57 protein-coding genes and 1 tRNA gene (2 of these 58 cut by a window edge) are annotated in these 54,824 nt (G+C 66.3%); 36 read left to right on the top strand and 22 right to left on the bottom strand.

The window, feature by feature from the left end:
- Window positions 1-703, bottom strand: the 5' portion of a protein-coding gene (gene icd, locus QTH91_RS14010) for an NADP-dependent isocitrate dehydrogenase (protein WP_286660726.1). 557 nt of this gene lie to the left of the window's left edge; only the first 703 of its 1,260 coding nucleotides appear in the window; the start codon lies at window positions 701-703; its stop codon lies off the left edge, out of view.
- 185 nt (window positions 704-888) lie between these two features.
- On the opposite strand from icd, the gene QTH91_RS14015 reads away from it, so the two are divergent.
- Entirely contained in the window at window positions 889-1,365 is a 477-nt protein-coding gene (locus QTH91_RS14015) for a DUF192 domain-containing protein (protein ID WP_286660727.1), read from the top strand.
- 92 nt (window positions 1,366-1,457) lie between these two features.
- Here QTH91_RS14015 and QTH91_RS14020 read toward each other — a convergent pair whose 3' ends face one another.
- Both QTH91_RS14020 and xseA read right to left on the bottom strand, forming a co-directional pair.
- Window positions 1,458-2,039, bottom strand: coding sequence for a Fe-Mn family superoxide dismutase (locus QTH91_RS14020; protein WP_286660728.1), 582 nt, complete (start codon window positions 2,037-2,039; stop codon window positions 1,458-1,460).
- 53 nt (window positions 2,040-2,092) lie between these two features.
- A complete protein-coding gene (gene xseA / locus QTH91_RS14025; protein WP_286660729.1) occupies window positions 2,093-3,415 on the bottom strand; it encodes an exodeoxyribonuclease VII large subunit in 1,323 nt (440 codons plus the stop codon).
- Window positions 3,416-3,738: 323 nt separating this feature from the next.
- Between xseA and QTH91_RS14030 the strand changes: the two genes are divergently transcribed.
- From QTH91_RS14030 to adk, 6 genes are all read left to right on the top strand, one after another.
- Window positions 3,739-4,371: a MotA/TolQ/ExbB proton channel family protein gene (locus QTH91_RS14030; RefSeq protein ID WP_286660730.1), complete on the top strand. Its 633-nt coding sequence runs from the start codon at window positions 3,739-3,741 to the stop codon at window positions 4,369-4,371.
- A 23-nt stretch (window positions 4,372-4,394) separates the two neighbouring features.
- Window positions 4,395-4,817 carry an ExbD/TolR family protein gene (locus QTH91_RS14035; RefSeq protein ID WP_286661573.1) on the top strand — a complete coding sequence of 141 codons (423 nt, stop codon included), beginning with the start codon at window positions 4,395-4,397 and terminating at the stop codon, window positions 4,815-4,817.
- Window positions 4,814-5,788: a tetraacyldisaccharide 4'-kinase gene (gene lpxK / locus QTH91_RS14040; RefSeq protein WP_286661574.1), complete on the top strand. Its 975-nt coding sequence runs from the start codon at window positions 4,814-4,816 to the stop codon at window positions 5,786-5,788. Before QTH91_RS14035 ends, lpxK begins: the two co-directional genes overlap by 4 nt.
- Window positions 5,781-5,963, top strand: coding sequence for a Trm112 family protein (locus QTH91_RS14045; protein ID WP_286660731.1), 183 nt, complete (start codon window positions 5,781-5,783; stop codon window positions 5,961-5,963). The genes lpxK and QTH91_RS14045 overlap by 8 nt, the downstream gene beginning before the upstream one ends.
- 5 nt (window positions 5,964-5,968) lie before the next feature.
- Window positions 5,969-6,742, top strand: a complete 774-nt coding sequence (gene kdsB / locus QTH91_RS14050; protein ID WP_286660732.1) for a 3-deoxy-manno-octulosonate cytidylyltransferase — start codon at window positions 5,969-5,971, stop codon at window positions 6,740-6,742.
- A gap of 149 nt (window positions 6,743-6,891) precedes the next feature.
- Complete coding sequence (adk, locus tag QTH91_RS14055) at window positions 6,892-7,548, top strand: adenylate kinase (RefSeq protein WP_286660733.1); 657 nt, start codon at window positions 6,892-6,894, stop codon at window positions 7,546-7,548.
- A 42-nt stretch (window positions 7,549-7,590) separates the two neighbouring features.
- Here the strand turns inward: adk and QTH91_RS14060 are convergent, their stop codons facing one another.
- From QTH91_RS14060 to QTH91_RS14070, 3 genes are read right to left on the bottom strand one after another with little or no spacing between them, the layout of a single operon-like run.
- The gene (locus tag QTH91_RS14060) at window positions 7,591-8,070 is read right to left on the bottom strand and encodes a DUF6152 family protein (protein WP_286660734.1); all 480 of its coding nucleotides are present in this window, start codon (window positions 8,068-8,070) and stop codon (window positions 7,591-7,593) included.
- Window positions 8,071-8,087: 17 nt separating this feature from the next.
- The gene (locus QTH91_RS14065) at window positions 8,088-8,504 is read right to left on the bottom strand and encodes a hypothetical protein (protein WP_286661575.1); all 417 of its coding nucleotides are present in this window, start codon (window positions 8,502-8,504) and stop codon (window positions 8,088-8,090) included.
- 15 nt (window positions 8,505-8,519) lie between these two features.
- Window positions 8,520-9,512 carry an asparaginase gene (locus tag QTH91_RS14070; protein WP_286660735.1) on the bottom strand — a complete coding sequence of 331 codons (993 nt, stop codon included), beginning with the start codon at window positions 9,510-9,512 and terminating at the stop codon, window positions 8,520-8,522.
- 78 nt (window positions 9,513-9,590) lie between these two features.
- On the opposite strand from QTH91_RS14070, the gene lexA reads away from it, so the two are divergent.
- The 3 genes from lexA to QTH91_RS14085 all read left to right on the top strand — a co-directional run bounded on the left by lexA (window position 9,591) and on the right by QTH91_RS14085 (window position 11,855).
- Window positions 9,591-10,274 (top strand): transcriptional repressor LexA, encoded by a 684-nt coding sequence (gene lexA, locus QTH91_RS14075; protein WP_286660736.1) that lies wholly within the window; start codon window positions 9,591-9,593, stop codon window positions 10,272-10,274.
- Window positions 10,275-10,391: 117 nt separating this feature from the next.
- Window positions 10,392-10,733 carry a hypothetical protein gene (locus QTH91_RS14080; RefSeq protein ID WP_286660737.1) on the top strand — a complete coding sequence of 114 codons (342 nt, stop codon included), beginning with the start codon at window positions 10,392-10,394 and terminating at the stop codon, window positions 10,731-10,733.
- Window positions 10,734-10,847: 114 nt separating this feature from the next.
- Window positions 10,848-11,855 (top strand): D-2-hydroxyacid dehydrogenase family protein, encoded by a 1,008-nt coding sequence (locus tag QTH91_RS14085; RefSeq protein WP_286660738.1) that lies wholly within the window; start codon window positions 10,848-10,850, stop codon window positions 11,853-11,855.
- Window positions 11,856-11,936: 81 nt separating this feature from the next.
- Here QTH91_RS14085 and QTH91_RS14090 read toward each other — a convergent pair whose 3' ends face one another.
- Window positions 11,937-14,444: a hypothetical protein gene (locus tag QTH91_RS14090; protein ID WP_286660739.1), complete on the bottom strand. Its 2,508-nt coding sequence runs from the start codon at window positions 14,442-14,444 to the stop codon at window positions 11,937-11,939.
- Between QTH91_RS14090 and QTH91_RS14095 the strand changes: the two genes are divergently transcribed.
- Genes QTH91_RS14095 through QTH91_RS14115 form a run of 5 tightly spaced genes read left to right on the top strand, consistent with a single transcriptional unit; the run spans window position 14,401 to window position 19,901 of the window.
- Window positions 14,401-15,918 carry a 3-hydroxyacyl-CoA dehydrogenase gene (locus QTH91_RS14095; RefSeq protein ID WP_286660740.1) on the top strand — a complete coding sequence of 506 codons (1,518 nt, stop codon included), beginning with the start codon at window positions 14,401-14,403 and terminating at the stop codon, window positions 15,916-15,918. The two genes, QTH91_RS14090 and QTH91_RS14095, sit on opposite strands and share 44 nt — an antisense overlap.
- A gap of 25 nt (window positions 15,919-15,943) precedes the next feature.
- On the top strand, window positions 15,944-16,723 hold the full coding sequence (locus tag QTH91_RS14100) for an oxepin-CoA hydrolase, alternative type (RefSeq protein ID WP_286660741.1): 780 nt from the start codon (window positions 15,944-15,946) through the stop codon (window positions 16,721-16,723).
- A gap of 57 nt (window positions 16,724-16,780) precedes the next feature.
- A complete protein-coding gene (locus tag QTH91_RS14105) occupies window positions 16,781-17,500 on the top strand; it encodes a Crp/Fnr family transcriptional regulator (RefSeq protein ID WP_286660742.1) in 720 nt (239 codons plus the stop codon).
- A 10-nt stretch (window positions 17,501-17,510) separates the two neighbouring features.
- Window positions 17,511-18,599, top strand: coding sequence for a phosphotransferase (locus tag QTH91_RS14110; protein WP_286660743.1), 1,089 nt, complete (start codon window positions 17,511-17,513; stop codon window positions 18,597-18,599).
- A 33-nt stretch (window positions 18,600-18,632) separates the two neighbouring features.
- Window positions 18,633-19,901 carry an acyl-CoA dehydrogenase family protein gene (locus QTH91_RS14115; RefSeq protein WP_286660744.1) on the top strand — a complete coding sequence of 423 codons (1,269 nt, stop codon included), beginning with the start codon at window positions 18,633-18,635 and terminating at the stop codon, window positions 19,899-19,901.
- Window positions 19,902-19,962: 61 nt separating this feature from the next.
- On the opposite strand, the gene QTH91_RS14120 is transcribed toward QTH91_RS14115, so the two are convergent.
- On the bottom strand, window positions 19,963-21,864 hold the full coding sequence (locus QTH91_RS14120; protein WP_286660745.1) for an FAD-binding monooxygenase: 1,902 nt from the start codon (window positions 21,862-21,864) through the stop codon (window positions 19,963-19,965).
- A gap of 105 nt (window positions 21,865-21,969) precedes the next feature.
- Between QTH91_RS14120 and QTH91_RS14125 the strand changes: the two genes are divergently transcribed.
- Window positions 21,970-22,449, top strand: a complete 480-nt coding sequence (locus tag QTH91_RS14125) for a MarR family winged helix-turn-helix transcriptional regulator (RefSeq protein WP_286660746.1) — start codon at window positions 21,970-21,972, stop codon at window positions 22,447-22,449.
- Between the two features lie 4 nt (window positions 22,450-22,453).
- On the opposite strand, the gene QTH91_RS14130 is transcribed toward QTH91_RS14125, so the two are convergent.
- Genes QTH91_RS14130 through QTH91_RS14160 form a run of 7 tightly spaced genes read right to left on the bottom strand, consistent with a single transcriptional unit; the run spans window position 22,454 to window position 30,353 of the window.
- Complete coding sequence (locus tag QTH91_RS14130) at window positions 22,454-23,935, bottom strand: M81 family metallopeptidase (RefSeq protein ID WP_286660747.1); 1,482 nt, start codon at window positions 23,933-23,935, stop codon at window positions 22,454-22,456.
- An 8-nt stretch (window positions 23,936-23,943) separates the two neighbouring features.
- Complete coding sequence (locus tag QTH91_RS14135) at window positions 23,944-25,602, bottom strand: amidohydrolase (protein ID WP_286660748.1); 1,659 nt, start codon at window positions 25,600-25,602, stop codon at window positions 23,944-23,946.
- Entirely contained in the window at window positions 25,599-26,381 is a 783-nt protein-coding gene (locus QTH91_RS14140; RefSeq protein ID WP_286660749.1) for an ABC transporter permease, read from the bottom strand. The genes QTH91_RS14135 and QTH91_RS14140 overlap by 4 nt, the downstream gene beginning before the upstream one ends.
- A gap of 10 nt (window positions 26,382-26,391) precedes the next feature.
- Window positions 26,392-27,171 (bottom strand): ABC transporter permease, encoded by a 780-nt coding sequence (locus tag QTH91_RS14145; RefSeq protein ID WP_286660750.1) that lies wholly within the window; start codon window positions 27,169-27,171, stop codon window positions 26,392-26,394.
- Between the two features lie 11 nt (window positions 27,172-27,182).
- Window positions 27,183-28,151: an ABC transporter substrate-binding protein gene (locus QTH91_RS14150; protein ID WP_286660751.1), complete on the bottom strand. Its 969-nt coding sequence runs from the start codon at window positions 28,149-28,151 to the stop codon at window positions 27,183-27,185.
- A 40-nt stretch (window positions 28,152-28,191) separates the two neighbouring features.
- Window positions 28,192-28,971: an ABC transporter ATP-binding protein gene (locus QTH91_RS14155; protein ID WP_286660752.1), complete on the bottom strand. Its 780-nt coding sequence runs from the start codon at window positions 28,969-28,971 to the stop codon at window positions 28,192-28,194.
- A gap of 11 nt (window positions 28,972-28,982) precedes the next feature.
- A complete protein-coding gene (locus tag QTH91_RS14160; protein ID WP_286660753.1) occupies window positions 28,983-30,353 on the bottom strand; it encodes an aminotransferase class III-fold pyridoxal phosphate-dependent enzyme in 1,371 nt (456 codons plus the stop codon).
- A 172-nt stretch (window positions 30,354-30,525) separates the two neighbouring features.
- Here QTH91_RS14160 and QTH91_RS14165 point away from each other — a divergent pair, with 172 nt between their 5' ends.
- Both QTH91_RS14165 and QTH91_RS14170 read left to right on the top strand, forming a co-directional pair.
- On the top strand, window positions 30,526-31,143 hold the full coding sequence (locus tag QTH91_RS14165) for a MarR family winged helix-turn-helix transcriptional regulator (protein WP_286660754.1): 618 nt from the start codon (window positions 30,526-30,528) through the stop codon (window positions 31,141-31,143).
- A gap of 45 nt (window positions 31,144-31,188) precedes the next feature.
- Window positions 31,189-32,121 (top strand): MBL fold metallo-hydrolase, encoded by a 933-nt coding sequence (locus QTH91_RS14170; RefSeq protein WP_286660755.1) that lies wholly within the window; start codon window positions 31,189-31,191, stop codon window positions 32,119-32,121.
- A gap of 123 nt (window positions 32,122-32,244) precedes the next feature.
- Here the strand turns inward: QTH91_RS14170 and QTH91_RS14175 are convergent.
- Both QTH91_RS14175 and QTH91_RS14180 read right to left on the bottom strand, forming a co-directional pair.
- Window positions 32,245-32,320, bottom strand: a tRNA-Asn gene (locus QTH91_RS14175).
- 64 nt (window positions 32,321-32,384) lie between these two features.
- Window positions 32,385-33,155 (bottom strand): IclR family transcriptional regulator domain-containing protein, encoded by a 771-nt coding sequence (locus QTH91_RS14180; protein WP_286660756.1) that lies wholly within the window; start codon window positions 33,153-33,155, stop codon window positions 32,385-32,387.
- Between the two features lie 161 nt (window positions 33,156-33,316).
- Here QTH91_RS14180 and pobA point away from each other — a divergent pair, with 161 nt between their 5' ends.
- A complete protein-coding gene (gene pobA, locus QTH91_RS14185; RefSeq protein ID WP_286660757.1) occupies window positions 33,317-34,501 on the top strand; it encodes a 4-hydroxybenzoate 3-monooxygenase in 1,185 nt (394 codons plus the stop codon).
- Between the two features lie 4 nt (window positions 34,502-34,505).
- On the opposite strand, the gene QTH91_RS14190 is transcribed toward pobA, so the two are convergent.
- Window positions 34,506-35,147, bottom strand: a complete 642-nt coding sequence (locus QTH91_RS14190; RefSeq protein ID WP_286660758.1) for an NrsF family protein — start codon at window positions 35,145-35,147, stop codon at window positions 34,506-34,508.
- The gene (locus QTH91_RS14195) at window positions 35,144-35,740 is read right to left on the bottom strand and encodes a sigma-70 family RNA polymerase sigma factor (protein WP_286660759.1); all 597 of its coding nucleotides are present in this window, start codon (window positions 35,738-35,740) and stop codon (window positions 35,144-35,146) included. Before QTH91_RS14195 ends, QTH91_RS14190 begins: the two co-directional genes overlap by 4 nt.
- Window positions 35,741-35,888: 148 nt before the next feature.
- Between QTH91_RS14195 and QTH91_RS14200 the strand changes: the two genes are divergently transcribed.
- From QTH91_RS14200 to QTH91_RS14260, 13 genes are all read left to right on the top strand, one after another.
- Window positions 35,889-36,182 (top strand): BufA1 family periplasmic bufferin-type metallophore, encoded by a 294-nt coding sequence (locus QTH91_RS14200; RefSeq protein ID WP_286660760.1) that lies wholly within the window; start codon window positions 35,889-35,891, stop codon window positions 36,180-36,182.
- Window positions 36,183-36,225: 43 nt separating this feature from the next.
- Entirely contained in the window at window positions 36,226-37,095 is an 870-nt protein-coding gene (bufB, locus tag QTH91_RS14205; RefSeq protein ID WP_286660761.1) for an MNIO family bufferin maturase, read from the top strand.
- The gene (locus tag QTH91_RS14210) at window positions 37,092-37,889 is read left to right on the top strand and encodes an HvfC/BufC N-terminal domain-containing protein (protein WP_286660762.1); all 798 of its coding nucleotides are present in this window, start codon (window positions 37,092-37,094) and stop codon (window positions 37,887-37,889) included. Before bufB ends, QTH91_RS14210 begins: the two co-directional genes overlap by 4 nt.
- Window positions 37,886-38,371, top strand: a complete 486-nt coding sequence (locus QTH91_RS14215; protein WP_286660763.1) for a DoxX family protein — start codon at window positions 37,886-37,888, stop codon at window positions 38,369-38,371. The genes QTH91_RS14210 and QTH91_RS14215 overlap by 4 nt, the downstream gene beginning before the upstream one ends.
- A gap of 90 nt (window positions 38,372-38,461) precedes the next feature.
- Window positions 38,462-39,784: a GTP cyclohydrolase II gene (locus QTH91_RS14220; protein WP_286660764.1), complete on the top strand. Its 1,323-nt coding sequence runs from the start codon at window positions 38,462-38,464 to the stop codon at window positions 39,782-39,784.
- Window positions 39,781-41,169, top strand: coding sequence for a URC4/urg3 family protein (locus tag QTH91_RS14225; protein ID WP_286660765.1), 1,389 nt, complete (start codon window positions 39,781-39,783; stop codon window positions 41,167-41,169). Before QTH91_RS14220 ends, QTH91_RS14225 begins: the two co-directional genes overlap by 4 nt.
- A gap of 72 nt (window positions 41,170-41,241) precedes the next feature.
- A complete protein-coding gene (gene upp, locus QTH91_RS14230) occupies window positions 41,242-41,871 on the top strand; it encodes a uracil phosphoribosyltransferase (protein ID WP_286660766.1) in 630 nt (209 codons plus the stop codon).
- 147 nt (window positions 41,872-42,018) lie between these two features.
- Window positions 42,019-43,020 (top strand): BMP family protein, encoded by a 1,002-nt coding sequence (locus QTH91_RS14235; protein ID WP_286660767.1) that lies wholly within the window; start codon window positions 42,019-42,021, stop codon window positions 43,018-43,020.
- 29 nt (window positions 43,021-43,049) lie between these two features.
- On the top strand, window positions 43,050-44,651 hold the full coding sequence (locus QTH91_RS14240) for an ABC transporter ATP-binding protein (RefSeq protein WP_286660768.1): 1,602 nt from the start codon (window positions 43,050-43,052) through the stop codon (window positions 44,649-44,651).
- Window positions 44,648-45,709 (top strand): ABC transporter permease, encoded by a 1,062-nt coding sequence (locus QTH91_RS14245; protein WP_286660769.1) that lies wholly within the window; start codon window positions 44,648-44,650, stop codon window positions 45,707-45,709. The genes QTH91_RS14240 and QTH91_RS14245 overlap by 4 nt, the downstream gene beginning before the upstream one ends.
- A complete protein-coding gene (locus tag QTH91_RS14250) occupies window positions 45,706-46,629 on the top strand; it encodes an ABC transporter permease (RefSeq protein ID WP_286660770.1) in 924 nt (307 codons plus the stop codon). Before QTH91_RS14245 ends, QTH91_RS14250 begins: the two co-directional genes overlap by 4 nt.
- Window positions 46,630-46,713: 84 nt before the next feature.
- Complete coding sequence (locus QTH91_RS14255) at window positions 46,714-46,923, top strand: type II toxin-antitoxin system VapB family antitoxin (RefSeq protein WP_286660771.1); 210 nt, start codon at window positions 46,714-46,716, stop codon at window positions 46,921-46,923.
- Complete coding sequence (locus QTH91_RS14260; RefSeq protein ID WP_286660772.1) at window positions 46,910-47,281, top strand: type II toxin-antitoxin system VapC family toxin; 372 nt, start codon at window positions 46,910-46,912, stop codon at window positions 47,279-47,281. Before QTH91_RS14255 ends, QTH91_RS14260 begins: the two co-directional genes overlap by 14 nt.
- 37 nt (window positions 47,282-47,318) lie before the next feature.
- On the opposite strand, the gene QTH91_RS14265 is transcribed toward QTH91_RS14260, so the two are convergent.
- Together QTH91_RS14265 and QTH91_RS14270 are read right to left on the bottom strand one after the other, a co-directional pair.
- Window positions 47,319-48,017 (bottom strand): hypothetical protein, encoded by a 699-nt coding sequence (locus QTH91_RS14265; protein ID WP_286660773.1) that lies wholly within the window; start codon window positions 48,015-48,017, stop codon window positions 47,319-47,321.
- 14 nt (window positions 48,018-48,031) lie between these two features.
- Window positions 48,032-48,985, bottom strand: a complete 954-nt coding sequence (locus QTH91_RS14270; RefSeq protein ID WP_286660774.1) for a 5'/3'-nucleotidase SurE — start codon at window positions 48,983-48,985, stop codon at window positions 48,032-48,034.
- Window positions 48,986-49,143: 158 nt separating this feature from the next.
- On the opposite strand from QTH91_RS14270, the gene QTH91_RS14275 reads away from it, so the two are divergent.
- The 4 genes from QTH91_RS14275 to QTH91_RS14290 all read left to right on the top strand — a co-directional run bounded on the left by QTH91_RS14275 (window position 49,144) and on the right by QTH91_RS14290 (window position 54,066).
- Window positions 49,144-50,421, top strand: coding sequence for an amidohydrolase family protein (locus QTH91_RS14275; protein WP_286660775.1), 1,278 nt, complete (start codon window positions 49,144-49,146; stop codon window positions 50,419-50,421).
- A gap of 238 nt (window positions 50,422-50,659) precedes the next feature.
- The gene (locus QTH91_RS14280; protein ID WP_286661576.1) at window positions 50,660-51,652 is read left to right on the top strand and encodes a Bug family tripartite tricarboxylate transporter substrate binding protein; all 993 of its coding nucleotides are present in this window, start codon (window positions 50,660-50,662) and stop codon (window positions 51,650-51,652) included.
- A 70-nt stretch (window positions 51,653-51,722) separates the two neighbouring features.
- Window positions 51,723-53,165 (top strand): aldehyde dehydrogenase family protein, encoded by a 1,443-nt coding sequence (locus tag QTH91_RS14285; protein WP_286660776.1) that lies wholly within the window; start codon window positions 51,723-51,725, stop codon window positions 53,163-53,165.
- Window positions 53,158-54,066 (top strand): NAD(P)-dependent oxidoreductase, encoded by a 909-nt coding sequence (locus QTH91_RS14290; protein ID WP_286660777.1) that lies wholly within the window; start codon window positions 53,158-53,160, stop codon window positions 54,064-54,066. Before QTH91_RS14285 ends, QTH91_RS14290 begins: the two co-directional genes overlap by 8 nt.
- Before the next feature lie 29 nt (window positions 54,067-54,095).
- Here QTH91_RS14290 and QTH91_RS14295 read toward each other — a convergent pair whose 3' ends face one another.
- Window positions 54,096-54,824 carry the 3' portion of a ZIP family metal transporter gene (locus tag QTH91_RS14295; RefSeq protein ID WP_286660778.1) on the bottom strand. The gene runs 177 nt beyond the window's last position, so 729 of the gene's 906 nt are visible here — the last part of the coding sequence; its start codon lies off the right edge, out of view — the gene reads right to left on this strand; the stop codon is at window positions 54,096-54,098.

The raw sequence follows: 54,824 nt of genomic DNA on the forward strand, positions 1-54,824 counted from the left end.
TGCCCTTGTGCACGATGGTCACGCTGGGCTTGTTGTTGTCGATGGCGTACTGGATCGCCTTGCGCACCAGCCGCTCGGTACCCTCGCGCGACACCGGCTTGATGCCCAGGCCCGACGTTTCCGGAAAGCGCACCTTGTTGATGCCCAGATCGTCCCGAAGGAACTTGATGAGCTTCTTGGCGTTCGCGCTGCCTGCCTCGAACTCGATGCCGGCGTAGATGTCCTCGGAGTTCTCGCGGAAGATGACCATGTTGGTCTTCTGCGGCTCCTTCAGCGGGCTGGGGACGCCTTCGAAGTACTGCACCGGTCTCAGGCAGACATAGAGGTCGAGTTGCTGGCGCAGGGCCACGTTCAGCGAGCGGATGCCGCCGCCCACGGGCGTCGTCAGCGGCCCCTTGATGGACACGACATAGTCGCGCACGACCTCGAGGGTTTCGTCCGGCAGCCAGACGTCGGGACCATACACGCGGGTCGCCTTCTCGCCGGCGAAGATCTCCATCCAATGGATCTTGCGCTTGCCGCCATAGGCCTTTGCCACCGCCGCATCCACCACCTTGAGCATGACCGGCGTGATGTCCCGGCCCGTGCCGTCGCCCTCGATGAACGGAATGATCGGCTGGTCGGGCACATTCAGCGAGTTGTCGGCGTTGACGGTGATCTTCTGGCCATCGGTCGGGACCAGGATGTGCTGGTAGGCGGGCATTGGGGGGTGGGCTCTGGTGAATGTGAAGAAGCCGGGCCGCCATCGGGCGCCGGCAGGCTCGATGAGTGATGAGCGCTGGAATTCTAGACGCAAGCACTCGCGGCGACCGTCTGCGGCACGAGCCGCGCCACGAGGCTTTTCGCTTCGTTGTAAGCTGCCGCGAAGCTGATCCGCCCCACGTACACATGACCGCCCTGCTCCGCTTGCTCGACCGTTTCGCCGTCCCCCTGCTGCTCGCTGCCGCCTGCGCGCCCGTCGCTGCGCTCGCGCAGCCCGCAGGCGAGCCGCAGAAGGACCTGCAAAGGGTTCACCTGTCAGCCGGCATGTACCAGATTGAAGCCCAGGTCGCGGCCAGCCCCAGGCAGCGCGAGATCGGCCTGATGTTCCGCAAGGACATGCCCCAGCAGGAAGGAATGTTGTTCGTGTTCGAGCAAGCCGCCGTGCAGTGCTTCTGGATGAAAAACACCCTGCTGCCATTGACGGCCGCCTTCGTGGCCGACGACGGCCGCATCGTCAATCTCGAAGACATGCAGCCGCAGACCACCGACAACCACTGCTCGACGGAGCCGGTGCGCTACGTACTCGAGATGAATCAGGGATGGTTTGCGCGAAAGAACATCAAGGCGGGCGCCAAGCTGGGCGGCACGCCGTTTTCGCGCTGAGTTCGCGGCCGCAAGCCAGACGCGGCAAGTGACGCCGCCATGAAAAAACCGGCCGCGAGGGCCGGTCTCTTGTTTGGGCAGTGCGGCGCCGATCAGCCGAAGTTCTTGGCGGCGAAGTCCCAGTTGGCCAGCTTGGCCAGGAAGGTTTCGACGAACTTGGGGCGCAGGTTGCGATAGTCGATGTAGTAGGCGTGTTCCCAGACATCGATGGTCAGCAGTGCCGTGTCGGCGGTGGTCAGGGGCGTGCCTGCCGGGCCGGTGTTGACGATGTCGACGGTGCCATCGGGCTTCTTGACCAGCCAGGTCCAGCCAGAACCGAAGTTGCCGACGGCCGACTTGGTGAAGGCTTCCTTGAATGCATCGAAGCTGCCCCACTTGGTATCGATGGCCTTGGCCAGCGCGCCGGCGGGAGCGCCACCGCCTTGCGGCTTCATGCAGTTCCAGAAGAAGGTGTGGTTCCAGATCTGGGCTGCGTTGTTGTAGATGCCGCCGCTGGATTTCTTGACGATCTCTTCCAGCGTCATGTTCTCGAACTCAGTACCCTTTTGCAGGTTGTTCAGGTTCACGACGTAGGCGTTGTGGTGCTTGCCGTAGTGGTACTCCATCGTTTCCTTGGAGTACTCGGGCGCCAGGGCATCGATGGCGTATGGCAGAGGTGGCAGAACGTGTTCCATGATCTTGCTCGTGGGTTGGGTTGATGAAATCGCTTGACCGGGCATTCTAGAAACTATTGCCCGCCTTCGTGTGTCGGACCATCGCGCGACTGCTCCTTGGCCAGCACTTTCAGTTGCGCTTGTCCATCGGCCAGCCGGGCGGAGATCTCGGCGCCTGCCTCGAGCTGGGCGATGCTGGACAACGCTCGGCCTTCCTTGTCCGAAAGCAATGCGTAGCCGCGCTGAAGCACCAGCGCGGGATCCAGCAGCTGCAGCCGGGTTTTCGCGTGATGCAACGCCTGAACCTGCCTGGCGAGCGACTGATCGAGCGCACGCGCAAGTCGCTCCTGCAGGCGCTCATGCGCCAGCGAACGGTCGGCCATGCGCGAAAGCGCGCCCTGGTGCAACCGCTGGGCCAGATGCGCACACGCCATCTGCTGCCGCGCGATCATTCCCGACGGCCGCCCCAACCTGGCGGTAGCCCGATCCAGGCGCTGCGCCAGCGTATCGAGGCGCTGCGTCAACGCATCCGAAAGGCGGCCTTCGATCAGGTCGAGGGCGCCCAGCCAGGTTTCGCGCGAGGCACTGACCAGTTCGGCCGCCGCCGTGGGCGTGGGCGCCCGTACATCGGCGCAGAAGTCGGCAATGGTGAAGTCGGTCTCGTGCCCGACACCGCAGACAACCGGCACGGGGCTTTGCACGATCGTGTGCGCCAGTTGCTCGTCATTGAAGGCCCAAAGGTCCTCGATGGAGCCCCCGCCACGAACCAGCAGGATGACGTCCAGTTGCGGGTCTGCCAGTTCGTAGAGCGAACGCAAGGCGCGAATCAGGTCGGCCGGCGCTGCCGCCCCCTGCACCAACGCCGGCGCCAGAACGACCGGAATGTGCGGAACGCGTCGGCGCAATGCCGTCGCCACATCATGCAGCGCTGCCGCGCCCGGCGACGTGACGAGGCCGATGGCCCGAGGAATCACGGGCAGAGGGCGTTTTCGGGCGCTGTCGAACAGGCCCAGGCCTTCCAGCCTGGCCTTGCGCTGCAGGAACTGCTCGAACAGGGCACCTTGGCCAGCGCGCGAGAGGCTTTCGACCACCAACTGCAGATCGCCGCGCGGCTCGTAGACGGCCAGGCGTCCGCGGGCCTCGACCTGATCGCCCTCACGCGGCGCGAAATCGAGCAGCGATGCCGCGCGGCGAAACATGGCGCAGCGCAATTGCCCCGCTTCGTCCTTGAGCGAAAAATAGCAATGCCCGCTGGATGCGCGAGAAAAGCCGGATATCTCGCCCCGCACGACGACGGGATTGAAACGCGCGTCCAGCGCGTCGGCCACCGCGCGGCAGAGCGCGCCGACAGCCCATACCCTCGACTGAGGCAAAGCGGAAGAGGCGTTATGTGACATCACCAATTTGCGGGTTGCCTCTTGCTCACTCTTCCACAAGGGTTCGTGCGGACGGCAAAGACATATTCCGAACGGCGTGCAGGGCTATTGTTGTGGTGCAAGTCATTGATTTCATTGGCAAATCGGCTGCCCGTTTTTCGCTCTACCCGGCAATACCGCCCAACGATGCGGCCTGCGAGCCATTGCGCGGATGGTTAATCACAAAGTTATCAACAGAATCTGTGGGCCGAATCCGACACGTGCATTGCCTGATTTCAGTTCGGCCGCACGGTGGATAATCAGCGCGCATTTGCATTCTTTTACAGAGACCGGAGGGCCTCTTTTTGTTCTCGATCATAGTTGCCGCGGGCTGGCCGATCTGGCCCCTCATTGCCTGTTCCGTCATTGCCCTGGCCCTCGTCATCGAGCGCTTTGTCTCGCTCAAGACGTCCCGCGTGATGCCCCCCAAGCTTCTTGACGAGGCGATCAGCGTTTCGCGCGATGCAGTGCCGACCCCGGAAGTCGTCTCCAAGCTGGAGCGCAACTCCTCGCTGGGCGAAGTGCTCGCCTCCGGCTTTCGCACGCTCAATGCCAACCCCGCTTCGTCCGAGGATGACATCCGCGCCTCGATGGAAGCCAGCGGCCGCAAGGTCGCCCACAAGCTCGAGCGCTACCTGGCGGCGCTCGCCACCATCGCCTCGGCCGCCCCGCTGCTGGGCCTGCTGGGCACGGTGATCGGCATGATCGAGATCTTCGGCTCCCAGTCGCCGGGCTCCGGCGCCGTCGGCTCCGGCAACCCGGCGCAACTTGCGCACGGCATCTCCATCGCGCTGTACAACACCGCGTTCGGCCTGATCGTCGCCATTCCGACCCTCATCTTCTGGCGCTATTTCCGCAGCCGTGTCGACGAATACCTGCTCAACCTTGAAGTGGCCAGCGAGCGCTTCGCCCGCCACCTGAACCGTCTGAGAGGCTGACGGCCGTGAAGCGCAAGACATCGCTGGACTTCCGGCACGGCTCGCGCGACGAACCGGAGATCAACCTGATCCCGTTCATCGACGTGCTGCTGGTGATCCTGATCTTCCTGATGCTCACGACCACCTACAGCAAGTTCACCGAGATGCAACTGCGCCTGCCGGTGGCCAATGCCGATGCGCAGCGCGACTACCCCAAGGAGATCATCGTCTCCGTCGCCGCCGACGGCCGCTACATGGTCAACAAGACGCCACTGCCCGAGCGCAGCGTGGAAGCGGTGGCTTCCGCCCTGACCGCGGCCAGTGCCAGCAAGGACAGCGTCGTGATCATCAGTGCCGACGCCAGCAGTTCCCATCAATCGGTGATCACCGTCATGGAGGCGGCTCGCCGTGCCGGCCTGATGCAGATCACCTTCGCCACGCAGACGGCCGCCCAGGCCGGCCAATAGGCTTGGACATCCAGCGCGCCTGGCTGCGACGCGGTGCCGTGGCGCGGCTGCTCTGGCCCCTGTCCTGCCTGTTCGGCGCCATCGCCGCGTTGCGGCGCCATGCCTATCGCGTGGGCTGGCTGCGCAGCGAACGTGCCGGGCGTCCGGTGCTCGTTGTGGGCAACGTGATCGCCGGTGGCGCCGGCAAGACCCCGACAACCATCGCGATTGCGCGGCACCTGATGGCCCGCGGCATCGCCGTCGGCGTGGTGTCGCGCGGCTTCGGCCGTCAAACGAAGGACTGCAGGGAGATTCTTGCGGGCAGTACGCCCTCGGAGGTGGGCGACGAGCCCCTCTTGATCCACAAGGCCACGGGCGCGCCGGTGGTCGTGGCCAGCCGTCGCATCGAAGCGGCTCGGCTGCTGGTGCAGCGCCATCCTCAGGTGCAGTGGATCCTTTGCGACGACGGGCTCCAGCACCTGGCCCTGGCTCGCGACGTCGAGTTGTGCGTCTTCGATGACCGCGGTGTCGGCAATGGCTGGCTGCTGCCTGCCGGGCCATTGCGCGAAGCGTGGCCTCGCGCATGCGACCTGGTGCTGCACACAGGTGATCACCCCGCATTTGCCGGTTTTCGCGGGCGCCGCGCGTTGGCCGACATGGCCTATGACAAAGACGGTCACGACGTCGCGCTGACCCAACTGGCTGGACGACGCCTGGCTGCCGTTGCGGGAATCGCGCGGCCGCAGGCCTTCTTCGACATGCTGGCCGCCCGGGGAATGGCTTTGGAGCGCACCGTGCCCCTGGCTGACCACCACAACTTCTCGGACTGGCAGTCGCTGGCCGATGCCGGCTTCACGGTCCTGTGCACGGAAAAGGATGCGGCCAAGCTCTGGCCGCACGAACCTTCCGCGCTGGCCGTGCCACTGATCTTCACGCCAGAGCCTGCCTTCTTCCAGGCGCTCGATGCGAAGCTATCATCGGTCGATGGATAGCAAGCTTCTCCAACTCCTGGTGTGCCCCGTCACCAAGGGCCCCCTGACCTGGCACCCCGCCCAGCAGGAATTGTGGTCGCGCAGCGCGCGCCTGGCCTACCCCGTGCGGGATGGCATTCCCGTGCTGCTCGAAAACGAGGCCCGCCCGCTTTCGGACGAAGAACTGGGCCTCTGAGCACGATGAACTCAGTCCCCGGCGGGTTCACCGTCCTGATTCCCGCGCGGCTCGCCTCGACGCGTCTGCCTGACAAGCCGCTTGCCGATCTGCTCGGCCTGCCCATGGTGGTACGGGTGGCGCAGCGCGCACGCGAATCGGCAGCGTCGCGCGTGGTGGTGGCGGCGGACGATGCGCGCATCGTTGAGGCCTGCGAAATGCACGGAGTCGACGCCTTGCTGACGCGCAAGGACCACCCCAGCGGCAGCGACCGGTTGGCCGAAGCCTGCGCGCTGCTCGGCCTGGCCGACGAATCGATGGTGGTCAATGTCCAAGGCGATGAGCCTCTCATCGAACCCGGACTCATCGACGCCGTTGCCCGGACGCTCGCCGAACGCCCCGAGGCCGACATGAGCACCGCCGTCCACGCCATCGACAACCTCGAGGAATTTCTCAATCCCAATGTGGTCAAGGCTGTGCTCGATGCCCGTGGCCTTGCCCTGTACTTCAGCCGCGCGCCCATACCCTGGTGGCGGGACGGCCATGTCGCCGGCGGCTTTTCCAGCCTGCCCTCGCCTGCCCCCTGGCGACACATCGGCATCTACGGCTATCGAGCCGGCTTCGTGAAGCGCTTTCCCAGCCTGCCCGTGGCCCCGATCGAAACGGGCGAGGCGCTCGAGCAGCTGAGAGCGATGTGGCACGGGCACCGCATCGCCGTGCACCAAAGCGAGCATGCGCCCGGTCCGGGCGTCGACACGCCGGCCGACCTGGAGCGAGTGCGGCGCCTGCTGGCCGGCTGAGGTGCTTCACCCGGCTTCTCGCCCTCTGCGCAGGGGGCAGGAGGCCCAAAATCACGTGCTATCCTCGAAGGAGACCCCGCCGGGGTCGCGCCCACCCCAGCAAACACGGCTCCGGCGTTCGACAAAATTACAGATCCTCCGAGGACACAATGAGACTGATCCTGTTGGGACCGCCCGGCGCAGGTAAAGGCACGCAGGCCAATTTCATCTGCAAGAAGTACGGCATCCCGCAAATCTCCACCGGAGACATGTTGCGCGCTGCCGTGAAGGCGGGAACGCCTCTGGGCCTTCAGGCCAAGAGCGTCATGGAAGCAGGCCAACTGGTGAGCGACGAACTCATCATCAACCTCGTCAAGGAACGCATCGCCCAGTCCGATTGCGCCGCAGGCTTCCTGTTCGACGGTTTTCCGCGAACCATCCCGCAGGCCGATGCCATGAAGGCAGCCGGCGTCAATCTGGATTACGTGCTCGAAATCGACGTGCCCTTCGACGACATCATCGAGCGCATGAGCGGGCGCCGCTCACACCCGGCCTCGGGTCGCACCTATCACGTCAAGTTCAACCCGCCCAAGGTCGAAGGCAAGGACGACGTGACTGGCGAAGACCTGATCCAGCGCGACGACGACAAGGAAGAAACGGTGCGCAAGCGCCTGGACGTCTACAGCCAACAGACGCGCCCGCTGGTCGACTACTACTCCGCCTGGGCCAAGTCCGGCGCCGGTGGCGCCCCCGCCTACCGCAAGATCAGCGGCACCGGCAGCGTCGAGCAGATCACCCAGCGCGCATTCGACGCTCTGGCATCCTGAAGCACTGCGGCGCCGGCCAGGCCACCCGGCACGGCGCCAGCATCAGGCCGGATTCGAGCGCAGGCCGTAGGTCTTGTCGGCCACGAAGAGGTATTCCACCCGCATGACGGCCTCGCCGGTTTCGCCTTGGCTCGTGTAGCCGACTGCAGAAATCACCTCGCCCTCCTGGATGGGCTTCACGTTCCAGGCCTGCATGCGCGATAGCGGCGCGAGTTCCAGTGTCCACTGGCGGTCATTGCGCTTGGGTGTGGCGGCCTTGGCGACGATGACCGGACCATCCACATTGGCCGACTGTGCCGGCAGGCTCCGCTGCATCAGAGCGGGCGGCACCTTCAGGTCGGCCGGGACTTCGATGACGAGCTCGGCATGCGGGTTCTGCCACTGCGACTTGGTCACGCGGCCTTCGAGGTAGATCGGGCGGCTCAGGTCAAAGCCACTCCATCCGTGGTGGGCCCACGCCCGCGGCGCCAGCAACGGCAGCGCGGCCGAGGCTGAGAAGAGCACAAGAGCACGTCTTTTCATGGCTGATTTCCTTCCGATCAGTAGGCGATCCATCGACCGCAGAAGATAACCGCAACCCACAGCACTGACGACAGGATCATCTGTGCCCTGGCCAGGACATCCAGGCGCGCAAGCGATCCACGGCCGTGAAACCATAGGGCATTGACCCCTGCGCACGCCAGCAACCCCATCTTGACCTGGAATGTCCTGTTGGCAAGGAGTTCCTGCGGCTGTGTCGCGAACATCAGGCCCCCGGTGGCCGCTGCCAACGAAAAGCCCGTGAGCGCGATGCCCAGCGACAAGCGCGCAAGCGCATGAACAGGCAGAGTCTGCGCGCGGCCAAACACCCGCAGCTCCAGGGCGATGAGGTTGCCCACCAACATGGCAATGCCGAGGACGTGCAAGGACTCCAGCGCCGGATAGGCCCAAGTGCTGGTCTGCAGGGCGGTGAACATCGACACGGCGACTCGTCAGCCGCCCGCGCGGCGCCCGAGCAGATCGAGCATCAGCGCCACGCGCGCCTTCACGGGGCTGAGCGAGCCAGCCGCAGGTAGCGCATCGGACGACTTGGGCAGGATCCGCCCCTGCGTGCAGCGTGTGGCGCGCATCACGGCGACGCCCTCCGCCTGGGCGCGCAATGCGGCTGCCTCCACCTCATGATGCAGCGTGCCGTTTCCCGTCGCCGCAATCACGAGTCCTGCCATCGGATTGGCCACGCCCGGCGTCGCGCGCTCCTGCAGCAAAAGGCCGATCAAACCTCCGCTGGCGCCGGCGTGACTGAGCACCACTTCGACGCGCGGGGCAACTTCGGTGGCCTCGATGCAGGCCAGTGCGTCGCCGTCCGGTGAAGGGCCCCAATCGCGAAAACGGCGCAATTCGCCCTCCTCCACATAGCCCAGCGGGCCGGCGTCGCCCGAGCTGAATGCGTCCGGGCGATAGGTGTGGACCTTCTGCACATCGGCAGCCAGGTGGACGGTACCCGCGCACACCACGCTGACGCCATGCGCGCCCGTGGTCGACGCCACCGCCAGCGCGTCCCGAACGTTCTGGGGTCCGTCGGGCGACAAGGAGGTGGCGGGACGCATGGCGCAGGTCAGTACGACCGGCTTGCCGTGGGCCGGCAGAACCTGCTGAAGAAAGTAGGCCGTTTCTTCGAGGGTATCGGTGCCATGCGTGACCACGATGCCGCACACCTCCGCGTCGGCCAGCCAATGGGCGCAGCGCAATGCCAGGCGACGCCAGATGGCGAAGTCCATGTCCTTGCTGTCGACCTGCGCCACCTGCTCGGCGTCGAGCGAAAAGCCATCGGGCGCGGCAATGCCGGCCAGCAATTCGCTCACGCCGACCTGGCCGGCCACATAGCCGACGTTGTCCGCGCCCTGCGAAGCGCGCCCTGCGATGGTCCCGCCGGTGCCCAGAACCATGATGCGAGTGGCTCGCGAACGACCGCTTTGTTCAGCCATGCTTGCCAAACCTCCAAAACTGTTTAAAAATACAGGTACTGGATGAAACACCAGCTACTGCCCAAGGAGTCCCGCGCCATGCTCAAAGCGCCTTTCGCCGTCAAGCTTACCGCCCGCCAGCAGCAGATCCTCGACCTGATTCAGGCCGCCATCGCTCGCACCGGCGCGCCGCCCACGCGTGCGGAGATTGCCGGCGAACTCGGATTCAAGTCTGCCAATGCTGCCGAAGAGCATTTGCAGGCGCTGGCTCGCAAGGGCGTCATCGAGTTGGTCAGCGGCACTTCCCGCGGCATCCGACTCAAGGGCGACGCGCTGCGCTCTCTCAACGCCACACGCAACAGCCAGTTCTCGCTGCCCCTGCCCGGCCTGGCCCAATTGGCGCTGCCGCTGGTCGGTCGCGTCGCTGCAGGCTCGCCCATCCTTGCTCAGGAACACGTCGACCAGACCTTCTACGTCGAAAGCAGCCTGTTCCAGCGCCAGCCCGACTATCTGCTCAAGGTGCGCGGCATGTCGATGCGCGACGCCGGAATCATGGACGGTGATCTGTTGGCCGTGCAAGCCACCAAGGAAGCGCGCAACGGGCAGATCGTGGTGGCACGCCTGGGCGACGAAGTCACGGTCAAGCGGCTCAAGCGCACCAAGGAAGTCATTGAACTGCATGCCGAGAACCCCGACTACCCCACGATCGTGGTCCAACCGGGCGAGCCCTTCGAGATCGAAGGCCTGGCTGTCGGCCTGATCCGCAACACGATGCTCATGTAAGGCATCCGGGCCGCGCCAGGTGGCGGGCGTATGGCTTTGAGGCCATCACCCTGACGCGGTACCCCCGTCGAAAGCAATCCTGCCTGTGTCCAACCCCTTGCCATTCTTGGAGTTCACATGGGAACCGCTTTTCTCGCCTTCTCCGACCTCTTGTCTCCCCTGCAATCGCTGGCTGACCGCTGGCTTGCGCCTCGCCGTCAGGCGCGTCGCAACGAGTTGCGCTACGTGGCCATTCGGCCCGACAGCGGTCATCGCGCCGCGGTTGCATCCAAGCCGGACATGGGCGCGCCTGCCGCACGCCCCTTGCGCGTCGTGCGGGTGGTCGACGAGCAGACCCGGCCCAGCCAGGCTGGCCGTGTCGTGATTTCCGGGCGGATGTCGGATGTGTGCGCGGAGCTCGACCGCCTGGTTGCGCTCGAGGCCCGCGGCACCGCCAGCGTCGCGCCCGCACTGCACTGAGGCTTGGCACCTGGCGCTGGCAAGGGGCGGCTCAGCCCTGCCAGCAGTGCCAAAAGCAGGCCAGCGTGCCTGCGTAATGAGCAGTCGTCGATGCGCAAGGCACAATAAGGCGCCATGAACATTGTGATCCTCGACGACTACCAGGACGCGGTGCGCAAATTGCAGTGCGCAGCGATGCTCGACGCCTACCCGGCCAAGGTCTACACGAACACGGTCAAGGGCATCGGCCAACTTTCGGTTCGCCTCAAGGATGCCGATGTCATCGTGTTGATCCGCGAACGCACGCAGATCAACCGGCAGTTGATCGAGAAGCTGCCTCGCCTCAAGCTCATCTCTCAGACGGGACGGGCCGGCGCGCACATCGACATCCAGGCTTGCAGCGAACTGGGCGTGGCTGTGGCGGAGGGCACCGGCTCTCCGCAGGCTCCGGCCGAACTGACCTGGGCGCTCATCATGGCAGCGATGCGCCGCCTGCCGCAGTACATCAGCAATCTCAAGCACGGCGCCTGGCAACAGTCCGGGCTCAAGTCGGCCTCGATGCCGGCCAACTTCGGACTCGGTTCGGTGCTCAAGGGCAAGACGCTGGGCATCTGGGGCTATGGGCGAATCGGCCAATTGGTGGCGCGCTACGGCCAGGCCTTCGGCATGCAGGTGGTCATCTGGGGGCGCGAGAACAGTTGCGCCAAGGCGCGCTCCGACGGGTTTCAGATTGCGGCCAGCCGCGAAGCGCTGTTCGCCGGTTCCGACGTGCTGTCGGTTCATCTGCGGCTCAATGACGAAACGCGCGGCATCGTTCGACTGGAAGACCTGGCGCGCATGAAGCCATCCGCGCTGTTCGTGAACACGTCGCGGGCTGAACTGGTGGAACAGGACGCCCTGCTCGCCGCGCTCAATCGCGGCCGGCCCGGCCTGGCCGCGGTCGACGTGTTCGAAAGCGAACCGCCCCTGCAGGGCCATGCGCTGCTGCGCCTGGAGAACTGCATCTGCACGCCGCACATCGGCTACGTCGAACAGGAAAGCTACGAGATGCTGTTCGGCCACGCCTTCGAGAACGTGGTGAACTTCATTCGCGGCAAGCCCAGCAACATCGTCAATCCAGGGGCCTTGGAAGTCCGCCGCTGAACCTGTCCGGCGGGCCCGCGCTTCGCGGACGGCGACCGTTCACAGCCATTGCCTGCAAGGCGCCGGCGAGACCGGCGTTGCTCAGCGCTTGATGGTGAATCGGCCCGGCTTCAGCTCTTCTTCGTTTTCCGGATCGAAGGGGTTGAAGTCGATCACATGAGGATCGCCCGGCGACGAGGGTTGCGCCTTGGGCTCCGGCAGATTCTCGATCGGCGCACGCAAGGTCTGGAATGCGGTTCGATCCAGATCGGCCATGTCCAGGTCGACGGCCGGCATGATCAGAGGCGCTGGCTTCTGGCGGGGCGCATCGGGCAGGTACGGCATGGGCATGGTGTGCTCAAGACCTTCCTCGTCGACGTCCGCGGCTTCCGCCAGCGGCTGCACCACGGTTTCCTGCCCATGCCGGGGCGCGTTACGCATCTGTGCAGCGTGCTCGTGCCGAAGCGCGGCTGCAACGGTCGGCACCGGCGCGGCCGGGTGTTCGGCGGCATCGCGCGCCACCGCATGCAACAGCAGCAGATCTTGATAGGCAGCGAGGTCGAACACCTCGTCGCGCCCGCCGGGCTGGCGAAACAGCAACTCCTCGATCAGGTCCAGGGTGCCTTCTCCCGGCCAAACGGCCTCGATGCGCTGAAGCACCGACGGATAGTGGTCGAGGCCCTGCCCCTGCGCGGAATAGGCGTCGAAGGCCGGCACGTCGACGTTGAAGCGCTGCTCGAACGCCGAGCTCTGACGCGCGTACTCCTCGCGTCGGTCCAGCGAGTGAAGGATGGCCAGCAAATCCAGGTATGCGAGCGCACTGGTTCCAGGGTTCGACGCGATGTGCTCGCGCAGTACGCCGATGGCCTGATCGTGCTTGCCCAGCGACATGAAGAAATCGGCCTGCTGCTGGACGTCGAACAGTTCCTCGGTATTGACCGAGCGGATTTGCGCCCGCTCGAAGCCGGGGCCACCCAGCATGCCGCGGCGCTGACCTTCGGCGAGGACCTGGGCGTCGTCGTGCGTTTCGAGGGGCGCGCCATGCGCGCGTGCATCGTCTTCGTCGTCCTCCTCGTCGTCGTCGGGCAGTTCGCCGATGCGTGACAACGGCCCACGGATCGTGGTGCGGCCAAACTTGCGCGCGGGCGCAACGTCTGTCTCTTCCTCTTCGCCTTCTTCATCAAACTGGCTGGTTCCCTGCCCTTGGCCTTCACGCCACCAGGCAGCCTGCTGCGCCTGGCGCAGCGAACGCCACATGAACAGAAGCAGCAGCAGCAGCACGGCCAACAAGCCGAGCAGCGAATAGACCAGCCAGTTCTGGTAGCGGCTGGACCTCGCCTCCAACAACTCGCTGCGCATCTCCAGCATGAGCTTTTGCGTCTGGTCCGATTGCGCGCGCAGGGTGGCCAACGCTTCTTCCATGGCCTTGAACCTGGCGGCGTCGCGCTCCTGTGCCTGTGGATCGGGAAGAAGCGGTACGGCCGTCGGTGCGGATGGGTTGGCTTCCGCACCACTCGATCCGGCAGCGCCGGAAGAAGCGGCGGGAGCCGCAGCCATCGGCGATGCGGCGGTCTGGCCAGTTGGCAGGGTGGGAACGGCCGGCGCCGCCAGCGGTGTTGCCGCGGCGGGCACGGCTGGCGCGGCGGCCGGAGGCGGGGTGGCAGCCTGCCGCGCCGTGGCCGCGGCGGCGCCGGGGGTGGTCGACGGAACCAAAGGCTCGATCAGGAGGCGGGATTTCCCTTCCTCCGGCGCAGCCTTCGGCGTCGGGCTTTCCTGCTTTGCGACAGGCGCGGCCGGCTTGGGGGTCGCCGCACGCGTGGTCGTCGCAGGCTTGCGAACCGGCGGCGCGGCGGCGCGCTGTCGAGTCCTCGCGGCTTCCCGTTCCGCTTGCGAACGTGTGGACGTTCCGGCCGACGCCGAGGATGAGGCGCGGCGGGTGGATGAGCGCTGCGCCGTTCCTGACGCGCTGCCACCACCGACAGCGCCCGCGCCGGAGCCGGAGCCGGAACCCGAAGACACACCCGTATCCGAATCGCCCGACGTCCAGCGCGAAGGTGCGCGTTCGGAAGGGGCCGACGCCCGGACCGGCGGCGCCACCACGGCTGGCGTCATCGGCAAGTCGGCAAGCAATGTGTACTGGCGCGTAGACTTGAACTCGCAGCCCGCGCTGAGCCGGACCACGACCACCGGTTCGACGATGGCATGCGTGGTCCGCAAGTGAACGCGCGGCGTGTTGGGCGAAGAACCTGGTTCCAGGGACAGCGTGAAACGCTTGTCGTCCATTCGAACGTCGCCTTGGCGTACGTCAGCCTCCAGGCACAGGTTGCCTCCGGCTTCCCGGCCGTCCAGCGTGAGCGGAAAGACCAGGTTGAGCGGCTGCCCGATCCAGGCAGCACCCTGCGGTGGCCCGAGGGTCAACCCATAGGAGGGAATCGCGGAGCCGAGCAGAAGTGTCGCGGCGGAAAGGCTCAGGGCTTTCAAAACGACGTAACGGTAAATAAAGGTAAAACGATTCTGACACGCAAAACAATACTTTCCTCTGACTTTGAACCGATAAGAGACATTTATGGCATTGTTTAACGAAGTGGGTGTCGTCGGTGCGGGCGCCATGGGTCGAGGCATCGCCCAGATCGCCGCACAGGCCGGCAGCCGCGTACTGATCGTCGACAACCAGCCCGGCGCCGCGCGGGCCGCGCTCGAAACCATCGAAGCCCAATGGGCCCGGATGGAGGAAAAAGGCAAGCTGACCGCCGGGCAACGCGCGGACCTTGCCAGCAGACTGGTCGCGGCCGATCGCATCGAAGACTTGGCGAACAGCGATCTCGTGATCGAGGCCGTTGTCGAGCGGCTCGACGTCAAGCGCGAGCTTTTCGCTGCGCTCGAAGGCGTTGTCCGGCCCGATGCCGTCCTGGCCACCAATACCTCTTCGCTTTCGGTCACGGCCATCGGCGCCGCCCTTGCCCACCCCGCCCGCTTCGCCGGCTATCACTTCTTCAACCCGGTGCCGCTGATGAAGGTGGTGGAGGTGGTGGCCGGCTTTCGCACCGAGCCTGCCGTCAGCGAGCGACTGGCCGCTTACGCGCAGGAGATGGGTCATGCTGCCGTGCGGGCACAGGACACGCCCGGCTTCATCGTCAACCATGCCGGCCGCGGCTACGGGACGGAGGCGCTGCGCATCGTCGGCGAAGGCGTGGCCGATTTCGCCACCGTCGATCGCATCCTCAAGGACCAGGCCGGCTTTCGCCTCGGCCCGTTCGAGCTGATGGATCTGACCGCCATCGACGTCTCGCACCCGGTGATGGAATCGATCTACCACCAGTACTACGAGGAGCCGCGCTTCCGTCCCAGCGTCATCACCGCGCAACGGCTGGCTGCCGGCGTGCTCGGACGCAAAAGCGGCGAAGGTTTCTATCGCTATGCGGACGGCGCCGCGCAGGTGCCGGCGGAACCGCCCGCCCCGACGGTCGACGCGCTCCCGCCAGTCTGGGTGTCGCCGCGTGCCGCGCGCCGTGCCGAACTGCTGCGCCTGGTCCACCAACTGGGCGCGAGCATCGAGAGCGGTGCGTCGCCTTCGTCGAATGCCCTGATCCTCGTTGCGCCGCTGGGCTTCGACGTGACCACCGTGGCCGCCGTGGACCGCCTCGACCCGACGCGCACCGTCGGCATCGACATGATGGTCGACGATGCCGCCACGCGCCGCCGCGTTCTGGCCGGCAACCCCGCGACTCGGCGCGACATGCGCGAAGCCGCGCACGCCCTCTTCGCCCGCGACGGCAAGAGCGTGAGCCAGATCCGCGATTCCGGGGGCTTCGTCACGCAGCGGGTGGTCGCCACCATCGTGAACATCGCCGCCGACATGTGCCAGCAGCGCATCTGCACCCCGGCCGACCTGGAAACCGCCGTGCGACTGGGCCTGGGCTACCCGCAGGGGCCGCTCGCAATGGGCGACCTGTACGGTCCGACCAACATGCTGGAGGTGCTGTTCAACATGCAGACCGTCTACGGCGATCCGCGCTATCGTCCCAGCCCCTGGCTGCGACGCCGAGGCGCCTTGGGGCTGAGCCTCAGGCACGAGGAAGACTGAACCCGCCATCCATCCGAATGCACGCATGACCGCACAACTCAAGAGCCGTTCCGAAGGCGCCACGATGGTGCTGCAGATCTCCAACCCCGAGCAGCGCAACGCGCTCGGCCCGGAGATCTATGCCGCTGGCGTCGAGACCCTGAACCGGGCCAGCGGCAATGCCGAAGTCCGCAGCGTGGTGCTGGTCGGCGAAGGCCGCTGGTTCTGCGCGGGCGGCTCGCTGCAGCGCCTGCAAAGCAACCGCGCTCGCGAGCCGGAAGTCCAGGCGCAGAGCATCGAAGGCCTGCACAACTGGATCGACGCTCTACGGGCCTTTCCCAAGCCCGTGATCGCGGCGGTGGAAGGTCCAGCGGCCGGCGCCGGCTTTTCGCTCGTGCTGGCCTGCGACCTGATCGTCGCGGCGCGCGACGCGGTCTTTGCCGCTTCGTACAGCAGCGTGGGCCTGTCGCCGGACGGCGGCATGACCTGGCATCTGGCGCGCAGCCTGCCAAGGCAGATCGCCACCGAATGGCTGATGCTGGGCGAGCGCATCGGTGCCGAGCGGCTGCATGCGCTGGGTGTCGTCAACCAGCTGAGCGACAGCGGCCATGCGCTGACCGACGCTCTTGCACTTGCTGCCCGCCTGAACGAGCGCGCCCCCAACGCACTGGCCAGCGCCAAGGAACTGCTGGGCGAAGGCGTCAGTGCAACGCTGGACGCGCAATTGAACGCCGAGCGCGACCACTTCGTGCGCAACCTGCATCACCCCAATGCCGGCATCGGCATCGATGCCTTCCTTGCCAAGACCAAACCCGAGTACCGCTGACCACGGCGGTCACACCCGCGACAACCCTCAAGCCCCCAGTCGCCGACAGGACAGAACATGGACGACCCCATTCTTACTATCGAAGAACGCGAAGCGATCAACAGTGGTCGCTGGTTCGGTTCCCTATCCCCATCATTGCGCCACGACATCCTTCGATGCGCCTTCGTCAAACGCTTCAAAGACGGCGACCTGATCGCAGCCCGTGGCGATCCGCCCGAGCAGTGGATCGCCTGCGCCAAGGGCGCGGTGCGCGTCAGCTCGACGGCCGTGTCGGGCAAGCAAGTGACGCTGACGTACGTAGAGCCGGGCATCTGGTTCGGCGACGTGGCAATGTTCGACGGCGACCGTCGCACGCACGATGCCTATGCCCATGGCGACACCACCATCCTGTGCGTGGCGCGTGCCGATTTCCAGAAGATCCTCGCCGCGCACGTCGAGCTGTACGAGGCCCTGATGCGCCTGCAGGCGCGGCGCATCCGCACCTTGTTCGGGCTGGTGGAGGATCTCAACACCCTGCCCTTGCGTGCACGTCTGGCGAAGCAGTTGATCCACCTGGCGCGCAGCTACGGCGTGCCCAACCTGGCCGATGGCTCGCAGATGCGGATCGGGCTGCATCTGGCGCAGGAAGAACTGGCGCAATTGCTGGGCGCATCCAGGCAACGCGTGAACCAGGAGCTGAAGACCATGGAGCGTGAAGAGGCCATCCGGGTGGAACCGGCCGGCCTGGTGATCCTCGATCGCGCCACCTTGATGCGCATTTCCGAAGCAGACGAATAAGCAAAGAGACATGACCCAGCAGGACTTCAACAGCTTCGTCGGCACACGTGCCGTCTCGCCCCAGCACGCCTTCGACATCGATGCCTTGTCGACCTGGCTGTCGAGCAACCTCGAAGGTTTCGAAGGGCCTTTGACGGTCGAGATGTTCAAAGGCGGGCAGTCCAACCCCACCTACAAGCTCGTCACGCCCGGCAAGAGCTACGTGATGCGCGCCAAGCCCGGCCCGGTGGCCAAGCTGCTGCCTTCCGCCCATGCGGTGGAGCGCGAGTACAAGGTCATGCGCGGCCTGGCCGGCACCGACGTGCCGGTGCCGCGCATGTACGTGCTGTGCGAAGACGAGTCCGTCATCGGCCGTGCGTTCTACGTCATGGAGTTCATGGCGGGACGCGTGCTGTGGGACCAGTCGCTGCCCGGGCTCGCCAACGACGAGCGATCGGCCCTCTATGACGAGATGAACCGGGTCATTGCCGCGCTGCATACGGTCGACGTGGCCAAGTGCGGCTTGTCCGACTACGGCAAGCCGGGCAACTACTTCGAGCGCCAGATCGGCCGCTGGAGCAAGCAGTACGTCGCCTCCGTCACCGAGCCCATCGCCGAGATGGACAAACTGATGGAATGGCTGCCGGCGCACATCCCGGCCAGCGCGCGCGACGAGCGCGTGAGCGTGGTGCACGGCGACTTCCGCCTCGACAACCTCATGTTCCACCCCACCGAGCCTCGCGCCATCGCCGTGCTCGACTGGGAACTGTCCACCCTCGGCCATCCGCTCGCGGACTTCAGCTATCACTGCATGTCCTGGCACATTCCTCCCGGATCGTTCCGCGGGCTGGGTGGTGTGGACGTCAAGAGCCTGGGCATTCCCACCGAGAGCGAATACGTCCGCCGCTATTGCGAGCGCACCGGCATTGCCACGCCCGAATCGCTGGCGCCCGACTGGAACTTCTACCTGGCCTACAACATGTTCCGCATCGCCGCCATCCTGCAAGGCATTGCATGGCGCGCGCAGCAGGGCACCGCATCGAGCGAGCAAGCCGTGGCATCCGGCCGCGGCGCGCGGCCCATGGCGGAGATGGCCTGGCGCTTCGCCCAGCAGGCTTGAGCCGACCGACCCCATTTTTCTGAGGAGACACCCATGGACTTCGAACTCTCGGCCAAGACCAAAGCGCTTCAGCAACGCGTCAGCGCCTTCATGGACGCTTACGTCTACCCCGCCGAAGCCGACTACACCGCCGAACTGGCTGCCAACACGGCGGCCGGCAAGCGCTGGACCCCGCTTCAGACCATCGAGAAGCTCAAGACGAAGGCCAAGTCGGAAGGACTGTGGAACCTGTTCCTGCCGGTCGACAGCGCCGAAGTCTCCGGCTACCAGGGCGGCGGCCTGACCAACCTTGAATACGCGCCGCTGGCCGAGATCATGGGCCGCGTGCCATGGGCGCCCGAGGTGTTCAACTGCTCTGCGCCCGACACCGGCAACATGGAGACCATCGCCCGTTACGGCTCCGACGAGATCAAGGCCCGCTGGCTCAAGCCGCTGCTCGAAGGCGAGATCCGCTCCGCGTTCGCCATGACCGAGCCCGAGGTGGCCTCGAGCGACGCCACCAACATCTGCACCCGCGTCGAGCGCCAGGGCGACGAATACGTCATCAACGGCCACAAGTGGTGGATCTCGGGCGCCGGCGATCCGCGCTGCGCCGTGTTCATCACCATGGGCAAGAGCGACCCCGAGGCGCCCAAGCACTCCCAGCAGAGCATGATCGTGGTGCCAGCCGACACCAAGGGCATCCGCATCGTGCGGCCGCTGAACGTGATGGGCTACGACGATGCGCCGCACGGCCACATGGAGATGTACTTCGAGAACGTGCGCGTGCCGGCGAACAACATGCTGCTTGGCGAAGGCCGGGGCTTCGAGATCGCCCAGGGCCGCCTCGGCCCCGGACGCATCCACCATTGCATGCGCCTGATCGGCCTGGCCGAGCGCGCCCTCGAACTCATGTGCAAGCGCGCCTCGTCGCGCGTGGCGTTCGGCAAGCCAGTGGCCGCGCAGACCGTGACGCAAGAGCGCATCGCCGAAGCCCGCTGCCGCATCGACATGGCCCGCCTGCTCACGCTGCGCGCCGCATGGCTGATGGACGTGGCCGGCAACAAGGTGGCCAAGAGCGATATCGCCATGATCAAGGTGGTCGCGCCCAACATGGCCTGCCAGGTGATCGACTGGGCCATGCAGGCGCACGGCGGCGGCGGGATGTGCGACGACTTCCCGTTGGCATCGGCCTATGCCAACGCCCGCACGCTGCGCTTTGCCGACGGTCCGGACGAAGTGCACCGCAATGCCATTGCCAAGTGGGAACTGGGCAAGTACGGCACCGGCAAGGACGCCGAGCCGCCCGTCACGCGCTTCTGATCCCTTGCCGCGCCCCACGGCGCCACGCACGGAGCCCGCGCAAGACGCGGGCTTTTTGTTTTCAGCCGTTCATGAAGCCTGCGAAGAACTCGGCCAGTTCCGCATGGGCGTTCAAGGGCAGCACGTGTGCGACGTACTGATCAGGCCGCACGACGACAAGCGCACCGTGCGTGCGGTCGATGCCGCGTAGATCGAAGATGTCCGGCCCGTTGCCGACTTGTGCGCTGAACACCTTCTCGTAGTCGTGCAGGCCATGGCGGCCCTTGCGCGGGCGAAGGATGCCCGGCATGGCGTCGATGGACACGTCGCGGTGGCTCGACTGCAAGATGGCTCGAAGGTCGAAGACGGCATCGGGGTCCTGCCCATCGCGTGTGTAGCGGTTCACCGGCGATTCGGCGGACTCTTCCAGGAATCGGCACAGTCCGCGCAGCCCTGAAGACTCGGCCAAGCTGTCATCCGAACTGGCAAACGCGTAGAGCCGCCAGCGCCCATCCGCCTTCGCCACATGTCCCAGGTGCAATGGCCGCGCATCGGCAATGCGAGTCACCGGCGCGGAATGAAAGCGTGTGCCGATCTCGAAGCCTTTCGCCAAGCGCTGGTGAGCGTTCGACCCGCGAACGATCGACTCGGCATAGTGCGTGCCGACGCCGGCGGTAAAGCGCCCGTGCCGCTCGAAGTAGCGCTGGAACTCCTTGGGGTCCACGCCTTCGCCCGCGCCCAGCTTGGCCCGGTCGCTGAACATCTTGGCCCACTCGCGGTCGAAATCGATCAGTTGCTGGGCCACCACCTGCCGCTCCGCCGAGTAGGTTTCGAGCAACTGTTTTTGCGCCTGCCCGCGCAGGACGGCCGCCAGCTTCCAACCCAGGTTGAAGCTGTCCTGCATCGAGAAGTTCATGCCCTGACCCGCCTTCGGGCTGTGCGTGTGGCAGGCGTCGCCGGCGATGAACACACGCGGCGGCTGGCCATCGACCCCATCGTCGTAGCGGTCGCAGATGCGCTGGCCGATCTCGTACACCGACCACCAGGGCACCTCTTTCACGTCCAGCTTGAAGGGGTGCAGGATCTTCTGCGCAGTGCCGATCAACTGGTCCAGCGAGATGTTGCGGCTGGCCACGCGCTCGTCTTCGTCGAGCTTGTCCAACTCGACATACAAGCGCACGAGGTAGCCGCCCTCACGGGGAATGACCAGCAGGTTGCCCGCTTCGGATTGCACGGCGCACTTGTAGCGGATGTCGGGAAGGTCGGTGACGGCCAGCACATCCATCACGCCCCACGCGTGGTTGGCCGAATCACCCACCAATTGCAACCCCATGGATTTGCGCACCGCGCTGCGGGCGCCGTCGCAGCCGACCACGTAGCGGGCCTTGACCGTCTCCACCTGTCCGGCGTGGGCGCTGTCCGTGCGTTCGAGCCGAACGGTGACCGGATGATCCGCCCCGGTGCGGTCGACCGACACGTCCAGCAGGCGACGCGCGTAGTGCGGCTGAAGGCGGCTGGGCGAATGGCGCATCAGCTCCAGGTAGAAGTCGTGCACCCTCGCCTGATTGAGCACCACATGCGGAAATTCGGACAGGCCGTCCTCGGTGTCCTGGACCCGGCCATGGCGGACGATGCGGTCCGCGGCCCGATCGTCCGGCTTCCAGAAGGTGACTTCGTTGATCCAGCAGGCTTCCTTGAGGACGCGGTGGCTGAAGTCGAACGCCTCGAACATCTCCATCGTGCGGCAAGCGATGCCGTCGGCCTGCCCGAGTTCGAGCGGCCCTTCCTTCTGCTCGACGATGCACACACGGATGTCGGGAAAGGCGCACAACTGGGCCGCAAGCGTCAGGCCGGCCGGCCCGCAGCCGACGATCAGGACGTCGACCTCCGACGGCGCTGCATCCGCAGTTTGGCCAAGTGCCTGGGCGCCGGCCGGCAGGACGAAAGGGTTACCCGCCCGGAAGCCGTTCAGATGGAATTGCATGTTGGTCCGCCTTCGAGTCCAGAAAATTAGATTCTATACATATCGTCAGTATGCTGATGATTAGTGTAGTGAGAGAATCGCTTTTCCGTACTAGCGTTAACCACGATGCCCTCCAAGCCCGCCGCTTCCCGAACGTCCAAGGCCAGGGTCGACCTTGGCGCCCAGCCGGGCCACCGCATCCGCCGGCTGCAGCAGATCGCCGTGGCGGTCTTCATGCAGGAAACCGAGAGCGCCGCCGTCACCCCTGTTCAATTCGCGGTACTGAATACGCTGGCGGAACAGCCCGGCATCGACCAGCGGACCCTCGCGCGGCTGGTCAGCTTCGACACCTCCACCATCGGGGGCGTGATCGATCGCCTGGAAGCGCGAGGCGCCCTCACGCGCAACCTCTCGCCCGACGATCGCCGCGTCCGCCTGCTGCACCTGACCGACGATGGCCGCGAACTGCTGGCGGCCGTCACGCCGACCATGACGCTCGCGCAGGAACGCATCCTCGAACCGTTGTCGGCGAGCGAGAAGAATCAGTTCATGGCGCTGATGCAGCGCGTGATCGCGCACCACGAGGACGCGCAGCGCGGCGAATGAGGCTTCAGCGGGACGCGTCTCGATCGAGCGGGAAGACCGGACGCCTGACCTTGGTGAAGGGAAACAGCGAATAGTCCGAGCTGGTCACGCCCACGCTGTCGCACTCGACCAATGCGGCCGCCATGGGTTCGAAAACCGGCCTGCAGTACATGCGCGACTTGAGCAGCAGGAAGCGATGCCGGCTCGGATCGATGCCGACGCATGCGAACACGCCCACGTCCCAAGGCTCCTGTGTCCGCTCGGTGACCACGATGGACGCCACATCGGTCTTGAACAACACGGTGCGTCCCATGTTGAACTGCTGTCCGGTGTAAGTCGGGCCGGTCACGATGTAGGTGCCGTCGCTGATCCGAACGACTTGGCCCGTCATGGGCACCGGCGTCTTCGATTTGCCGATGCTCGCCAGCGGCATCTTGTTGCCCAGCGGCAGGGTGACCGTCGCGCCCTCCCCCGCGGCGACGAGCAGCGCGACCGCCTCCGGATCGCACAGCGGGCCGACGGCGATGTCCGAAAGGCCCTGTGAAACGGCCTCGCACAACACGTCCATCGTGTCGCAAGTGCCGCCGGACATGCAGTTGTCGCCATGGTCGAGCAACAGGACCGGCCCGGTCGCGCCGCTCGCCGCATCCTTGGCGCGCGCCAACGATTGCGCCAGCGGCTCGCTCTGATAGACGAAGCCTTCGCGCTCTTCCCACATCTGAGCGGCGATCCGCTCGGCGGTGGCCTGCGCCCGCTCGGCAGACTGGCCATCGACCACGACGACGCTCACGCAAGGCGCCTCGATGTCCGACAGCGAGAAGCCGGCAAAGATCGAGACGGCGAGCGATTCGGACGCCTCCGCCTCGCGCGCCGCCTCGATCGCGCGCCGCATCGCACCCGCGAAAGATGCGCTGCGCAGGGTGTGCGACATCAGCGGCAACGACTGCCAGCGCATGAACGGCCGGCGCCTGCCTTCGAGCATGTCGAACAGCAGTCGCCCCGCGTGCGCGCCGGTTTCGTACATGTCGACATGTGGATAGGTCTTGAACCCGACGATGACGTCGGCGTTGCCAACCATCGCGGCGGTGACGTTGGCATGCAGGTCGAGCGCAACGCCAATGGGCACGCCCGGGGCCGCGGCCCGCAGCCGAAGCAGCAGATCGCCCTCCCCGTCGCTGCTGTTGTGCGCCACCATCGCGCCGTGAAGGTCCAGCAGGATGGCGTCGCAACCGGCAGCCGCATCCACGATGCGCTGGGTGAGCACGTCATAGGCGTGCGCATCGACCGTGCCGCTGGGGTTGGCGGAGGCCGATACGGGCGTGACCAGCGTCGCGCCAGCGGCTTCGGCCAGATCGATGAAGGCCGACATGGCCGTGCGCATGCCCTTGTTCTCGCGGTAGGCCGCTTCGTCGAACGTCGGACCGTTCGGCCCGAACGACTCCAGCGGGGTCGGGACGGGCGAGAAGGTGTTGGTCTCGTGGTTCAGGCGTGCGATCAGGACTTTCATGGGAATCTCTAGCGTTCGAAGACGACTCGCCCTTCGAAGAGGGTCATGGTGGGCTGAGTTTGCGCGATATCGCGGGCAGTCTGCCCCTGTAGCGAACGATCGAGCACGACCAGGTCGGCCGACTTGCCAGGTGCGATGGCGCCCGTTACCGCCTCGAGGCCCAGCGTTCTCGCCGCGCTGGTGGTGAACAGCGGCAGCGCCTGCTCCAGCGAGATGGCCTGATCGGCACCGACCGCACCTTCGAAGAGTCCGAAGGGATTTCGACGGGTCAACATGCCCGCCAGGCCGATCCATGGATTGGCATCCGCTGCAGCCGCAGGCCAGTCCGAGCCATAGCTCAGCTCTGCACCGGCGTCCAGCAAGCTCTTGATCTGGTGGCAGCGATTGGTGCGAGCGGGCCCAAGCACCGCGTATTGCCCGGCCGTCACGGGGTTGGGAAACCACAGGCGGGGCGACATTTCGGCGACCGCACCGAGGGCCGCGAAACGCCCCATGTCGACGGGGTCGATGAACGCGGTGTGCCCGATCTCGTGGCGCAGGCCGCTGAAACCATTTGCGTGACGAGCGGCTTCGATGGCATCCAGGCCCGCACGAACCGCCCTGTCACCCACCGCATGCATCTTGACGACGAACCCTCGTCGATCGAACTCGATGACCTCTTGCGCCAAGGTCTCGGGGTCGATGAGCAGTTGCGCATCGGGATCGAAGTTCTGGGCGCTGCAGTCATCGCATGGCAGGTACGGCTGCAGGAATGCCGCAGTGCGACTCGGCGCCACCCCGTCGAGGAAGAGCTTGATGAAACTGTTGTGCAGATGCGGCGATTGGTATTGCACGCGCAGGCGCTCGAGTTCATCGAAAGACTTGACCCCAAGCTCGAGCGTCGAGCGCCGCCCGAGATGCATGGCGGCATGAAGGTCCAGAGCGCCCGCGACATCCGCCTCATGGTAGGCGCGCAGATACGGCTCGTCGACCAGCGCGTCCTTGAAACCCACCAGGCCGAGCCGGTGAAACGAGTCGCGCACGTACCGCACGGCCTCGCGCAACTGATCCGCATCCGGCCGCACCACGTCACGGACGATGGCGGTCGCCGCTTCCAGCAGCAGCCCGGTCGGCTCGCCCGATACCGCATCGCGAACGATCCGCCCGCCAGCGGGGTCGGGCGTGGATGCATCGATCCCGCATACCGCCAGCGCCGCGGAATTCAGCCACATGTGGTGATAGGTCGCGTCTGTCAGCGCCACAGGATGAATCGACGTGCAAGCGTCCAGCAGCAGCCGCGGCTCGACGCCAGTCGCTTCCAACTGTCCGAGGTGCCACGCCCCGCCCGTGATCCAACGCTCGGCCTTGGTCTTGGCTGCGCGCTCGATGACGGCATCGAGCATCTTCTGGATCGACGCGTTCTGTCCGACGCTCGCTTCGAACAGATCTCGCAAGCCGCCGAGCAACGGATGTGCATGCGTATCGAACAAGCCGGGCATGACGAATCGACCGTGCAGATCGTGGCGCCGCGTCTGTGCATTCGCAAGATTGAGGATGTCCTGGTCGCTCCCGACGGCAACGATCCGACCGCCGTGGATCGCGATCGCGGAGGCGCGCGGCTGCCCGGGATCGAGCGTCAGGACATCGGCATTGAACCAGACCGAATCGGCCGTGAGCGTGACAGTCAAAGTGGCGCACTCCCCAGAGATTTGCGGTGCCAGGCCAGCAGATGGTTCTCGATGGCGCGCACCCCGATGTTGATGGTCAAAGAAACCAGGGCAATGGCGATCAGGCCGGCCAAGCCGGCCGCGATTCGAAACTGCTCCTGGGATCGCATGAGGTAGTTGCCGACGCCGTCGGTCGACAGCAGCATCTCGGAGCTGACGCTGATGAGCAAGGCCACGGCAATGGCCACGCGGACACCCGCCATGATCTTCGGCAGCGCCGCGGGCAGATCGATCTGGCGCATGATCTCGACGCGCGTCAGGCCCAGCGACCGCCCTACCTGGACCAGAAGCGGGTGCGTACCCCGCGTCGCGTCGATCGCATGGATGAGCAACGGAAACGAGGCGCTGTAGAAGATCACGCTGATCTTCGCTGCGCTGCCCGTGCCCATGAACAGCATGGCCACCGGCACGATGGCCAGCGGAGGCAATGGCCGAAGCAGATCGATCATCGGCTCGACATATCGGCCAAAGGCGGGCGTGCGCCCGATGAAGATGCCCAAGGGCAGCATGACGACCAGGGCAAGCGCAAAGCCAGCCGCGGCACGCCAGAGCGTCACCGCCATCTGGGGCGCGAGTTCAGCCGAGTCGTTGATCAGCACGCCCAGCACCTGCAGCAATCCGGGGAAATTGGGCGAAGCCACGGCACGGGCCGACCATTCCCACAAGAGCAGCAGCAGTGCCATGAATATCGCGCCGGGCCAGTTGAAGCGAGATGCAAAGCTGGAGAGGGAAAAGTTCATGGCAGCGTCCTCATGCGCGCGCGGTGGCGGACAACTGCTCGTGCCAGCCGGAAACGTATCGGCGCATCCGCAGGATCGCCTGGTTCAACAGCACGCCGTTGAACCCGGCTGTCAGCAGCAAGGCGAACATCTCCGGGATGCGCAGCGAAAAGGCAGTGTCGTAGAGCAGGAACCCCAAGCCGTCCTTGCCTGCGAGCATTTCGGTCGCGACCGTCGCCATGAGTGCGCCTGCCGCAGCCAGCCGGACGCTGGTGAAGACCTCCGGCGCCGCAGCCGGCAGTCGCACGCGCCACAGCGTTTCCCAGCGCCCATAGCCGAAGGTGCGGGCCATGTTCAACTGCACGGGCTCATTGCTGCGAAGCGCGTTGTTCGTGCCCAGGTAGATCACCCACACTGCCGAATACCAGATGATGAACGCAAAGAGCTTGGGCCCCAGCCCCAGCGCGAAGATCGACAGAGGCACCAGCGCGGCCGGTGGCAGCGACAGCATGATCTGCACCAACGGTGCCAGCGCCTGCTCGACCCAACGGAATCGGGCGGCAAGCACGGCGACCCCGACGCCGCAAACCGTTGCAAGCAGCAGTCCGCCGATCGCACGCAGCAGGGTCAGCGCTTCGCCCACCCAGAACGCGCGGTCCGAAAACTGCTCCACCAGTGCGCCGAAGACCGCAGGCACTCCAGGCAAATATTCCTCTGGCACCCAACGCGCGGCAACGATCAATTGCCAGACGGTCAGCAGGCCAGCCAGGCCGAGAAAGGCGCGCAGCGGGTTGTTCCTGGTCGCGGTCATGTGCAGGCGGTTCAGTCCAGGCGGAGCACCACGTCTTCGGCCTTCAGCGGTGCGCTCAGCATGCCGTTGCGTTCGAGCCCTTCCACCAGCGGCTGGATGTCCGAAACCTTGGGCTGCAGATCGGAGAAGGTCAGGTCTTTCTTCATCAGGCTGACCACCGCCGGGCTGAGCTTGAACTCTTCGGTGATGAGATTGCGCCACAAGGCGGGGTCGCGCATGAAGTCATCCAGTGCCGTCTTCAGCCCCTTGTTGAAGCGGCGCAGCGTGTCCTTGTTGGCCTTGCCCCATGCCTCCTTGGCGAAGAGGATGTCGAGGCTGTATTGCGCCGACTTGTCCGCCAGCACACCGGATCCCAGCGTCACGCCCTGGATCGCTGGCGAAACGTTCACGTTGGTGCGGAAGGGCTCGACCAGGCAGGCCGCATCGGCATTGCCCAGTTGAAGGGCCGCCTGCATCTGCGGAAACGGCACCACGATCTTCTTGACCGCATCCCATGCGACACCGGCCTTGGCCAGGTGTTCGCGCACCAGTATCTCGCACAAGGCTCCGCTCGCGTTGATGGCCACGGTCTTTCCGGCCAGATCCTTGGCGCTCTTGACGCCAGACTTCGAACTGGCGATGAGCCACGTCCACTTGCCGTCGGCCTTTGCCGTCTCGTAGGTGAAGGCCGTGAAGATCTGGACGGGCTGGTTCTGCGCGCGGGCATACATCACAGGCAGCACCCCGCTGTAGCCAATCTGGACCGAATCGCTCATCACGGCCGATATCACCGCCGGCCCCGAATTGACGGTCACGACCTCGACGTCCAGGCCCTCGCGCTTGAAATAGCCCTTCTGGAGCGCGTAGGTCACCGGCAGCAATGCCACTGTGCGCAGGCCACCGACTTTCAGCGATGTCTGCGCCAGCGCCGCTGAGCAAGCAGCCGCCAGGCCGAGCGCCAAGCACAAGGAACGCGTGATCGAATGCAGATTCTTTTTCATGGTTTGCGGGAGCAGTTGGGGGATGAATGGGCAAGCACGCTCAATGGACCGCGCGCATCGATCGGATCATGGAAATCACTTCGTGTCGCAGGCGCAGATAGTCCGGGTGTTCGCGCGTGGTGATCTGATCGCGCGGCTTCGGGCAGTCCACGACGAATTCGGTCACGACACGCGTCGGGCGCCTCGACAGCACGATCACGCGATCGGCCACGTACACGGCTTCGTCGACGTCATGAGTCACCAGCAGGCAGGTCTGGTTGAAGCGCTTGGCCAAATCGAGCAGCAGGTCTTGCAGGTCGGCACGCGTCTGGGCGTCCACGGCGGCGAGCGGCTCGTCCAGCAACAGCAGGCGCGACTGGGCCGCCAGGCCTCGGGCGATCGCGACGCGCTGCTGCATGCCACCCGAGACCTGCCACGGGAAGTGAGTCTCATAGCCTGTCAGTCCCACGGCCTGGAGCAATTCCAGCGCACGGGGACGCCTTTGCGCTTCGGGCAGCTCGGTGCGCTTCATCCCGAACAGGACGTTGTCCAGGTTGTTCTTCCAGGGCAGCAGCGACCGGCTGTAGTCCTGGAACACCACCGACACGCCCGGCGGTGGCGATTGGACCTGATGGCCTTGAAATGCCACGCTTCCGCCATCGATGTCGTAGAGGCCCGCCAGGCACATGAGCAAGGTCGTCTTGCCGCAGCCACTGGGACCGACTACGGACAGGAACTCTCCAGGCCGGGCCTCGAAGCTCAAGTCGCTGATGATGGGCTGGCGGGCCGCCCCATCGCCCAGCGACTTGGTGAGACCTCTGACTTCAAGAAGCGCATGCATGGTTGAGACTCTCAGTCGAAGGACTGCGCGGCCGAGAACGCCGCATGCAGGATTCGCAGAGTTTCGTCCACGTCCGCATGGCTGAACACCAGCGGCGGCGACAGGATGAGCCGGTTGCCTTGCACGCGAATGATCGCGCCTTCTTCGCGAGCTCCCTTGACCAATGCCCCGATGAATGCATGCGGCGGGGTCAGCGGTGCCTTGGTCGTCCGATCGCGGACCAGTTCGACAGCGACCATCAAGCCCTTGCCGCGGACGTCACCCACCTGAGCGTAGCGGCGCAGTTCTTCCAGTCGATCGAGCAGGTACCCGCCCACGTCCAGCGCACGCGCGGGCAGGTCCTCGGCCTCGACGATGGCCAGGTTGGCGTTGGCAGCGGCGCATGCGAGGGCATGGCCGGAATAGGTATAGCCGTGCATCAGCGCGGCGGGCACGTCCGGCTTGTCGAAGGCCTGGGCCACGCGCTCGTTGAACAGCGTCGCGCCCAGCGGCACGTAGCCGGAATTGATGCCCTTGGCCATCGCCATGATGTCGGGCGCCACGCCCCAGGCGCGGGCGCCACACATGGCGCCGATGCGCCCGAAGCCCGTCACGATCTCGTCGCTGATCAACAGCACGCCGTGTTTGTCGAGCACCTTGCGCATCAGCGGCCAGTAGGTGGCCGGCGGGACGATCACGCCGCCGGCCCCTTGCACGGGCTCGGCAATGAACGCCGCGATCGTGTGCGCGCCCTGGTACTGGATGGTTCGCTCCAGTTCGTCGGCGCACCGGGCCGCCAGGCGCTCGGGGTCGGTCTCGCCCCAGGGATTGCGGTAGAGATCGGGGCTCTCGATCTGAAAGCAGCCCGGCATCAATGGCTCGTAGGCCGTCCGGAAGGCCGGATTGCCGTTGATCGACGCACCGCCGAAGTGCACCCCGTGGTAACCCTGCTTGAGCGAGATGAACTTCACCCGCTCCGACTGCCCCTCCAGCTTCCAGTACTGGCGCGCGATCTTCAGCGCAGTCTCGACAGCATCGGAACCACCCGACGAGAAGAGCACCTTGGTCATCTTCTCCGGGGCGAACATGGCCGCCAGCCGCTGCGAAAGCTCGATGGCAGGCGGGTTGGAGGTGTTCTGGAACGTCGAGTAGTAGGCGATCTTGCCCAACTGTGCCGTGATCGCCTCCGTGATCTCCGGGCGGTTGTGGCCGACATTGACATTCCACAGGGATGCGACCGTGTCCAGGTAGCGCTTGCCGTCGATGTCGAAGACATGCACCCCGTCGCCGCGCTCGATGATGAGCGGCGGCACCTGCCGAACCACCTTGGGGTCGATCATCGGGTGGAACATGTGCTGGGCGTTGCCGGTGCGCACGTCAAACGTCTTGGCAGAAAGGGGCATGGTGGTTCTCGACAAATGGGAGCTGTTCACCTGAAACGCCGCGGAGCCAATGGCGAATCGGATGGCCATGCACACAAGACTAAGGTCCGACCAGATAATGGATAAAAACCAATAACGCGAAAAAGTAGCTCGACCGGACTACATGCCGGCCCGCTTTTTGCTGGAGACAGTCATGGATACCCCGAATCTCAGGCATCCCGCCTCGATCTTCGATCTGCTGAACTTCCGCGTGTCGGAGTTCTATGGCTTGAGCGGCTCCCTGGTCACACGGATGTGCGAAGGCGAGTTCGGAGTAACGCGCGAGGAGTGGCAGTTCGTCGCGATGCTTGCAACGCTCGGCTGCCTTTCGCCTTCAGATCTCGCGGCCCGCACCACGGTCGACCGCTCGCAAACCTCCAAGACATTGCGCACCTTGCTTTCGAAGGAACTCATCTTCAGGGAAACCGATCGGGGCGATGGCCGCAAGGCCAAGGTGGGCTTGACCAAGTCGGGAGAGGCGTTCTACGCCATGGTGTTTCCCCGTGTCGTGGCGATCCACAAGGCCATGCTTTCCAGGTTGGACGAGAAGGAAATCGAAGTGCTCGCGAACTGCCTGCGCAAGATGCAGGAAACGGCCGTCGAGGTCACCCGGTCGAACATGGTGGCTGCGCAATCCGATCGACGGCATGGCGGCAGCAAGAGCAACTGGACGAAAAGCGAGATGCGTCCCTCGACGGACCTCATGCAGTACCTCGGTGCGTTCTGCGAACCCAGGTTCACCGAATCCGAGGGTGCCGTGGGTTCGCGATAGCTGCCCGCGTCCACAGGGCTGCGGTTCGATAGCAGAATCCAGCCCATGCCCTCACTCACCTCTGCGGCCTTGCCGCCTGGCGTTCAAGTCTTCGAGCGCGGCTGGCTTTCCTCCAACAACATCCTGTTCGACGGCGGCTCCCATACCGCCCTGGTCGACTCAGGCTATGTCACGCATTCGACCCAGACGCTGGGCCTGGTGATGCGAGCCCTGGAGGGCCGCCGGCTGGACCTGCTGGTCAACACCCATCTGCACAGCGACCATTGCGGCGGCAATGCCGCACTCAAAGCGCAGTTTCCCGAATTGAAGGTCGTCATTCCCCCGGGCGAGGCCGAAGCGGTTCGCGCGTGGGACGAAGACAAGCTGAGCTACACGGCCACCGGGCAGCAATGCCCTCGTTTCGAATTCGATGACGTTCTGGCGCCAGGCACCGAAGTCGAGCTTGGGCAGCAGCGCTGGCAAGTGCATGCCGCACCCGGACACGACCCGCACGCCGTCATCCTCTTCGAGCCCGAATCCCGGACGTTGATTTCCGGCGACGCTTTATGGGAACGCGGCTTCGGCGTGGTCTTTCCGGAGATGTGGGGCGAGCCTTCGTTCGCGCAGGTCGGAGCGACGCTCGACCTGATCGAGCAACTCCAACCGGCACTCGTCATTCCAGGGCACGGGCGCATCTTTGACGATGCTCAGGGTGCGTTGATCGTGGCGCGCCAACGCCTGGAAGGCTTTGTCGCGGCGCCGGTCAAGCACGCCCGCCATGCCGTGAAAGTGCTGCTGAAATTCAAGCTGCTGGAGCAGCAACGCATGACACGCCCTGCACTTTCCCAGTGGCTCGCAGGCAGCGGTTATCTGGAACAGGTCTGGCAACGATATGCCTCGGACACGCCCATTCAAGTGTGGGTCGAGGAGCTTCTGGCCGACCTCGCACGCGCCGGCGCCGTTGCGTTCGTGGATGGGGAGATCGTGGACGCCGGATAGTGGGCGGCGGCCGGCTGCGCCTCGAAGCGCCATCGCCGCCGCCGATACGGACAGCCCAAGTGAAAACGCCCCGTCATCTCTTGGATGACGGGGCGTTCAGGAACCGCGAAGGGTTTGTTTTTTTGGCTCCCCGACCTGGGCTCGAACCAGGGACCTACGGATTAACAGTCCGGCGCTCTACCAACTGAGCTATCGGGGAACAAGCCCTAGAGTATAGCGTGATTTTTGGGCCCTCCAAAAGCACGCGAAAATTTTTTGAGGAATCACAGCAGCGTGCGTACCTCGTGCGCCGCATCGACCAGCAGAGGCAGCATCTCGCGCTCCAGAACCGCCGTCGGCCGCACTGCCCCGGACAACACGACATTCAGCGCCGCCACGGTGCGGCCCTGGATATTGCGCAGCGGAACGGCCATCGCCTGCACGCCGACCTCGTGCTCCTCGGTGGCCACGCACCAGTCCTGCGCGCGAACGTTCGCAACCTCGGTGCGAAGCGTCTTGGCCTGCGTGATGGTGTAGTGCGTCAGCCGTGGCAGCGTGCGGCCTTTCAACCAGCGCGACAGTTCGGCGCTGCTTAGCGATGCAAGGAGCACACGGCCGGTGGAAGTCGCATGCGCCGGCAGGCGTGCGCCCAGGTGCAGGCCATAAGCGAGCAATCTGGTCGGCGCGCCGTAGTTGCCACTGCGGGCCACGATCACGACCTCCTCGCCATCGAGCACCACCGCAGAGAACGACTCGCCGGTCTGCGCAGACAGCCGGTTCAGCGTGGGCTGCATGATCCGCGGCAGGCGTGACGAAGCCAGATAACTGCCCGAAAAACGCAGCACCTTGGGCGCCATCCAGAAATAGCTGCCGTCGGTCTCGAGGTAGCCCAGATGGGCCAGCGTGAGCAGATGGCGGCGCGCGGCGGCGCGCGTGATGCCGGCCCGCTCTGCCGCCAGCGTCGCGTTCAGCCTCTGGCGTTCGGTGTCGAAGCTTTCGAGCACAGCCATGCCCTTGGCGATGCCTTCGATGAAATCCGCCTTGGCGATGGTCATGGGAAGAAGCGTCCGGTTCTGCAGGGGGTCGAGTCGGCAAGGCGGTGCGCGATCATCGCGCAACGATTCGCATCATCGCACACAGGCATCCGAAGGGTGTATCGCGCGGCGCCGGCCCGGCCTACGCTTGGCGCATCGGTCAACCCTTTGTTACTTGCCCCATGAAAAAGACCCAGGTCGCCATCATCGGCGCCGGCCCGGCCGGCCTTCTGCTCGGCCAACTGCTGCACAAGGCCGGCATCGACAACATCATCGTCGAGCGCCAGTCCGGCGAATACGTGCTGGGCCGCATCCGCGCTGGCGTGTTGGAGCAAGTCACGATGGACCTGCTCAAGCAGGCGGGCGTCGATGCCCGCGCGCATGCAGAGGGCCTGCCGCACCATGGCATCGAACTGCTCTTCAAGGGCGCACGCCACCGCATCGATCTGCACGGGCTGTCGGGCGGCAAGCAGGTCACCGTCTACGGCCAGACGGAGGTCACGCGCGACCTGATGGAAGCGCGCAAGGCCGAAGGCCGCGAGACCATCTACGAAGCGCGTGACGTGAGCCTGCACGATTTCGACAGCGATCGCCCGCGTGTGCGCTACGTCAAGGACGGCGCCACGCACGAGATCGAATGCGACTTCATCGCCGGCTGCGACGGCTACCACGGCGTCAGCCGCGCCAGCGTTCCGCAACAGGCCCTTCACACCTACGAGAAGGTGTATCCCTTTGGCTGGCTCGGCGTGCTGGCCGACGTGCCGCCTGTCTCGCACGAACTGATCTACGCCAACACCACGCGCGGCTTCGCACTGTGCAGCATGCGCAGCACCACGCGCAGCCGCTACTACGTACAGGTGCCGCTGGAAGAAAAGGTCGAGAACTGGAGCGACGAGGCCTTCTGGAACGAGCTGCGCCTGCGCCTCGACCCCGAAGCGCGCGAACACCTGGTGACTGGCCCGTCACTGGAGAAAAGCATCGCGCCGCTGCGCAGCTTCGTGGCCGAGCCCATGCGCTTCGGTCGGCTGATGCTGGCGGGCGACGCGGCGCACATCGTGCCGCCGACCGGCGCCAAGGGGCTGAACCTGGCGGCGGCGGATGTGGGTTACCTCGCTCGCGCGCTGGAAATCTTCTACGGCGAGAAGAGCAGCTCGGCGCTCGACCGGTATTCGGACCTCTGCCTGCGGCGCGTGTGGAAGGCCGAGCGCTTCTCCTGGTGGTTCACCTCGCTGATGCACCGCTTTCCGGAGACGGGCGAATTCGGCCAGAAGATCCAGGAGGCCGAGCTGGACTACCTGGTGCATTCGCATGCGGCCTCTACCTCTTTGGCCGAAAACTACGTCGGCCTGCCCGTCGAGGACTTCTAGGCCACTACCAGCGCAGCAGCCGGGAACCGATCAGCGCCCCTGCTGCCACGGGAATGAGCATTCCCAGCAGGTACCACACCGCCAGGAACGGTGCGGTCAGCTCGGGACAATGCAGGGCATAGACCGTGGCGCCCACGCCGCCGGCCAGTGCACCGCCCGCGGCGCCTGCCAATGCCGGTTGCGTCGGCGCCAGGCCGCGCAGCGCCACCAGGGCGGCCAGGAACACCGGCAGCGAGATCCAGGCAATGCTGAAGGCGCAACTGCGCCAGGTCTGCCCCATCACCAGCGGCATTCGTTCGTCTGGGGCGGCGGAGGTCCAGGCGATGGCAGCCATGATCCACATCACGAGCACCGGCAGGGCCAGGCCCAGCCAGGCGAGACCTGCCCGCGCACCGGGCCGGGCGAGGCGCTGCACCAGCACGAACGCCGACAGGGCAACGACAAGCGGAAAAAGGATCTTGACCCAAAGCATGGGCCAGAACATGGCCTCGACCAGGTCGTTGCGCACGCCGTAGTCGATGAGCATGATCGCCGCCGCCAGCGGCACGCCAGCCGCAAGGGCCAGCATCAGGCGCCGTGTGGTGGCGCGCCGGGCCACGGGCTCCACGCCCGTCGCCAGCATCGAGATGAGTTCGTCGGTTTTCATGATGGAAGTGATCCCTTCAGCCGCGCCGCCAAGGCCTTCAGGCCGCGGTGCACGTTCACCTTGACCGCGGATTCCGACATGCCCATCCGCTGCGCAGTCTCGGCGACCGACAGGCCTTCGAGCTTGGTGTGGACGATGGGCAGTCGCTGGCGATCGGGCAGGCTGGACAGCAGCACCTGCAGATCGCGTTGCGCATCGCCAGCCTGCGCGCTGTCGTCGGCGAACAGGTCTTGGGCGTCGTCCAGCGGCACCTGCAAGGCCTCGCGGCCGGACTTGGCGCGCAGCAGGTCGATCATCTTGTAGCGCGCGATGGCATGCACCCAGGCCGTCAGGGGCTGGTCGCTGTCATAGGTGTGGCGCTGGTTGTGCATGGCCAGAAGGCATTCCTGTACGAGATCTTCCACATCGTCCGGCCAGCCGAAGAGGCGACGGGCCAGGAAGGAACGCAGGTGCCGGCTCAGTTGCTGCAGGAATGCCTTGTAGGCCGCCTCGTCTCCGCGCAGCCCCTTCAGAAACAGGCCGCGCAGCGCCGATTCAACCGCTTCCCGCGCCTGCTGCGCGTGCGTCTCGTCCCCTGGTTCTGTTCGTTGCATGGAGTGGTTTGGTTACGCGCGGCGCAAAAAAGAAATGCGCAGAGATTCTGCACGCAGCTGTAACCGGCCGGGAAACATCGGCGAATTAGACCTCGACCGCGCATCGTCGGTCGCACTTCGATGTCTATCCAACCCAAGGAGCATTTCCATGAACACACGTCGCATTGCCATCTCTGCCATCGCCCTGAGCGCCATCGTTGCGGGGGCCGCCAGCGCCGCCGACAAGCCGATGGCCGACAAGATGGACAGCGCCGCCAAGGAAAAGTGCTATGGCGTCGCCATGGCCGGCAAGAACGACTGCGCAGCCGGCCCCGGCACCACCTGCGCCGGCACTTCCAAGATGGACTACCAGGGCAACGCGTGGAAGTACGTTCCCGCCGGCACCTGCGCCACCATGAAGACGCCCAAGGGCATGGGCTCGCTGATGCCGATCAAGTCCTGATTCAGCGGAACTGAGCCCACCTCGCACCACAAGGCATACAGCCATGACCCATGCTGCTCTCCTCGCGGGAATGGGCCTCAAGCCCGAACACTACGACGAGGCCGCGAGCTGCGAGCGCGAAGGCCTGTGGTTCGAGGTGCATCCAGAAAACTACCTGGTCGACGGTGGGCCGCGCCTGCATTGGCTACGTGCCGTGCGGGAGCGGCACCCGGTGTCGTTGCACGGCGTCTCGCTGTCGCTGGCCGGCCAGGACCGGCTGGACGAAGGCCACCTGGCTCGGCTGGCAAGCCTGGCGCGCATGATCGAACCGGCGCTGGTCTCCGAGCATCTGGCCTGGTCGGCCTGGAAGGGCCAGTACTTTCCGGACCTGCTTCCGTTTCCGCGCACGGCCGAAGCGCTCGTGCATGTGGCGGCGCGCATCGCGCATGCGCAGGATGCGCTGGGCCGGCGGATCGCCATCGAAAATCCGTCGCACTACCTTCGCCTCGATGATGCCGCGCTGGGGCGTCACGACTGGGACGAGATCGACTTTCTCGCCGAGCTTGTCCGACGCACCGGCTGCGGGCTGCTGCTGGATGTGAACAACGTTCACGTCTCGGCCCACAACCTCGGCTTCGACGCGTGCGACTACCTGGACCGCTTTCCCGCGCAGGCCGTCATGGAGATCCACCTTGCCGGTCATTCGCGCGATCCGGCGCTGGGCGACGCCCTGCTCATCGACTCGCACGACGCACCCATTGCCGCCGAAGTGTGGGCCCTGTATGCGCGACTCGTCCGCCGCATCGGCGCCCGGCCCACCTTGATCGAGCGCGACGGCAACCTGCCTGAGTTCACCACCTTGCTCGACGAATGCGAAACGGCCAGCGCCGTGCTGCGCCAAGGTGTTCCGTGCCATGGGGAGGTGGTCGCATGACTAAGGCACTCCACGCGTTTCAACAATGCTTTGCCGATGCATTGGCTCGGGTCAACGCATCCTCGCCCTCGCCGTTCGACGCGCAGCCCGGCTTTGCGATCTATCGCAACACGGTGATGAAGGCCGGCATCGACACGCTCGAAGCCAACTATCCCAGCGTGGCACGATTGGTGGGGCGCGACTGGTTCCGCGCCGCCGCCGCCTTGCATGTGGCGGCCAGCCCGCCAGCAGACGGCCGGCTCCTGGGCTACGGCCAGGCCTTCGCCGATTTTCTGCTCGACTTCGAGCCGGCAACGGAACTGCCTTACCTGCCCGACGTGGCCCGGCTCGACCGCTTCTGGACGGAAGCGCATGTCGCTGCCGACCAGCCCCCTCTGCAGGCCCACGACCTGGCGTTGCTGCCGCCAGAGGCGCTCGCCCATTGCCGGCTGCAGCCACACCCGGCCGCGCGGTGGGCCTGGTTCAACGATGCGCCGATCTACTCGATCTGGTCGCGCAACCGCGCTGTCGAGGATGCCGATGACGAAGAGATTGATTGGCAAGCCGAAGGTGCCCTGATCACGCGACCGCAACTCGCCGTGCAATGGACGCCCGCCGCGCGCTGCGATTGCGCATTCCTAGACGCCTGCGCCGAAGGCTGCACGCTGACCGACGCGACCGAGTGCGCCGCTCAGGCTGATCCGCAGGCGGACCTCGTCGACATGCTCTCGCGCCTGATGCGCGCCGGTGCGCTGGCCGCACCGCAGGCGCCATCGAAGCCCACCATCCACACCCCGCAAGGCTTTCGCTCATGACCTCCACCTCCGTCACCAACCAGGATCGCGCCGAGGCCGGCTCGACCGCCAGGCATCCCCGCTGGAACCAGATCGCGGCATGGCTGGAACGCATCGTCTCGCACGACGTGCTGGCCATTGGCGCCAGGCTGGCCGTCGCAGCCATCTTCTTCTACTCCGGACGTACCAAGGTGGAAGGCTTTCTGACGCTGAACGACAGCGCCATCGAACTGTTCAAAAGCGAATATCACCTGCCGCTCGTGCCCCCCGAGATCGCCGCGCACCTGGCCGCGTATGCGGAACACCTGTTCCCGCTGCTGCTGGTGCTGGGCCTGGCCACGCGGCTGTCGGCACTGGCCTTGCTGGGCATGACGGCGGTGATCCAGATCTTCGTCTACCCGGACGCTTGGCCGACGCACCTGTCGTGGGCCACGCTGATGCTCTACCTGGTCGGACGAGGCGCGGGCCGCCTCTCGATCGATCGCGCACTCGGCGTGCGCTGAATGCCCATACGCCCTGTGGCGTAGACGCCGCACGCGCCGGCTTGCAAGCCGCAGGGGCGCTCGGTACATTGCGGTTTTTGAGAGTCTGCAATGTCACTTGACGCTCCTGCGAAAGCCTCCACGTCCTCGACCACGCCGTCCGGCACCGGTTCAGTCCCCTCCTCCCCCTCTTCTCCCAGCCCGCGGCACATCCGGCTGACCTCGCACAGCGGCGGCTTCGGCGCGCTGCCGATGGTGTGGGGCCTGCCCAACCCGACAGAGCGCGGGCCTGTCATCGGCACCACCACCACGCGTGCGCACCGCAACGTGATCGGCACGCACAGCGGTTCGTACAGCGTCTACCGCGCACTGGCTGTGGCGGCCAAGGCGCTCGATCCGCAGCACAAGGCGGACCTGACCAACACCTCGCCGACCGACACCATCGGCCCCTACCCCCAATGGCTGGAGCCGGGCAAGATCGTGTCGCTCGACCCGTGGGGCGCCGATGTCGCATCGGTCTTCGCCAACGAACTGGCAGCCGGCTACGACATCCGCCCGACCATCGCGGTGACCAAGGCCCACGTGATCCTGCCCGAGGTCATCGACGCGCTGCAGAAGGGCCGGCTCAAGGCCGACGGCAAGTTCCTCACCGCCAACGGTGCGGCCGTGGTCACCAAGGCGGCCATCGAGCCGGTATGGTGGCTGCCCGGCGTGGCCAAGCGCTTCGGAACCACCGAAGCCGAACTGCGACGCGTGCTGTTCGAGGAAACCGGCGGCATGTATCCGGAACTGGTCACCCGCACCGACCTCGAAGTCTTTCTGCCCCCCATCGGCGGCCAGACCATCTACATCTTCGGCAACCCGCGCGACCTGGCCAATCCGGAGGTGGAACTCACCGCCCGCGTGCATGACGAATGCAATGGCTCCGATGTGTTCGGCTCCGACATCTGCACCTGCCGCCCCTATCTCACGCACGCCATCGAGGAATGCATCCAGGGCGCGCAGCGCGGCGGCGTGGGCCTGGTGGCCTACTCCCGCAAGGAAGGCCGGGCGCTGGGCGAAGTGACCAAGTTCCTGGTCTACAACGCCCGCAAGCGCCAGGTGGGCGGCGACACTGCCGACCAGTATTTCGCGCGCACCGAATGCGTGGCCGGTGTGCAGGACATGCGCTTCCAGGAGCTCATGCCCGACGTGCTGCACTGGCTGGGCATCCGCAAGATCCACCGGCTGGTCTCGATGAGCAACATGAAGTACGACGCGATCACCGGCTCCGGCATCGAGATCGGCACGCGCGTCAACATCCCCGACGAGCTGATCCCGGCGGATGCGCGCGTCGAGATGGATGCAAAGGTGGCGGCTGGCTACTTCACGCCGGGCGTCGTGCCGGATGCCGATGAGCTGCGCAAGGCCAAGGGTCGGGGGCTGGAAACATGAGCCGCGACAACTACGGCCTGGACCCCGACCATCCCACCCACAACCGAGCCGTCCAGGGCGCGGACGAACAGGGGCACGTCGATCCGGCGCTGGAGTTCGAGGCCGACGCCACGTTGCCGGAGTCTGCCGTGGCCATGCTGCGCAGCACGCAGGCGGTGCGCGATCGCGCTCACGCCTTGCTGGCACGGGCGCGGCGCGGCGAATCCAGATGGTTCGAAGTGGCCGACGACAAGATGCCCGAAGCCGTCCGCGTCGTCACCGAGACGATGCGCGAGCGGTACCCGTGGGACAACATTCCATATCACAGCCGCTGGCGCCATTTCGAGGCCGGCGGCGTGGATCGGCGGGCGCAACTCGACCGACTCCTGGGCCCGTCGGTCACTCCCCGCGAACGTGCACGCGCGCAGATCGACCTGGCCGTGGTGAGCGTGCTGCTGGACGCCGGCGCCGGCGCCGCGTGGCACTACGTCGAGCCCGCCACAGGCTTGCGCCTTGCTCGCTCCGAGGGGCTTGGCGTGGCGAGCTTCCATGCGTTCACCAGCGGGCTTTTCTCGTCCGACCCCAAGCACCCGTTGCAGGCGGACGCCGCCGGGCTGCGCGGCCTCGTCACCGACCACCTGGCCGGCGCCATGCAGGTCAGCGAGGTCAACCCCATGGTCGGCCTGACGGGCCGCGCGACGTTGCTGCGCCGACTCGGCGAAGTGCTGCACGAGCAGCCCGAATACTTCGGCGAGGACGGACGCCCCGGCGGCATGTTCGACGCCCTCGTCGGCCCGTACGGCCCCGCCACGCCGCCCACCGCCGAAGTCACGGCGCACGACATCCTCTCGCTGCTGCTGCAAAGCTTCTCGGCCATCTGGCCCGCGGCCAACACATTGCTCGGCGGCGCGGGCGGCATGCCCGCGGCAGATCCGCGACTGGCGCTGGGGGACTGCTGGCGACATTCGGCCGTCGAAGGACCGGGCCTCACGGCCGGATGGATGCCCTTCCACAAGCTGTCTCAGTGGCTCACCTATTCGCTGCTGGAGCCCTTCGAATGGGCCGGCGTCAAGGTGCGCGGCATCGACGCCCTCACCGGCTTGCCCGAATACCGCAATGGGGGGCTGATCCTCGACGCCGGTGTGCTGCGCCCCAAGGACACGGGCGCCACTTCGCGCGCCTGGAAGGCGGGCGACGAATTCATCGTCGAATGGCGCGCCCTGACCGTCGCGCTGCTGGACGAATTGGCCCCGCTGGTGCGCCAGCATCTCAACCGCAGCGCCGCCGAGATGCCGCTGGCCTGTGTGCTGGAAGGCGGCACCTGGGCGGCCGGGCGGATACTGGCACAGCGCTTGCGTGATGGAACACCGCCGTTGAACATCGAAAGCGACGGCACCGTCTTCTAGGCCGACGCTTCGCACCCTGTTTATTCTTGCGAACATCACCAAAACGAAAAGACGCGTCAGCGCCTAACGATCATGAGCAACGTACACCTCGTCGACCATCCTCTCGTCCAGCACAAGCTGACCCTCATGCGCCGCAAGGACGCATCCACCAACAGCTTTCGCCGGCTCCTCAATGAGATCAGCATGCTCATGGCCTACGAGGTCACGCGCGACATGGCCATGCAGGAGATCGAGATCGAGACCCCGCTGGAAACCATGCAGGCCAAGGTGATCGATGGCAAGAAGCTGGTCTTCGTGTCCATCCTTCGCGCCGGCACCGGCATCCTGGACGGCATGCTCAGCGTGGTGCCCGGCGCGCGTGTGGGCCACATCGGCCTCTACCGCGACCCCAAGACGCTCACGGCGGTGGAGTACTACTTCAAGATGCCCAGCGAGATGTCCGAGCGCGACATCGTGGTCGTCGACCCGATGCTGGCCACCGGCAATTCCGCCGTGGCCGCAGTCGATCGCCTGAAGGAGCTTCGCCCCAAGTCGATCAAGTTCGTGTGCCTGCTTACCTGCCCCGAAGGCGTGAAGACCATGCAGGAAGCACACCCCGACGTGCCGATCTACACCGCCGCCATCGACCGTGAGCTCAACGACCACGGCTACATCCTGCCGGGCCTGGGCGACGCGGGCGATCGGATCTTCGGGACCAAATAGTTCGACCCCAGTCTTCGCGCGCTTCGTGTCGCTTCGCCAACCCCCGTCCGGGGGCAGTGCCAGCGGTCCGGCCAAGCCGGTCCCGCGGCACTCCCGACAAAAGGGACCGGCCGGTCGTTCCGTTTTTTCAACTGAGGAGAAGAGTACGTGACTACACGCCGTCAATGGATTCATGGTTCTGTCGCACTGGCTGCCGCGCTGGCGGCAGGCTCGCCGGGGTTGGCACTGGCCCAGGCCAAGCTGAAGGTGGCCGCGGTATACACCGTGCCCTTCGAGCAGCAATGGGTGGGTCGCATCCACAAGGCGCTGAAGGCGGCCGAGGCGCGCGGCGAGATCGAATACAAGGCCACCGAGAACGTGGCCAACGCCGACTACGAGCGCGTGATGCGCGAATACGCGCAGGCCGGCAACCAGCTGATCCTGGGCGAAGTGTTCGGCGTCGAGAAAGCAGCGCGCCAGGTGGCCAAGGACTTTCCCAAGACGGCATTCCTGATGGGTTCGTCGCTCAAGCCGCAGGCGCCCAATTTCTCGGTGTTCGACAACTACATTCAGGAACCGGCCTACCTGAGCGGCATGATCGCCGGGGGCATGACCAAGTCCAACAAGATCGGCATGGTCGGCGGCTTCCCGATTCCCGAAGTGAACCGGCTGATGAATGCCTTCATGGCGGGCGCACGAGAGGTCAATCCCAAGGTGGAGTTCTCCGTCACCTTCATCAACAGCTGGTTCGATCCGCCCAAGGCCAAGGAAGCCGCCTTCGCGATGATCGACAAGGGCGCGGACATCATGTACGCGGAGCGCTTCGGCGTGTCCGACGCCGCCAAGGAGCGGGGCAAGCTGGCCATCGGCAACGTGATCGACACGCAGGCGCAGTATCCGGACACGGTGGTCGCATCGGCGCTGTGGAACATGGAGCCCTCGGTCGACCGCGCCATCAAGCTGGTCAAGGAAGGCAAGTTCACCGCCGAGGACTACGGCCCCTATTCGATGATGAAGCACAAGGGCTCCGAACTGGCGCCGCTGGGCACCTTCGAGAAAAAGGTGCCTGCCGACCTGGTCGCCAAGGTCAAGGCGCGCGAGGCCGACATCCGCGCCGGCAAGTTCACCGTCAAGGTGGACGACGGGCAGCCCAAGGCCAGCTTCAAGTAGGCGGCTTCACGCATGAGGCCATTGCCCACGTGAGCGACGCACCAGCCGCGCGGCCGGTGTTGTCGCTGCGCGGCATCACCAAGCGATTCGGCGCGCTCACCGCCAACGACGACATCTCGCTCGACCTGGGGCCGGCGCAGGTGCTCGCGCTGCTGGGGGAAAACGGCGCGGGCAAGTCGACGCTCATGTCGATCCTGTTCGGCCACTACACGGCCGACGCGGGCGAGATCGAGGTCTTCGGCGAGCGCCTGCCGCCCGGGCACCCCAAGGCCGCGCTGGCGGCCGGCATCGGCATGGTGCATCAGCACTTCACGCTGGCCGACAACCTGAGCGTGCTCGACAACGTCCTCATGGGCACCGAGCCGCTGTGGCGGCCGGCCTCTGCCCGATCCGCCGCGCGCGAGCGGTTGCTCGATGTGGCCGGGCGGTTCGGCCTGCCGGTGCGGCCCGAGGCGCTCATCGCCGATCTTTCGGTGGGCGAGCGCCAGCGAGTGGAGATCGTCAAGGCGCTCTACCGCGGCGCACGCATCCTGATCCTGGACGAGCCGACCGCCGTGCTGACGCCACAGGAAAGCGAGGCGCTGTTCGACACGCTGGCGCACATGGTGGCCGACGGCCTGTCGGTCATCTTCATCAGCCACAAGCTGCCCGAAGTGCTGCGCGTGTCGCACCGGGTCGCGGTGCTGCGCAATGGCAAGCTGGTGGCCCAGGCGCCCACGGCCGGCGTGACCCAGGCGCAACTCGCGTTGTGGATGGTCGGCCACGCGGTGCATGCGCCGACGCGCACACCGGCCAGCCATGTCGGCGAGGTGGTGTGCGCGCTCGACGACGTTTCGACCGAAGCGGACGGCGACGCCGACTCGCGCAACGGGCTTCGGCACGCGTCGCTTACGCTGCATGCCGGGGAGATCGTGGCGATCGCCGGCGTCTCCGGCAACGGCCAGGTCGCGCTGGCCGAACTGCTCAGCGGCACGCGCCACGCCGCTGGTGGCCGCGTGCAGTTGCTCGGCAAGCCGCTGCCTGCGGTGCCAGCGCAACTGGTGGATCAGGGCGTGGCGCGCATTCCCGAAGACCGCCATGCCGTTGGCGTGGTGGGCGACCTGCCGGTGTGGGAGAACGTCGTGGCCGAACGCCTGCGCAGTGCCGCGTTCTCGCGCCGCCTGCTGCCGGGCCTGCGCTGGATCAGGCGGGCGGCCGCCAGGGCGCAGGCGCAACGCGTTCAGCAGGCCTTCGATGTGCGAGGCGGTGGGCTCGATGCGCCCGCCCGGTCACTGTCGGGCGGCAACATGCAAAAGCTCATCCTCGGGCGCTCGCTGCTGGCGCCGGAGGATGCGAAGGGCAACGCGCCCGCACCCCGGCTGATCGTGGCGCACCAGCCGACGTGGGGGCTGGACATTGGCGCGGTGGCCTATGTGCAGCAGCAGCTGATCGCGGCCCGCGATGCCGGAGCCGCCGTTCTGCTGATCTCGGACGACCTGGACGAAGTCCTCGCTCTGGGCGATCGGGTCGCGGTGATGCACGGCGGCCACATTGGTGAAGCGCGGCCGGCGCAGGCATGGTCGCGCGAAGCGATCGGCCTGGCGATGGCCGGTACCGACGGCAACCATCCATCCCAAGAGGCGCGCGCATGAGGCTGGAACGACGCGCCTCGGTCTCGCGCAGCGCGCTGGTGTTGGCGCCCGTCTGCGCCGTGGCGTTTACCTTGCTGGTGAGCGCATTGCTCGTGCTGTGGGCCGGTGCGCCGGTCGCACGCACCTACGCGCTGCTGCTGCAGGGTGGCTTCGGCTCGGTGTTCGCCTTGAGCGAGACGCTCACCCGCGCCATTCCACTGATCCTCACCGGGCTGGCGGCGACGGTGGCCTTCAAGGCTCGGCTGTACAACATCGGCGCCGAGGGCCAGCTCTATGCCGGCGCCCTGGCTGCCGTGGCGGTGGGGGGCATGCACGGGGGCACGGGGCTTGAATGGCCGATCTGGGTGCTGTTCCCGCTGATGATGCTGGCCGCCGCCGTGGCCGGCGCGCTGCTTCTGCTGGGCCCCGCGCTCATGAAGCAACGCCTGGGCGTCGACGAGGTGGTGACCACGCTGCTGATCAACTTCATCGTGCTGCTGGGCGTGTCGGCGCTGCTCGACGGCCCCATGAAGGACCCGACCGCGATGGGCTGGCCGCAGAGCGTGTCGCTGCAAGACGATCTTTCGCTGGCACGGCTGATCGCCCAGACGCGCGTGCACTCGGGCCTGCTTTGGGGCGTCGCGCTGGCGTTCCTGGTCTGGGGCCTGTTCAAGTACACGGTGTTGGGCTTCGACATCCGCGCCGTCGGCGCCAACGCACGCGCCGCCGCATTCGCCGGCGTGCCGGTCACGCGCACGGTGGTGGCGGTGGCCCTGCTGTCCGGTGCATTGGCCGGGCTGGCAGGGGCGATCGAGGTGGCGGGCCGCACCAGCTACGTCACGCTGGACATGTCGCCGGGCTATGGCTACACCGGCATCGTCATCGCCATGCTCGCCGGGCTGCATCCGCTGGGCGTGCTGGCGGCCAGCATCTTCGTGGCGGGCATGCTGGTGGGCGCGGACACCATGAGCCGGGCCATTGGCGTACCCACCTACATCGCCGACGTGATCGTGGCGGCATCGCTGATCGCAGTGCTGGTGGCCACGCTGCTCACGCAATACCGGATCAGGCGCCGATGAGCGAGATCGCCGACATCCTCGCCAACAGCGCCTTCTGGGTGGCGGTGCTTCGCATCGCGACGCCGCTGATCCTGGGCACCCTCGGGGTGCTGCTGTGCGAACGCGCGGGCGTGCTCAACCTGGGCATCGAGGGCATCATGGTGGCCGGCGCCTTTACCGGCTGGCTGGCGGTCTACCTCGGACTTCCGCTGTGGGGCGGCGTCGCGGTGGCCGCGCTGACCGGCGCGGCGTTCGGGCTGCTGCACGCGCTGCTCACCGTTGGGCTGGCCCTGTCGCAGCACGTGTCGGGCCTGGGCATCACCATGCTGGCCACGGCGCTGAGCTACTACGGCTACCGCGTCAGCTTTCCAAAGGTGAACACTCCGCCCACCGTCACGCCGTTCGCGCCCATGGAATGGCTGCCGATCCCGGTGCTTTCGCAGCAGTCGTCGCTGACGCTGCTGGCCCTGCTGCTCGTGCCGATGGTGGCCTATGTCCTCTATCGAACGCCGGCAGGCCTGGCACTGCGCATGGTGGGCGAGAACCCGCAGGCGGCCGAAGGCCAGGGCGTGTCGGTGGCGGCCACGCGCACCGCGGGCATCATGGCCGGCTCGGCGCTGATGGGCGTGGCCGGCAGCTTCCTGACACTGTCGGCCTTCAACGCCTTTTTCTTCAACATGATCAACGGCCGCGGCTGGATCTGCGTGGCGCTCGTCGTGTTCGCCTCGTGGCGGCCCGGCAAGGCACTGCTGGGCGCCCTGCTCTTCGCCTTTTTCGATGCGCTGCAGTTGCGGCTGCAGCAGGCGGGCGATGCGGTGCTGCCTTACCAGCTCTACCTCATGCTTCCCTACCTGCTGTCGATCCTCGCGCTGGTGCTGGTGGCTCGCAAGGCGAGCTATCCGCAGGCGTTGATGAAGCCGTATCGCAAGGGTGAGCGCTGAAGCAGCCAGGGGCGGCGAGGTCGGGCTACACTTGATTTTGCATCATTTGATGCCATATTTGATGCACCGCTTTGAGGAACTGCCATGCGCACCACGGTCACGCTCGACGACGAGCTTCTCTCGAAGGCACGTGCCTACACGGGCATTCAGGAAAACTCTGCCTTGATCCAACAGGCTCTCAAGAGCCTCGTCCAGCGAGAAGCGGCCCGACGCCTTTCGCTGCTGGGTGGGTCAGCACCCGACCTCGCGCCTGTGAGTCGTCGACAAACCAGACCGAGCAATGATCCTCGTTGATACGTCCGTCTGGATCGATCATTTGGCACGAGGCGATACGCAACTCCAAGCGCTGCTGGAAGAAGACCAGGTCCTCGCTCATCCCTTCGTGATCGCCGAGATCGCGCTCGGCAGTCTTCCGCGCCGCGCGGAGACGCTCGATGCGTTGCGAGCGCTGCCTTCTGCGCCCATCGCCACCAACGAGGAGACGATGGGCTTCTTGGAGAAAGAGCGCCTTTTCGGCCTGGGCATCGGCTATGTGGATCTGCATCTGCTTGCCTCCACCCGGCTCCAGCCGACGACCTACCTTTGGACGAGGGACAAGCGCCTGTTGAGTGCGGCGCTGCAGTTGAACCTGGCCGCGTTCGCCCCTCATTGATCAGAGGCAGCCCGACGCGGGACCGCCACCGCCCACCTCAAACCGCCGACGCTGCCTCAACGTAGGCGCGCAAGTCGACCGTCCGAGCGCCATCGTCGGCGATCAGTCGCAAGCTGGCGGGCGCATCCAGAGCGTCGACCACCAGCACGCCGGTCGCACTGGCCGGCAGGGCCGCGCAGCCATTGCTCGTGAGACTGAGCGACAGCGCGCCAGGCAGCGTGCTGCTGGCGAGTGAGCCCGACAGCTTGCAGGCAGAAGTGCCGGCCGTGATCCGGCCATCCGCGCCGATGTTGAAGTCCGCCGCGGCGCCATCGGACAAGCGCACCACGTAGCGGCCCGCCAAAGTCGCGGCATCCGGCGTCGCCAGCGTACGCGCCTGACTGCTCAGCAACGACACGTTCAGATCGGTTGTCGGCGCCGGGACCGCCACCCATGCCGACGCCGCGTCGGCCCGGCGCAAGAGCAGGTCGACCGAATCGTCCGCATCCTCGAACGCCAGGAGGCGCTTGCCGTCCGCAGCCGCGTAATACCGGCCCACCGTGGGCTTGTCGGCGTCGCCGGTGCTCACCGCGTAGGCGCCGGTGCTCAGGTCTTCGGTCGAGACCTTCGGCTTGGCCGGCTCGGTGGTCGTGGCGCCGCCGCCACCGCTGGCCACCGGCGTGTTGCTGCTGCCACCGCACGCCGCCAGCATCAGGACGGCCGCGCAGGCGGCGCCGTTGAGAATCGATTGCTTCATCACGACGGCCCTTCTCATTGGCCGACCACGTCGCGCAGGCGCAGGCGCAGCCATTCCTGGCCGGCCGGACGATGCTCGAAGCCGATCTGCATGGCAGACACCGCCACCTTGGTGCGATAGACGACCGATTCGTCTTCTGCCTGATCGGCTGTCGGCTGGCCTGAGGCGAGCACGCCGCCGAGGCCGTAAGGCACGCTGTTCTTGAAAGCCAGGTTGTATGCGTTGAACGTGCCGATGCGCGAGAAGGCAAAGGACGTGTCGGCGGCAATGGCCTTCGGGAAGTTGACGTTCAGGGCCACGCCCTGCGGCAGCAGCGGGCCGTTGCCGGCCTTGGCCTGCAGCGCCTGGAGCAGCTTGACCGACAACTGCGCCACGATGGCCGACTTGGGATTGGCCAGACTGGTGTTGTCGGTGGTGTCGGCATCCGCGCTCAGTGCGATCGTCGCAATGCCTCGCGAGCCCGCGAATTGCGCGTTGCCCACCGTGCCCGACGCGTTGATGATGCTGCCCAGGTTCTGCCCTTCGTTGGGGCCGGAAAGCAGCACGTCGGGCGCCTTGCCCCAGCGTGCCTTGCCCGCCACGTCCAGGCCGTACATCGTGGCCATCACCGGCGTGCCATGCACGTAGAAGAAGTCGCCGTTGGTGTAACCGGGCTTGGTGAACGGCCCGACGGCCGGTGCACCGGTCGCAGCCGCGCCGTTGTGGCAACCGCCTTCGGCGTTGATCTGGGTCGAGTCGTTGTCCGGCACGATGGTGTCGGTGCTGTACATCACGATGCCGGCTCCGCGACCGCTCTGGCCGGTGCAGGGCACCGAGACCACCACGTCGTGTCCGGCGGCCTTCAGGGCGTCGTACAAGGCCTTGAGGTTGCTGGTCAGGCCGTCGTCGTTGGAGAGCACGATGTTGAGGGCGAAAGCGGGGCTGGCCAGGCCAAGCGCCAGGGCCGAAGCGGCGAGTCTGAGTTTCATTTTCTTGGAGATGGTTGAATGCAGCAACGAATCGGTGCGGCGACATCGTGCCGGTCGACGATGGCAAATCCGTGACAGTGCGGCACGTGCAGGCCCGGAAGTTGCGACCGGCCTACACTGGACTGCGCACCGCCACCATCGACTCCGAGGCTCTACCCATGCTCGACCTGCTGATCCACGATGCCACCCTGCCCGACGGGCGCACCGGCATGTCCGTCGCCGTTCAAGGCGGACGCATCGCCGAGGTGTCGCCCGGCTTTCGGGCACCGGCGGCCGAAACCGTGGATGCGCATGGCCTGCTGCTGTCACCGCATTTCGTGGATCCGCACTTCCACATGGATGCGACGCTCAGCTACGGCCTGCCGCGCGTCAACCAGAGCGGCACGCTGCTGGAAGGCATTTCGCTGTGGGGCGAACTCAAGCCGATGCTGACGGCCGAAGCACTCATAGAGCGTGCCATGGCGTATTGCGACTGGGCCGTGGCCAAGGGCCTGTTGGCCATCCGCACGCATGTGGACACCAGCGACCCCAGCCTGCTCGCGGTGGATGCACTGCTCGAAGTCAAGCGCCGCGTGGCGCCCTATCTCACGCTGCAGCTCGTGGCCTTTCCGCAGGACGGCGTGCTGCGTTCGCCGGGCGGTGTCGAGAAGCTCAGGCGTGCGCTCGACAAGGGGGTGGACGTGGTCGGCGGCATTCCGCATTTCGAGCGCACCATGGCCGACGGCGCCGCCAGCGTGAAGCTGCTTTGCGAGCTGGCGGCCGAGCGCGGCCTGCCGGTGGACATGCACTGCGACGAATCGGACGATCCGCATTCGCGCCACATCGAGACGCTGGCCTTCGAGGCGCAGCGGCTGAAACTGCAGGGCCGCGTCACCGGTTCGCACTGCACCTCCATGCACAGCATGGACAACTACTACGTCAGCAAGCTGCTGCCCCTGATCGCCGAAGCGGGCGTGAGCGTGATCGCCAACCCGCTCATCAACATCACGCTGCAGGGCCGCCACGACACCTATCCCAAGCGACGAGGTATGACCCGCGTGCCCGAACTGATGGCTGCCGGCGTGAACGTCGCCTTCGGGCACGACTGCGTCATGGACCCCTGGTACGGCATGGGCTCGGGCGACATGCTCGAGGTCGCGCACATGGGGCTTCACGTCGCGCAGATGACCAGCCAGGCCGGCATCCGCCAGTGCTTCGACGCCGTCACCGTGAACGCAGCGCGCGTCTTCGGATTGGCGGACTACGGCATCGCGCCGGGTTGCGAGGCAAGCTTCGTGCTGCTGCAGGCGCGCGACCCGGTGGAAGCGATCCGCCTGCGTGCGGCGCGTCTGAAGGTGTGGCGCGGCGGTCGCATCCTGGCGGAGGCCCCGGGCTCGGCCAGCACGCTGCACCTGGAAGGACGCCCGGCCACGGCGGATTTCATGCCGCCGCGCTGACCCGGCGGGCGCGCCATCGGCGCGCGCCGACCCACGCAGCCACGTCGACAGCCCTCTCGGTTGGGAAACGCCCCGTTCGCCATTCGGCACGGCGGCGCCAGCCTTCGCCGCACCGCGCTGCGCGACACTCCCGATGCCTCATTCCGTCCCGCGCGAGCGCGCCCCTCGGGACCGCCGATCGCGAACCTGCATCCAGACACGACACGAGACAACATCCATGCCCCACCCCACCTCGACCATGAACCGCCGCGCCCTGTTGCGCGCCGCCACTGCCGCCGGCACGGCGCTCGCCATCGGCCCCGTCGCCACGCTGGCCCATGCCGACGCGGGCTTTCCCGCCAAGCCGATCCGCCTGATCGTGCCGTTCCCGCCCGGCGGCGGCACCGACATCCTTTCGCGCCTCATCGCCAATGAACTGGCCACCGCCACCGGCTGGACGGTGGTGCCCGACAACCGCGGCGGCGCCGGCGGCACCATCGGCCTGGCCGAAGCGGCGCGCGCCAAGCCCACCGGCTACGACATCGTGATGGGCCAGAAGGACAACATGATCGTCGCGCCCTGGCTCTACCCCAACCTGAGCTACGACCCGAACAAGGACTTTGCCGCCGTCGCCCACGTGGCCTACACGCCGGTGGTGATCGTCACGCGCAGCGAATCGCCGTACAAGACGCTGGACGACGTGGTCAAGGCGGCGCGCAAGTCGCCCGACAGCGTGACCTACGGCTCGCCCGGCAACGGCACCACCATCCACCTGGCCGGCGAGCAGTTCAAGAACGCCGCCAAGGTGCAGATCCGCCATGTGCCATACAAAGGCAGCAATGCCGCCATGATGGATGTGATGGCCGGCAACGTGGACCTGATGGTGTCGTCGGTGCCATCGGCCATCGGCCAGCTCAAGTCGGGCAAGCTGCGCGCGCTGGCCGTGACCTCGGCCCGCCGCAGCTCGGTGCTGCCCGACACGCCAACCGTGGCCGAGCTCGGCTTCGGCAAGGACTTCGACGTGAGCACCTGGTATGGCCTGTTCGCGCCAGCGGGCACGCCGGCCGACATCGTCACGCGGATCAACGCCGAAGTGAACAAGCTTCTGGCCAAGCCCGAAGTGCAGGCCGCCATCCAGGCCCAGGGCGCCGAATACAAGGCCATGTCGCCCCAGCAGTTCGCCGCGCAGGTGGCCGACGAGTTGCCGAAGTGGAAGGCCATCGTGCAAGCCTCGGGCGCACGCATCGAATAAGCCAGGAGCGCGCGCCACCTACCCACCCACCCACGGACAGGGTCGGCAAGGCGCGCGCACAATCGACGCCATGCAACTGAACTTCATTGCCAACGAGCGCGTGCCCTCGTCATCCGGCCGCACCCTGCCCGTTCTCGATCCCTCCGACGGCCAGGTCTTCGACGAACTGCAGCGCAGCAACGCCGACGACATCGACGCCGCGGTGCGTGCCGCGCAGGCCGCCTGGGCCGATGGCCGCGGGCCCTGGGGCCGCCTCTCTGCCGCCGAGCGCGGCCGTCTGCTGATGGCGCTTTCGCGCAAGGTGGCCGAGCATGCCGACGAACTCGCCCTGCTGGAGCAGCGCGATTGCGGCAAGCCCGTCAAGCAGGCCAAGGCCGACTCGGCCGCGCTGGTGCGTTACTTCGAGTTCTACGCCGGCGCGTGCGACAAGCTGCACGGCGAGACCATTCCGTACCAGGAGGGCTACAGCGTCTTCACCTGGCGCGAGCCGCACGGCGTGACCGGCCACATCATTCCCTGGAACTACCCGATGCAGATCTTCGGGCGCAGCGTGGGTGGTGCACTGGCCGCTGGCAATGCGTGCGTGGTCAAGCCGGCCGAAGACGCCTGCCTGTCGCTGATCCGCGTGGCGCAACTGGCGGCGGACGTGGGCTTTCCGGCCGGCGCCATCAACATCGTGACCGGCTATGGCCACGAGGTGGGCGACGCGCTGGCGCGGCACCCGGGCATCGACCACATCAGCTTCACCGGCAGCCCCAAGGTCGGCACCATCATCCAGCAGGTGGCGGCCGAGCGGCATTGCCCGGTCACGCTCGAACTGGGTGGCAAGAGCCCGCAGATCATCTTCGCCGACGCCGATCTGGACGCAGCGGTCCCGGTGATCATCAATGCCATCGTGCAGAACGCCGGCCAGACCTGCTCGGCCGGATCGCGCGTGCTGATCGAGCGCGGCATCTACGAGCCGCTGCTCGACCGCCTGGGGCGTGCTTTCTCGGCGCTGCGCGTCGGTCCGGCTTCCATGGATCTGGACGTTGGGCCGCTGATCCGCCAGTCGCAGCAACAGCGTGTCTGGGACTTCCTGAGCGACGCCCAGGTGGCCGGCATCCCCATGGTTGCCCAGGGCAGCATCGTCGACCAGGCGCCTGACACCGGCTTCTACCAGGCCCCCACCCTGCTGCGCGACGTGCCGGTGATGCACCGTCTGGCGCAGGAAGAAGTGTTCGGCCCCGTGCTGGCTGCGATGTCGTTCGAGGGCGAGGACGAAGCGGTCGCTTTGGCCAACGCCACACATTTCGGGCTGGTCGCCGGCATCTGGACCGAGAACGGCGCCCGCCAGCTGCGCATGGCCAAGCGCGTGAAGAGCGGACAGGTGTTCATCAACAACTACGGCGCCGGCGGCGGCGTGGAGCTGCCGTTCGGCGGCGTCAAGTCTTCCGGCTACGGCCGCGAAAAGGGCTTCGAAGCGCTCTACGGGTTCACGACATTGAAGACGGTCGCCATCAAGCATGGCTGATCGTCCTGCACCCAACGCACGCCGCGTCGCCATCGTCGGGGTCGGCATGATCGGCACGGCCGTGGCGCAGCGCCTGCTCGATTGCGGCCATGTCGTTCGCCTGCACACCCGAAGCCCGGAAAAGCTCGCGCCGCTGGTGGCTCGCGGCGCGACCGCGGCGACTTCGGCCGCCGAGGCCGCTCTTGGCTGCGAGTTCGTCATCACGGCGCTGAATTCCGCCGACATCGTGCGGCAGGCCGTGCTGGGCCCGCACGGCGCCGCCGAGTCGATGGATGCGCAATCGGTGCTGATTGACATGTCTTCCATCGACCCGCCTTCGACGCGCCGCCTGGCCGACGACCTGAAAGGACGCTGCGGCGCGGCCTGGGTGGACGCGCCGCTGTCGGGCGGTGCGCCCAAGGCCCTGGTCGGCAAGCTGACCGTCATGGCCGGCGGCAGCGCCGAGGACGTCGCCCATGCGGGCGAATTGATGCGCGACCTGTGCGCCAACTACACGCACATGGGTCCGACCGGTGCGGGCCAGACCACCAAGCTCGTCAACCAGGTGCTGTGCGCGCTCAACAACCAGGCGGTCGCCGAGGCGGTGCGATTGGCCGAGGCAGGCGGCGTGGATGCGCGGCTGCTGCCCAAGGCTCTGGCCGGCGGCCGGGCCGACAGCGCGGCGCTGCAGGAGTTCGCGCCGCAAATGGCCGCGCGCGAAACGCCGCCTACCGGCGCCATCCGCAACATGCTCAAGGACATGGAAGGGGTGCAGGCGCTGGCCCATGCCAACCGGCTTCCCCTACCCCTGAGCAGCGCGGTCGCGGAACTGCTGCGCACCTTCGTCGCCGCAGGCATGGGCGACGAGCAGATCGCCGCCATCATGCGGCAGTTCGAGGGCTTCCGGCCGGCGCAGCATTAGGCGGCGGCCCGGCCGGGGCCGCTGCTCGATCAGCCGAGCGCCGTATCGAGCAGCATCATCAGCACGAAGCCCAGCATCAGCCCGCTCGTCGCGTGGGCCTGATGCCCGTCGCGGTGCGACTCGGGAATGATCTCGTGGCTGATGACGAACAGCATCGCGCCAGCTGCGAAGCCGAGCCCCCAGGGCAGCAGCGCCGCCGAACCCGCCACCAGCGCCACGCCCATCAGGGCCCCGAGGGGCTCGACCAGCCCGGTCGCGGCGGCGATGGCCACCGCCTTTCCTCGCGAATAGCCCGCCGCCAGCAGGGCCACGGCCACGACCAGACCCTCGGGCACGTCCTGGATCGAGATCCCGGTGGCCAGTGCGCTTCCGCTGATCGCGTCGCCGCCGCCGTAGCCGACACCGATCGCCAGCCCTTCGGGCAGGTTGTGCAGCGCAATGGCGAAGACGAAAAGCCAGGTGCGTCGCAGCAACTGCGCGTTGCGCACGTCGTCCACGCCTTTGAAGAAGTGCTCGTGCGGCAGGAAGCGGTCCATGGCCAGCATGACGGCGCCGCCCAGCAGGATCGCCATCGCCATCAGGCCGCCAGCGCCCCAGCGGCCCAGGCCGGTGGCCTGCGCGGCTTCCAGACCGGGCAAGACCAGCGAAAAGGCGCTGGCCGCCAGCATCACGCCGGCGCCAAAGCCCAGCAGGCTGGTCTGCACCCGTGCCGACAAGCGCTGCGAGAACATCACCGGCAGCGCCCCCAGCGCCGTGGC

Source organism: Variovorax dokdonensis (assembly GCF_030316895.1).
GTDB lineage: Bacteria > Pseudomonadota > Gammaproteobacteria > Burkholderiales > Burkholderiaceae_C > Variovorax > Variovorax dokdonensis.

Excerpts from the sequence above, each read along its gene's own strand:
- QTH91_RS14015 (WP_286660727.1), top strand. The coding sequence starts at position 889 with ATGACCGCCCTGCTCCGCTTGCTCGACCGTTTCGCCGTCCCCCTGCTG.
- QTH91_RS14020 (WP_286660728.1), bottom strand. The coding sequence starts at position 2,039 with ATGGAACACGTTCTGCCACCTCTGCCATACGCCATCGATGCCCTGGCG.
- xseA (WP_286660729.1), bottom strand. The coding sequence starts at position 3,415 with ATGTCACATAACGCCTCTTCCGCTTTGCCTCAGTCGAGGGTATGGGCT.
- QTH91_RS14045 (WP_286660731.1), top strand. The coding sequence starts at position 5,781 with ATGGATAGCAAGCTTCTCCAACTCCTGGTGTGCCCCGTCACCAAGGGC.
- kdsB (WP_286660732.1), top strand. The coding sequence starts at position 5,969 with ATGAACTCAGTCCCCGGCGGGTTCACCGTCCTGATTCCCGCGCGGCTC.
- adk (WP_286660733.1), top strand. The coding sequence starts at position 6,892 with ATGAGACTGATCCTGTTGGGACCGCCCGGCGCAGGTAAAGGCACGCAG.
- QTH91_RS14060 (WP_286660734.1), bottom strand. The coding sequence starts at position 8,070 with ATGAAAAGACGTGCTCTTGTGCTCTTCTCAGCCTCGGCCGCGCTGCCG.
- QTH91_RS14065 (WP_286661575.1), bottom strand. The coding sequence starts at position 8,504 with ATGTTCACCGCCCTGCAGACCAGCACTTGGGCCTATCCGGCGCTGGAG.
- QTH91_RS14070 (WP_286660735.1), bottom strand. The coding sequence starts at position 9,512 with ATGGCTGAACAAAGCGGTCGTTCGCGAGCCACTCGCATCATGGTTCTG.
- lexA (WP_286660736.1), top strand. The coding sequence starts at position 9,591 with ATGCTCAAAGCGCCTTTCGCCGTCAAGCTTACCGCCCGCCAGCAGCAG.
- QTH91_RS14080 (WP_286660737.1), top strand. The coding sequence starts at position 10,392 with ATGGGAACCGCTTTTCTCGCCTTCTCCGACCTCTTGTCTCCCCTGCAA.
- QTH91_RS14085 (WP_286660738.1), top strand. The coding sequence starts at position 10,848 with ATGAACATTGTGATCCTCGACGACTACCAGGACGCGGTGCGCAAATTG.
- QTH91_RS14095 (WP_286660740.1), top strand. The coding sequence starts at position 14,401 with ATGGCATTGTTTAACGAAGTGGGTGTCGTCGGTGCGGGCGCCATGGGT.
- QTH91_RS14090 (WP_286660739.1), bottom strand. The coding sequence starts at position 14,444 with ATGGCGCCCGCACCGACGACACCCACTTCGTTAAACAATGCCATAAAT.
- QTH91_RS14100 (WP_286660741.1), top strand. The coding sequence starts at position 15,944 with ATGACCGCACAACTCAAGAGCCGTTCCGAAGGCGCCACGATGGTGCTG.
- QTH91_RS14105 (WP_286660742.1), top strand. The coding sequence starts at position 16,781 with ATGGACGACCCCATTCTTACTATCGAAGAACGCGAAGCGATCAACAGT.
- QTH91_RS14110 (WP_286660743.1), top strand. The coding sequence starts at position 17,511 with ATGACCCAGCAGGACTTCAACAGCTTCGTCGGCACACGTGCCGTCTCG.
- QTH91_RS14115 (WP_286660744.1), top strand. The coding sequence starts at position 18,633 with ATGGACTTCGAACTCTCGGCCAAGACCAAAGCGCTTCAGCAACGCGTC.
- QTH91_RS14120 (WP_286660745.1), bottom strand. The coding sequence starts at position 21,864 with ATGCAATTCCATCTGAACGGCTTCCGGGCGGGTAACCCTTTCGTCCTG.
- QTH91_RS14125 (WP_286660746.1), top strand. The coding sequence starts at position 21,970 with ATGCCCTCCAAGCCCGCCGCTTCCCGAACGTCCAAGGCCAGGGTCGAC.
- QTH91_RS14130 (WP_286660747.1), bottom strand. The coding sequence starts at position 23,935 with ATGAAAGTCCTGATCGCACGCCTGAACCACGAGACCAACACCTTCTCG.
- QTH91_RS14140 (WP_286660749.1), bottom strand. The coding sequence starts at position 26,381 with ATGAACTTTTCCCTCTCCAGCTTTGCATCTCGCTTCAACTGGCCCGGC.
- QTH91_RS14145 (WP_286660750.1), bottom strand. The coding sequence starts at position 27,171 with ATGACCGCGACCAGGAACAACCCGCTGCGCGCCTTTCTCGGCCTGGCT.
- QTH91_RS14150 (WP_286660751.1), bottom strand. The coding sequence starts at position 28,151 with ATGAAAAAGAATCTGCATTCGATCACGCGTTCCTTGTGCTTGGCGCTC.
- QTH91_RS14155 (WP_286660752.1), bottom strand. The coding sequence starts at position 28,971 with ATGCATGCGCTTCTTGAAGTCAGAGGTCTCACCAAGTCGCTGGGCGAT.
- QTH91_RS14160 (WP_286660753.1), bottom strand. The coding sequence starts at position 30,353 with ATGCCCCTTTCTGCCAAGACGTTTGACGTGCGCACCGGCAACGCCCAG.
- QTH91_RS14165 (WP_286660754.1), top strand. The coding sequence starts at position 30,526 with ATGGATACCCCGAATCTCAGGCATCCCGCCTCGATCTTCGATCTGCTG.
- QTH91_RS14170 (WP_286660755.1), top strand. The coding sequence starts at position 31,189 with ATGCCCTCACTCACCTCTGCGGCCTTGCCGCCTGGCGTTCAAGTCTTC.
- QTH91_RS14180 (WP_286660756.1), bottom strand. The coding sequence starts at position 33,155 with ATGACCATCGCCAAGGCGGATTTCATCGAAGGCATCGCCAAGGGCATG.
- pobA (WP_286660757.1), top strand. The coding sequence starts at position 33,317 with ATGAAAAAGACCCAGGTCGCCATCATCGGCGCCGGCCCGGCCGGCCTT.
- QTH91_RS14190 (WP_286660758.1), bottom strand. The coding sequence starts at position 35,147 with ATGAAAACCGACGAACTCATCTCGATGCTGGCGACGGGCGTGGAGCCC.
- QTH91_RS14195 (WP_286660759.1), bottom strand. The coding sequence starts at position 35,740 with ATGCAACGAACAGAACCAGGGGACGAGACGCACGCGCAGCAGGCGCGG.
- QTH91_RS14200 (WP_286660760.1), top strand. The coding sequence starts at position 35,889 with ATGAACACACGTCGCATTGCCATCTCTGCCATCGCCCTGAGCGCCATC.
- bufB (WP_286660761.1), top strand. The coding sequence starts at position 36,226 with ATGACCCATGCTGCTCTCCTCGCGGGAATGGGCCTCAAGCCCGAACAC.
- QTH91_RS14210 (WP_286660762.1), top strand. The coding sequence starts at position 37,092 with ATGACTAAGGCACTCCACGCGTTTCAACAATGCTTTGCCGATGCATTG.
- QTH91_RS14215 (WP_286660763.1), top strand. The coding sequence starts at position 37,886 with ATGACCTCCACCTCCGTCACCAACCAGGATCGCGCCGAGGCCGGCTCG.
- QTH91_RS14220 (WP_286660764.1), top strand. The coding sequence starts at position 38,462 with ATGTCACTTGACGCTCCTGCGAAAGCCTCCACGTCCTCGACCACGCCG.
- QTH91_RS14225 (WP_286660765.1), top strand. The coding sequence starts at position 39,781 with ATGAGCCGCGACAACTACGGCCTGGACCCCGACCATCCCACCCACAAC.
- upp (WP_286660766.1), top strand. The coding sequence starts at position 41,242 with ATGAGCAACGTACACCTCGTCGACCATCCTCTCGTCCAGCACAAGCTG.
- QTH91_RS14245 (WP_286660769.1), top strand. The coding sequence starts at position 44,648 with ATGAGGCTGGAACGACGCGCCTCGGTCTCGCGCAGCGCGCTGGTGTTG.
- QTH91_RS14250 (WP_286660770.1), top strand. The coding sequence starts at position 45,706 with ATGAGCGAGATCGCCGACATCCTCGCCAACAGCGCCTTCTGGGTGGCG.
- QTH91_RS14255 (WP_286660771.1), top strand. The coding sequence starts at position 46,714 with ATGCGCACCACGGTCACGCTCGACGACGAGCTTCTCTCGAAGGCACGT.
- QTH91_RS14260 (WP_286660772.1), top strand. The coding sequence starts at position 46,910 with ATGATCCTCGTTGATACGTCCGTCTGGATCGATCATTTGGCACGAGGC.
- QTH91_RS14265 (WP_286660773.1), bottom strand. The coding sequence starts at position 48,017 with ATGAAGCAATCGATTCTCAACGGCGCCGCCTGCGCGGCCGTCCTGATG.
- QTH91_RS14270 (WP_286660774.1), bottom strand. The coding sequence starts at position 48,985 with ATGAAACTCAGACTCGCCGCTTCGGCCCTGGCGCTTGGCCTGGCCAGC.
- QTH91_RS14275 (WP_286660775.1), top strand. The coding sequence starts at position 49,144 with ATGCTCGACCTGCTGATCCACGATGCCACCCTGCCCGACGGGCGCACC.
- QTH91_RS14280 (WP_286661576.1), top strand. The coding sequence starts at position 50,660 with ATGAACCGCCGCGCCCTGTTGCGCGCCGCCACTGCCGCCGGCACGGCG.
- QTH91_RS14285 (WP_286660776.1), top strand. The coding sequence starts at position 51,723 with ATGCAACTGAACTTCATTGCCAACGAGCGCGTGCCCTCGTCATCCGGC.
- QTH91_RS14290 (WP_286660777.1), top strand. The coding sequence starts at position 53,158 with ATGGCTGATCGTCCTGCACCCAACGCACGCCGCGTCGCCATCGTCGGG.